Source organism: Desulfuromonas sp. (genome assembly GCF_002868845.1).
GTDB lineage: Bacteria > Desulfobacterota > Desulfuromonadia > Desulfuromonadales > BM501 > BM501.
In genome coordinates this window covers 1-56,680 of record NZ_PKUB01000025.1, presented here as the reverse complement: position 1 = coordinate 56,680, position 56,680 = coordinate 1, and the positions used below count along the sequence as shown (strand labels likewise).

Annotated in this window: 53 protein-coding genes and 1 pseudogene (1 of these 54 cut by a window edge); 46 read left to right on the top strand and 8 right to left on the bottom strand. The window is 65.3% G+C overall.

Features of this window, described 5'->3' with window-relative positions:
- From C0617_RS07870 to C0617_RS07835, 8 genes are all read right to left on the bottom strand, one after another.
- On the bottom strand, positions 1–712 hold the 5' portion of the coding sequence (locus C0617_RS07870; protein WP_291316473.1) for a methyl-accepting chemotaxis protein. It extends 1,109 nt beyond the left edge of the window; 712 of the gene's 1,821 nt are visible here — the first part of the coding sequence; it begins with the start codon at positions 710–712; its stop codon lies off the left edge, out of view.
- A 48-nt stretch (positions 713–760) separates the two neighbouring features.
- Positions 761–1,282 (bottom strand): chemotaxis protein CheW, encoded by a 522-nt coding sequence (locus C0617_RS07865; protein WP_291316472.1) that lies wholly within the window; start codon positions 1,280–1,282, stop codon positions 761–763.
- A gap of 368 nt (positions 1,283–1,650) precedes the next feature.
- Positions 1,651–3,648, bottom strand: a complete 1,998-nt coding sequence (locus C0617_RS07860) for a methyl-accepting chemotaxis protein (protein ID WP_291316471.1) — start codon at positions 3,646–3,648, stop codon at positions 1,651–1,653.
- Between the two features lie 35 nt (positions 3,649–3,683).
- Positions 3,684–4,844: a methyl-accepting chemotaxis protein gene (locus C0617_RS07855; RefSeq protein ID WP_291316470.1), complete on the bottom strand. Its 1,161-nt coding sequence runs from the start codon at positions 4,842–4,844 to the stop codon at positions 3,684–3,686.
- On the bottom strand, positions 4,845–5,729 hold the full coding sequence (locus tag C0617_RS07850) for a hypothetical protein (protein ID WP_291316469.1): 885 nt from the start codon (positions 5,727–5,729) through the stop codon (positions 4,845–4,847).
- 18 nt (positions 5,730–5,747) lie between these two features.
- Positions 5,748–6,263, bottom strand: a complete 516-nt coding sequence (locus tag C0617_RS07845; RefSeq protein WP_291316468.1) for a chemotaxis protein CheW — start codon at positions 6,261–6,263, stop codon at positions 5,748–5,750.
- Positions 6,264–6,299: 36 nt separating this feature from the next.
- The gene (locus C0617_RS07840) at positions 6,300–8,006 is read right to left on the bottom strand and encodes a methyl-accepting chemotaxis protein (RefSeq protein WP_291316467.1); all 1,707 of its coding nucleotides are present in this window, start codon (positions 8,004–8,006) and stop codon (positions 6,300–6,302) included.
- A gap of 37 nt (positions 8,007–8,043) precedes the next feature.
- Entirely contained in the window at positions 8,044–10,521 is a 2,478-nt protein-coding gene (locus C0617_RS07835; protein ID WP_291316466.1) for a chemotaxis protein CheA, read from the bottom strand.
- 471 nt (positions 10,522–10,992) lie between these two features.
- Between C0617_RS07835 and C0617_RS07830 the strand changes: the two genes are divergently transcribed.
- The 46 genes and pseudogenes from C0617_RS07830 to C0617_RS07605 all read left to right on the top strand — a co-directional run.
- Positions 10,993–13,482: a tetratricopeptide repeat protein gene (locus tag C0617_RS07830; RefSeq protein ID WP_291316465.1), complete on the top strand. Its 2,490-nt coding sequence runs from the start codon at positions 10,993–10,995 to the stop codon at positions 13,480–13,482.
- Between the two features lie 14 nt (positions 13,483–13,496).
- The gene (flgB, locus tag C0617_RS07825) at positions 13,497–13,907 is read left to right on the top strand and encodes a flagellar basal body rod protein FlgB (RefSeq protein WP_291316464.1); all 411 of its coding nucleotides are present in this window, start codon (positions 13,497–13,499) and stop codon (positions 13,905–13,907) included.
- Positions 13,908–13,919: 12 nt separating this feature from the next.
- Complete coding sequence (gene flgC / locus C0617_RS07820; protein WP_291316463.1) at positions 13,920–14,351, top strand: flagellar basal body rod protein FlgC; 432 nt, start codon at positions 13,920–13,922, stop codon at positions 14,349–14,351.
- A gap of 8 nt (positions 14,352–14,359) precedes the next feature.
- Positions 14,360–14,656: a flagellar hook-basal body complex protein FliE gene (gene fliE / locus C0617_RS07815; RefSeq protein WP_291316462.1), complete on the top strand. Its 297-nt coding sequence runs from the start codon at positions 14,360–14,362 to the stop codon at positions 14,654–14,656.
- Positions 14,657–14,709: 53 nt separating this feature from the next.
- Positions 14,710–16,299 (top strand): flagellar basal-body MS-ring/collar protein FliF, encoded by a 1,590-nt coding sequence (fliF, locus tag C0617_RS07810; RefSeq protein ID WP_291316461.1) that lies wholly within the window; start codon positions 14,710–14,712, stop codon positions 16,297–16,299.
- Between the two features lie 4 nt (positions 16,300–16,303).
- The gene (fliG, locus tag C0617_RS07805; RefSeq protein WP_291316460.1) at positions 16,304–17,320 is read left to right on the top strand and encodes a flagellar motor switch protein FliG; all 1,017 of its coding nucleotides are present in this window, start codon (positions 16,304–16,306) and stop codon (positions 17,318–17,320) included.
- Positions 17,307–18,098: a FliH/SctL family protein gene (locus C0617_RS07800; protein WP_291316459.1), complete on the top strand. Its 792-nt coding sequence runs from the start codon at positions 17,307–17,309 to the stop codon at positions 18,096–18,098. The genes fliG and C0617_RS07800 overlap by 14 nt, the downstream gene beginning before the upstream one ends.
- On the top strand, positions 18,098–19,399 hold the full coding sequence (locus tag C0617_RS07795) for a FliI/YscN family ATPase (protein WP_291316458.1): 1,302 nt from the start codon (positions 18,098–18,100) through the stop codon (positions 19,397–19,399). Before C0617_RS07800 ends, C0617_RS07795 begins: the two co-directional genes overlap by 1 nt.
- A 43-nt stretch (positions 19,400–19,442) precedes the next feature.
- Entirely contained in the window at positions 19,443–19,874 is a 432-nt protein-coding gene (gene fliJ / locus C0617_RS07790; protein WP_291316457.1) for a flagellar export protein FliJ, read from the top strand.
- Between the two features lie 4 nt (positions 19,875–19,878).
- Positions 19,879–20,409, top strand: a complete 531-nt coding sequence (locus C0617_RS07785; protein WP_291316456.1) for a hypothetical protein — start codon at positions 19,879–19,881, stop codon at positions 20,407–20,409.
- A gap of 50 nt (positions 20,410–20,459) precedes the next feature.
- Positions 20,460–22,235 carry a flagellar hook-length control protein FliK gene (locus tag C0617_RS07780; protein ID WP_291316455.1) on the top strand — a complete coding sequence of 592 codons (1,776 nt, stop codon included), beginning with the start codon at positions 20,460–20,462 and terminating at the stop codon, positions 22,233–22,235.
- 25 nt (positions 22,236–22,260) lie between these two features.
- Positions 22,261–22,923 carry a flagellar hook assembly protein FlgD gene (locus tag C0617_RS07775; protein WP_291316454.1) on the top strand — a complete coding sequence of 221 codons (663 nt, stop codon included), beginning with the start codon at positions 22,261–22,263 and terminating at the stop codon, positions 22,921–22,923.
- Positions 22,924–22,925: 2 nt separating this feature from the next.
- Entirely contained in the window at positions 22,926–23,312 is a 387-nt protein-coding gene (locus tag C0617_RS07770; protein ID WP_291316453.1) for a TIGR02530 family flagellar biosynthesis protein, read from the top strand.
- A 74-nt stretch (positions 23,313–23,386) separates the two neighbouring features.
- The gene (locus C0617_RS07765; protein ID WP_291316452.1) at positions 23,387–24,718 is read left to right on the top strand and encodes a flagellar hook protein FlgE; all 1,332 of its coding nucleotides are present in this window, start codon (positions 23,387–23,389) and stop codon (positions 24,716–24,718) included.
- A 348-nt stretch (positions 24,719–25,066) separates the two neighbouring features.
- Positions 25,067–29,227: a glycosyltransferase gene (locus C0617_RS07760; RefSeq protein WP_291316451.1), complete on the top strand. Its 4,161-nt coding sequence runs from the start codon at positions 25,067–25,069 to the stop codon at positions 29,225–29,227.
- Between the two features lie 479 nt (positions 29,228–29,706).
- Complete coding sequence (locus C0617_RS07755) at positions 29,707–30,480, top strand: MotA/TolQ/ExbB proton channel family protein (protein ID WP_291316450.1); 774 nt, start codon at positions 29,707–29,709, stop codon at positions 30,478–30,480.
- A gap of 3 nt (positions 30,481–30,483) precedes the next feature.
- Positions 30,484–31,224, top strand: coding sequence for a flagellar motor protein MotB (locus C0617_RS07750; RefSeq protein ID WP_291316449.1), 741 nt, complete (start codon positions 30,484–30,486; stop codon positions 31,222–31,224).
- A 29-nt stretch (positions 31,225–31,253) separates the two neighbouring features.
- Entirely contained in the window at positions 31,254–31,745 is a 492-nt protein-coding gene (locus C0617_RS07745; RefSeq protein WP_291316448.1) for a flagellar basal body-associated FliL family protein, read from the top strand.
- A gap of 8 nt (positions 31,746–31,753) precedes the next feature.
- On the top strand, positions 31,754–32,755 hold the full coding sequence (gene fliM / locus C0617_RS07740) for a flagellar motor switch protein FliM (RefSeq protein WP_291316447.1): 1,002 nt from the start codon (positions 31,754–31,756) through the stop codon (positions 32,753–32,755).
- Positions 32,742–33,065, top strand: a complete 324-nt coding sequence (fliN, locus tag C0617_RS07735; protein ID WP_291316446.1) for a flagellar motor switch protein FliN — start codon at positions 32,742–32,744, stop codon at positions 33,063–33,065. Before fliM ends, fliN begins: the two co-directional genes overlap by 14 nt.
- An 8-nt stretch (positions 33,066–33,073) precedes the next feature.
- On the top strand, positions 33,074–33,448 hold the full coding sequence (locus C0617_RS07730; RefSeq protein ID WP_291316445.1) for a flagellar biosynthetic protein FliO: 375 nt from the start codon (positions 33,074–33,076) through the stop codon (positions 33,446–33,448).
- Positions 33,445–34,182: a flagellar type III secretion system pore protein FliP gene (gene fliP / locus C0617_RS07725; RefSeq protein WP_291316444.1), complete on the top strand. Its 738-nt coding sequence runs from the start codon at positions 33,445–33,447 to the stop codon at positions 34,180–34,182. Before C0617_RS07730 ends, fliP begins: the two co-directional genes overlap by 4 nt.
- 93 nt (positions 34,183–34,275) lie before the next feature.
- The gene (fliQ, locus tag C0617_RS07720) at positions 34,276–34,545 is read left to right on the top strand and encodes a flagellar biosynthesis protein FliQ (RefSeq protein ID WP_291316443.1); all 270 of its coding nucleotides are present in this window, start codon (positions 34,276–34,278) and stop codon (positions 34,543–34,545) included.
- Between the two features lie 8 nt (positions 34,546–34,553).
- Positions 34,554–35,330 carry a flagellar biosynthetic protein FliR gene (gene fliR, locus C0617_RS07715; RefSeq protein ID WP_291316442.1) on the top strand — a complete coding sequence of 259 codons (777 nt, stop codon included), beginning with the start codon at positions 34,554–34,556 and terminating at the stop codon, positions 35,328–35,330.
- Positions 35,331–35,339: 9 nt separating this feature from the next.
- Positions 35,340–36,404, top strand: a complete 1,065-nt coding sequence (gene flhB / locus C0617_RS07710; RefSeq protein ID WP_291316441.1) for a flagellar biosynthesis protein FlhB — start codon at positions 35,340–35,342, stop codon at positions 36,402–36,404.
- Positions 36,401–38,482, top strand: a complete 2,082-nt coding sequence (flhA, locus tag C0617_RS07705) for a flagellar biosynthesis protein FlhA (protein ID WP_291316440.1) — start codon at positions 36,401–36,403, stop codon at positions 38,480–38,482. The genes flhB and flhA overlap by 4 nt, the downstream gene beginning before the upstream one ends.
- Positions 38,483–38,501: 19 nt before the next feature.
- Positions 38,502–39,716, top strand: a complete 1,215-nt coding sequence (gene flhF, locus C0617_RS07700) for a flagellar biosynthesis protein FlhF (protein WP_291316439.1) — start codon at positions 38,502–38,504, stop codon at positions 39,714–39,716.
- Between the two features lie 11 nt (positions 39,717–39,727).
- On the top strand, positions 39,728–40,645 hold the full coding sequence (locus C0617_RS07695; RefSeq protein ID WP_291316438.1) for a MinD/ParA family protein: 918 nt from the start codon (positions 39,728–39,730) through the stop codon (positions 40,643–40,645).
- Positions 40,646–40,647: 2 nt separating this feature from the next.
- Positions 40,648–41,397 (top strand): FliA/WhiG family RNA polymerase sigma factor, encoded by a 750-nt coding sequence (locus tag C0617_RS07690; RefSeq protein WP_291316437.1) that lies wholly within the window; start codon positions 40,648–40,650, stop codon positions 41,395–41,397.
- An 11-nt stretch (positions 41,398–41,408) separates the two neighbouring features.
- Positions 41,409–41,864 (top strand): hypothetical protein, encoded by a 456-nt coding sequence (locus tag C0617_RS07685; protein WP_291316436.1) that lies wholly within the window; start codon positions 41,409–41,411, stop codon positions 41,862–41,864.
- Between the two features lie 56 nt (positions 41,865–41,920).
- Complete coding sequence (locus C0617_RS07680) at positions 41,921–42,649, top strand: flagellar hook basal-body protein (RefSeq protein WP_291316435.1); 729 nt, start codon at positions 41,921–41,923, stop codon at positions 42,647–42,649.
- Between the two features lie 23 nt (positions 42,650–42,672).
- Positions 42,673–43,461 carry a flagellar basal-body rod protein FlgG gene (flgG, locus tag C0617_RS07675; protein ID WP_291316434.1) on the top strand — a complete coding sequence of 263 codons (789 nt, stop codon included), beginning with the start codon at positions 42,673–42,675 and terminating at the stop codon, positions 43,459–43,461.
- 14 nt (positions 43,462–43,475) lie between these two features.
- Positions 43,476–44,216, top strand: a complete 741-nt coding sequence (gene flgA / locus C0617_RS07670; RefSeq protein WP_291316433.1) for a flagellar basal body P-ring formation chaperone FlgA — start codon at positions 43,476–43,478, stop codon at positions 44,214–44,216.
- Position 44,217: 1 nt separating this feature from the next.
- The gene (locus C0617_RS07665; protein WP_291316432.1) at positions 44,218–44,910 is read left to right on the top strand and encodes a flagellar basal body L-ring protein FlgH; all 693 of its coding nucleotides are present in this window, start codon (positions 44,218–44,220) and stop codon (positions 44,908–44,910) included.
- An 11-nt stretch (positions 44,911–44,921) separates the two neighbouring features.
- Positions 44,922–46,028 (top strand): flagellar basal body P-ring protein FlgI, encoded by a 1,107-nt coding sequence (locus C0617_RS07660; protein ID WP_291316431.1) that lies wholly within the window; start codon positions 44,922–44,924, stop codon positions 46,026–46,028.
- A gap of 16 nt (positions 46,029–46,044) precedes the next feature.
- Positions 46,045–46,359: a rod-binding protein gene (locus C0617_RS07655; RefSeq protein WP_291316430.1), complete on the top strand. Its 315-nt coding sequence runs from the start codon at positions 46,045–46,047 to the stop codon at positions 46,357–46,359.
- A 169-nt stretch (positions 46,360–46,528) separates the two neighbouring features.
- Positions 46,529–46,825 (top strand): flagellar biosynthesis anti-sigma factor FlgM, encoded by a 297-nt coding sequence (gene flgM, locus C0617_RS07650; RefSeq protein WP_291316429.1) that lies wholly within the window; start codon positions 46,529–46,531, stop codon positions 46,823–46,825.
- Complete coding sequence (locus C0617_RS07645; protein ID WP_291316428.1) at positions 46,822–47,175, top strand: hypothetical protein; 354 nt, start codon at positions 46,822–46,824, stop codon at positions 47,173–47,175. Before flgM ends, C0617_RS07645 begins: the two co-directional genes overlap by 4 nt.
- 1 nt (position 47,176) lies before the next feature.
- The gene (gene flgK / locus C0617_RS07640; protein WP_291316427.1) at positions 47,177–48,574 is read left to right on the top strand and encodes a flagellar hook-associated protein FlgK; all 1,398 of its coding nucleotides are present in this window, start codon (positions 47,177–47,179) and stop codon (positions 48,572–48,574) included.
- A 9-nt stretch (positions 48,575–48,583) separates the two neighbouring features.
- Entirely contained in the window at positions 48,584–49,426 is an 843-nt protein-coding gene (gene flgL, locus C0617_RS07635) for a flagellar hook-associated protein FlgL (protein WP_291316426.1), read from the top strand.
- A 268-nt stretch (positions 49,427–49,694) separates the two neighbouring features.
- The gene (csrA, locus tag C0617_RS07630) at positions 49,695–49,937 is read left to right on the top strand and encodes a carbon storage regulator CsrA (protein WP_291316425.1); all 243 of its coding nucleotides are present in this window, start codon (positions 49,695–49,697) and stop codon (positions 49,935–49,937) included.
- The gene (locus C0617_RS07625) at positions 49,934–50,365 is read left to right on the top strand and encodes a flagellar assembly protein FliW (protein ID WP_291316424.1); all 432 of its coding nucleotides are present in this window, start codon (positions 49,934–49,936) and stop codon (positions 50,363–50,365) included. The genes csrA and C0617_RS07625 overlap by 4 nt, the downstream gene beginning before the upstream one ends.
- A 394-nt stretch (positions 50,366–50,759) precedes the next feature.
- Entirely contained in the window at positions 50,760–55,055 is a 4,296-nt protein-coding gene (locus C0617_RS07620) for a hypothetical protein (RefSeq protein WP_291316423.1), read from the top strand.
- Positions 55,056–55,066: 11 nt separating this feature from the next.
- Positions 55,067–55,639, top strand: coding sequence for an archaeosortase/exosortase family protein (locus tag C0617_RS07615; protein WP_291316422.1), 573 nt, complete (start codon positions 55,067–55,069; stop codon positions 55,637–55,639).
- Entirely contained in the window at positions 55,611–56,099 is a 489-nt protein-coding gene (locus C0617_RS07610) for a hypothetical protein (RefSeq protein ID WP_291316421.1), read from the top strand. Before C0617_RS07615 ends, C0617_RS07610 begins: the two co-directional genes overlap by 29 nt.
- A gap of 359 nt (positions 56,100–56,458) precedes the next feature.
- Positions 56,459–56,680: pseudogene (locus C0617_RS07605) on the top strand (flagellin); the annotation flags it as partial.

Genomic DNA, 56,680 nt, shown 5'->3' with positions numbered 1-56,680 from the left:
CTTCAAGATCGACCATCATCTCCCGAAGGCGTTCGAGGGGGCGGCGCACCAGGACCCCGAGCAGCAGGTAGATGCCGAGGGCCGCCACGATCAGGGCCGCGGCTCCGGCCGCCGCTCCGAGGGCGGCGCTCTTTTTTCGCGCCGCTCCGAGGGCCGCCTCCATGGCCGCCTCGGCCCCGCGCAGCTTCTCGAGGCTGAAGCGGATGTAGAGGATTCCGGCCACTTCACCCTCCCGGCGTTCCTCGTGGCATTCGAGACAGGCGCTCTCCAGGCGCTGGGGCCGGGCCAGCAGGAGGTCATCGCCAAGTTCCTCGTGATGGAGGCTCTCCCGTTCAGACAGGGTTTTTTGCAGAAAGGCCTCGTCGAGGGAGGTCGCAAGGGCCTGGGGCCGGTTGGCGTAGTTGATGACCCCCCCGGGATCGGCCAGGCCGATTTCCCGGACCTGGGCGATGGCGCCGAGATCGGTCAGCAGCCGGTCGAACAACTCCATGTCCCCCTGTTGCAGGGATCCCCTGGTCCCGATCTGCAGGCTGGTAAAGACGCTGCGGGCCTGGTCGAAGGCCGATTCCTTGAGGGAGGCCTTGGATGAGGCGGCCGACTCGGCGAGCAGACCGGTGGTCTGCCAGACCGTGACCACCGTGTTCAGGCCGAAAACCAGGGCCAGGACCAGGGCCAGAAAGAGGGACACTTTGAGTTGGATACCGATGCGCATTGAGATCTCCGGGAGATGGGAGCTAAGGGGCTCGCTCGCTTTAGGGTCTTAATCGGCCGCCAGCGAACTGACCAGGTCGAGTTCCTGATCTGAGAGGAGTTTTTCCGTATCGAGCAGAATCTTGACATCCTCCCCGATCTTGCCGAGACCCTGAATGAAGCCGCCACCGCTGGCGCTACCCGCCCGCGGCGGCGGTTCTATCTGGCCGGCTGGAATTTCCGTGACCTCGTTGACCTGGTCAACGACCAGGCCCATGGCCCGGTTTTGCAGCTGGGCTACGACGATACAGGTCCGCTCGTCGTATTCCCGGGGCTCGAGACGGAAGCGCACCCGTACGTCAATGACGGGGATCACCGCACCGCGCAGGTTGATCACCCCCTTGACGTAGCCGGGCATGTCCGGCAGTTCGGTGATCTTCTGCAGGCCGACGATCTCGGTGACATAGCGGATTTCGAGGCCGAAGTCCTCCCGGCCGAGGCGGAAGGTGAGGAATTTCCCGCTCAGGGTGTCTTCCTCCTCTTCGCCCAGGAGGCCCTGGTCCAGCACGTTGGCGTTGCTGCTCGATGTCATGGTCTCTTCCTTTCCGCCTGATTCGGATTGACCGGAACGGCAGGGGACTCTGTCCGCGGATGTTTACCTCTGGACTTTGTATTTATCGGCACGGGCACCCTCTGAAGTTTAGAAAGAATTACATTTTTGAGAAAAAACCCCTCTTCCGTTCGAAGAGGGGGCTTTTTGCTGCGAGGCCATGATCTCTCCGGCGACCCGGCGGTTCTTGTTTCCCTTCGTGATTTAAGGGAGATAACAATTGTTGTGCCAAGGCTGACGGGTCTTTTTCCCCTTTCATGCGTGTTGATTCCTGCATAAATGAAAGGGGTGGAGGTCCAGGAAGGGCATGGTCTTGACAGGAGGTGCCAATCCTGTGACCTCGGGCCCTTTTAGTACTTCCCGAACTCGGTATCGTCCAGGGCGATGACCAGCCCTTCGCCCTCGCCGGGTGGGGACGGCTCTTCCGGGCTGGGACCGCCTTTGGCTCCCTCGAGGTCATCCCAGCCCATCGAAACCGGCTCTCGGGGGAGGGAGGGCGGCGTCGGCATCGTCAGCTGCGGAGCCTGTTCCCCGGAGTCCGTCAGGCGGAAGCGGGTGAGCATCTGCTGTTGCTGTCCGGCCAGGCCGGCCAGCTCCTGGGCGGCTGCGGCGCTCTCTTCGGCGGTGGCGGTATTCTGCTGGGTGACTTGGTCGATCTGCGTCAGCCCCTGGTTGACCTGGGCGATCCCCTCGGCCTGGTCGTTGGCCGCCGCGCTGATCTCTCCCACGAGGTCGGTGACCTGGGTCACTCCGGCGACGATCTCGTTCAGGGCTTTGGCGGTGCGGTCGGCGATAACGGTGCCTCTGTCGGTCTTCGTGCTCGAGCTCTCCAGGAGCTGCGCCGTTTCCTTGGCGGCCTTGGCGCTGCGCGCGGCGAGGTTGCGCACCTCCTCGGCGACGACCGCGAAGCCCTTGCCGTGCTGGCCGGCCCGGGCCGCCTCCACCGCGGCGTTCAGCGCCAGCAGGTTGGTCTGGAAGGCGATCTCGTCGATGGCCTTGATGATCCTGGAAATATCCTGAGCCGACTGGTTGATCTCCCCCATCGCCTCGATCATCTCCACCATCTGCCGGTTGCCGTTTTCGGCTACTTCCTTGGCCTCGGTGGAGAGGCGGTCGGCCTGAGAGGCGTTTTCGGCGTTGAGCCTGGTCTGGGTGGCGATTTCGTTGAGGGAGGCGGAAATCTCCTCCAGGGAGCTGGCCTGGGTGGAGGCCCCTTCCGAGAGGGCCTGGCCCGAGTCGGAGATCTGGTTCGAGCCCGAGGCGATCCTCTCCCCGGATCTTCTGATCTGGACGAGAAGGTCGTTGAGGTCCTTGCCGACGGTTTTGACTGCTCCGCGCAGCCTGTCCTCGCCGTCTTTGGGGGTAACGGTGAAGGTGAGGTCGCCGTGGGCCAGGCTCTGCTGGGCGGCGACCACCTCGTGCTCCAGGCTGTCGGCTAACTCGTTGAGGGCCTCGCCCATGTCGGCGAACTCGTCGGTCCGCTTGCCCAGCTGAAGGCGGGAGGTCACCCGGCCCCGGTTCAGGTCCCGGGCCATGGCCACGGTCTTTTTCAGGGGGGTGACGATGCGGGAGCGGAACAGGGCGAAGAGGGGGCCCAGGATCAGGGCGGTGGCCAGGAAGGTCGCCAGAAGGGCCAGGCTCGCCTTGTGCGAGGCCCCGTCCAGTCCCTCTTTCGCCGCGGCGGTGAGGCGGTTGGTTTCCTCGGTGACCCGGGCCAGGTTGGCCCGGTCCTCGGCCACCTCGGCGTCGATGTTCGTGGCCAGCTCCCCGAGGGTGCGCGAGATGAACCAGTACATGTTCGTCATCGAGACGAGGATGGCCCCCTGCTTCTGGGCGAAGGCATCGCTCCCCGGTTCCTCGGCGTAGAGGTCGGGCAGCTCGAATTCGATCAGGGTTTCGACGTCGACGAAGTTGCCGACGATCTGGTCGGCCAGGGTCATCTTGGTTCCGGGGATCGGCTTGTCGCTCCCCGGAACCAGGCGTACGATCTCCGCCTTGCCGACCACGTCCTTGGCCTGTTGCAGCACGTTCTCCGCGCTGATGCCCCTTTCGGGGTAGAGGGGGCCCTCCACCACGGCCTGAAGGAGGAGGATCAGCTCCGTATTCAGGTTGCCCAGGAGACGGGCCTGCTTTTCGCTTTCCAGGGCATCGGCGGAGGTCCTGGCGTAGAGGGTGCGCGCGTCGGTCTCTCGGCCGAGGGCTCCCGCCGCGGTGTCGGAGAGGTGGGAGCTGGCCCAGAAGCCGATCCCCCCCAGGGCCAGCAGGCCGGCCAGACCGATGGTGCCGATGAGGCCCATCTGGCGGCCGATGGTCCATCTCCACCCTCTGTTTGCCTGAACTGTTTTCATGGGACACTCCTTCGTGTCGGTGGTTGCAAAAGGCATCAGTACTTGCCGAACTCGTCGTCGTCGAGGGCGATGACCGTCCCGGCCGGTGCGGCCTGCGGGGGCGCCTCGTTCTCGAGCATCTCCTCCCAGCTGCTGGTCGTCTCCTCCGGAAGGGGCGGCGGCGTATCGGGGAGCGACACCGGCTCAATCCGCCCGGACAGGGACCGCAACTGGAACCTGGCGAGCATCTGTTGCATCTGGGCGGCCTGGGCGGAGAGCTCCTCGGCCGCTGCGGCGCTCTCCTCGGCGCTGGCGGTATTATTCTGCGTCACCTGGTCGATCTGGCTCAGACCCTGGTTGATCTGGGAAAACCCTTCGGCCTGCTCGCTGGCCGCCACGCTGATCTCGGTCGCCAGGCCGGTGACCTTGGCGATGCCCTCGACGATCCCCTTCAGGGCCTCGGCGGTGCGGTCGGCGATCTGGGTGCCGTTCTCGGTCTTCTCAACCGAGCCTTCGATGAGCTCGGCTGTTTCCTTGGCGGCCTTGGCGCTGCGCGCGGCGAGGTTGCGCACCTCCTCGGCGACGACCGCGAAGCCCTTGCCGTGCTGGCCGGCCCGGGCCGCCTCCACCGCGGCGTTCAGCGCCAGCAGGTTGGTCTGGAAGGCGATCTCGTCGATGACTTTGATGATCTTGGAGATGTTGCGTCCCGCTTCGTTGATCTCTCCCATCGCCCCGACCATCTCCCCCATCTGGGCGTGGCCCCGCTCGGCGGCTTCCCGCACCTGGCTGGAGAGCTTGTCGGCCTGGGCGGCGTTTTCCGCGCTCTGGCTCGTCTGGGCGGTCATCTCGCTCATGGAGGCGGAGATTTCCTCAAGGGAGCTGGCCTGCGTGGTGGCCCCCTGAGAGAGGGTCTGGCCCGAGTCGGAGACCTGGGCCGCGCCCGAGGCGATCTGCTGGCCCGAGGTGTGGACCTGAAGCATGACACCGTTGAGGTCGTCGCCGACGGTTTTCAGGGTGCCGCGAAGCAGGTCCTTTTCGTCCCTGGGGACGGCCTCGAAGGTCAGGTCCCCCCGGGCCAGCCGCTGCAGGGCGTCGACCACCTCGTTCTGCAGGCTGTCGGCGAAGGCGTCCATGGCGCGGGCCATGCGGCCGATCTCGTCGTTCCGCTGCAGCCGGAGGCGGCCCTCCAGGTGACCCCTCTCCATCTCCTCGATCATCTACACGGTGCGGGCCATCGGGCGGGCGATGCTGCGGGCCAGGAAGTAGCCGATGAGCAGGCCGATAACGGCGGCAACGAGGATCGCCCCCAGCAGGACCCAGACGATCGAGGCGAGCCGGGCGAGGATGTCGGCCTTCTCAGGCTCGACCACGGTCGCCGCGAAGCGCTCCTCGAACTCTTCGAGGGTCTGGTCGAGGGTGTCGGCGGAGGAGAGGAAGATGCCCCTGGCTTCGTCCAGCTCCATGGCCGCGTCGAAGACCGCCTCGGCGGACGCCCGGTAGCGCAGGAAGGGCTCCCGGAAGGTTTCGTAGTCGGGGTGTTCCTCCATGGCGGAGGCCGCCTCGTCGAAGCGGACGAACTCCTCCAGGTCCCCGCTGATGAGGACGTCGTTGAAGGTCATGGTCGCCGTCGAGAGGATCCTGGCCAGCTCGATGCTGCCGAGCGGGCCGATGGCATCCATGACCGCTTCGGCGGAGGCGTCGGCCGCCTCCATCCGGTCCATCGGTTCGGCGTAGGTCGACAGCGGTTCCACCAGGTAGGCTGCGGAGCGCTCCAGGAGGTGATTGATCTCCTCCACGGTCTCGGCGTCGAGGACGCTGGCCCGGAACGCCTCTTCGATCTGCGCGAGGGCCTGCCGGGTCTCCCGGATGTACCCTTCGGCATCGAGGTCCGCGGGGGGGGCCGTCACCGTCTTGGCCACCTCGCCGAGGGTGATGCGGGTCTCCATGATCAGGTCGGTGGCGGCCCAGTCGTCCTCGATAAAGGAGCGGGCCTTGCCGGCGACGCTCTGCGCCTGGAACATGGAAAAGCCGCCGCAGGCCGCGAAGACCGCGACCACCGCGAACATGCCGGCGAGGATTTTGCCTCGAATCGCTAATTTCATCGTTCTTCTCCCTGGCGGTCAGGCCGCCTGTCCTTCGCTTTCGCCGAGCCCCGCCCGCTCCTCAGGAAAGAGGAGCCGGTCGACGTCGAGAATGATCTTGACCTCTTCGCCCATCTTGCCCAGGCCCTGGATGCAGCGGGCGCTCTCGCCCTGGGTGGGCGGCGGCGGTTCGATCTGGGCGTCGGGGATATCCGAGACCTCGTTGACCTTGTCCACCAGCAGCCCGACCGCAGTATCGTTCATGTTAACGACCACGATGCAGGTGCGGTCGTCGTATGCGCGGGGGGGGAGCCTGAAACGGGAGCGCACGTCCATCACCGGGACCACCGTTCCCCTCAGGTTGATCACTCCGCGAACGTAATCGGGCATGTCCGGAACGTCGGTGATCCGCTGGATGCCGATGATCTCGGTGACATAGCGGATCTCTATGGCGTAGTCTTCGTTGCCGAGCCGGAAGGTGAGGAATTTCCCCTTCTGGGTGTCCTCTTCCTCTTCGAAGCGGTCGATGTTCATTTTTGCGGTGTTCTCGCTCATCGTTTCTGTCTCCGTGCGATGGCTGTCGGTTGGGGCTCAGGGGAGAAGGTGGATCTCGGGGTGTCCTTCGGTGGGGGCATGACCCGCCAGACGGAAGCGCCGCAGCAGCTGCTGCAGCTGCCCTGCCTGGCTGGAAAGCTCCTCGGCGGCCGCGGCGCTCTCTTCGGCGTTGGCCGAGGTCTGCTGTGTGACCCCGTCGATCTGGCCGAGCCCGTCGTTGACCTGGCCGATGCCCTCGGCCTGTTCGTTGGAGGCGGCGGCGATCTCCGCCACCAGGTCGGTGACCTTGCTGACGGTCGAGACGATTTCGGTCAGGGCCTGGTCGGTGCGGTCGGCGATCTGCGCCCCGTTCTGGGACTTGGAGACGGCCCCCTCGATCAGTTCGGCGGTTTCGTGGGCGGCCTTGGCGCTGCGTGCGGCCAGGTTGCGCACCTCCTCGGCGACCACCGCGAAGCCCTTGCCGTGTTTGCCGGCCCGGGCCGCCTCCACCGCGGCGTTGAGGGCGAGCAGGTTGGTCTGGAAGGCGATCTCGTCGATAACCTGGATGATTTTGGAGATGCTCTTCCCGGCCTGGTTGATTTCGGCCATGGCCTGGACCATCTCGTGCATCTGCCGGTTGCCCTGCTCGGCGGCTCCGTGGGCCTGGCCCGAAAGCTGGCTGGCCTGAGCGGCATTGTCGGCGTTCTGCTTGGTTTGGGAGCTCATCTGGTTGATGGAGGCGCTGATCTGCTCCAGGGAGCTGGCCTGGTGGGTGGCGCCGTCGGAGAGGGACTGGCTTCCCTCGGCGACCTGCACCGCCCCGGTGGCGATCTGTTCGGCGCCGCTCTGCACCTGGATCATGATGTCGTTGAGGTCTTCGGCGACCTTTCTCAGGGAGCCGCGGATGACGTCTTCTTCGTCGCGGGGCTGGACGGAAAAGGAGAGGTCCCCGCGGGCGAGCATCTCCAGGTCGGCCACCACCTCGTGCTGCAGGCTGTCGGCAAAGGCGTCCATGGTGCGGGCCATCTGGCCGATCTCGTCCCCCCGGTCCAGGTTGAGCCGGGTTTCGAGGTGCCCCATTTCCATCTCCTCGATCATGTGGACCGTTTTGGCCATGGCCCCGGAGATTTTGCGCCCGACCCCGTAGGCGAGGAGCAGGGCGGCCGCGGCAATGGTGCCGAGAATGGCGAGGGCGACGAGGAGCATCTTGAACAGTTCCTGCTTCAGGTCCCCCACGTAGAGCCCGCTGCCGATGATCCAGCCCCATTCGGGGAGCAGCTTGACGTAGGAGGCCTTGGCCACCGGCTCCGCGTTGCCCGGCTTGGGCCAGAAGTAGTCGACGAAGCCCTCCCCGGACTTTTTGCAGGTGTCGGCGAAGGCGACGAACAGCTTCTTGCCGTTGGGGTCGGCCGAGCCGGAGAGATCCTTGCCGTCGAGCTCCGGCTTGATCGGGTGCATGACCATGCGCGGCTCCAGGTCGTTGATCCAGAAATAGCCGCTCTCGCCGTAGCGCAGCTCCTTGACAGCCTGCTTGGCCTGGCGCTGGATCTCTTCCAGGGGAAGCGACCCGCTCTTGGCCTGCTGGGCGAAGTGGTTCAGGACCCCCCAGGCGGTCTCCACCTGATGGCGGACCTTGGCGTGGCGGGCGTCGATCAGGCGGTCGCGGCTCACCGAGTAGAGGCACAGGATGGCGACGGTAAAGGCCAGGATAATGGCGCAGCTCAGGCTTACGATCTTGGTCGACAGCTTCATGCGTCCGAACATGCAGTTACTCCTAAGGATTTCGGGTCAGAGGGTCAAATCAGGCGACAGCCGATTCTTTCTTGCCCATCAGTTCAACAAAGTGGCCCACGTCGAGGATGAGGCAGACTTCCCCGTCGCCGAGGATGGTGCAGCCCGAGAACCAGCGCACGTTGCCGATATAGTCCGAGAGGCCCTTGATGACCGTCTGCTGCTGGCCCAGGATCTCGTCGACGAACAGGGCGATCCCCCGGTCCTGGTACTCCAGGACGATGAGAATCCCGTCTTCCAGGCGGTCGGAGTCGGGCGTCTTGTCCAGCACCTTGTGCAGCCGGGTGACGGGGAAGAAGCTCTCCCGCACCCGCACAAGCTCTTCGCCGTCGGGGGTGGTGGTGATCTGGTCCGCCTCCGGGCGGAAGGCCTCGCGGATCGCCAGGGTCGGCACGATGCACTTGGTGTCGGCGACCCGGACCATCATGCCGTCGATGATCCCCAGGGTCAGGGGGATGCGCAGGGTCAGGCGGGTTCCGAGGCCCGGCTTGCTGTGGACCTCGATCTTGCCCTTGATCTTGTCCAGGTTCTGCTTGACCACGTCCATCCCGACCCCCCGGCCGGAGATGTCGGTGATCTGGTCCGCCGTGGAGAAGCCGGGCTGGAAGATGAGGTTGTAGATCGCCTTGTCGCTCATGTCGGAGCCGTCCCCCTCGACCAGGCCCTTGGCGATCGCCTTCTCCAGGATCTTGTCCCGGTTCAGGCCGCGTCCGTCGTCCTCGATGGTGATCCAGACCTCGCCCTCCTCGTGGCGGGCGGCGAGGCGCACCGACCCCTTCTCCGGCTTGCCGAGCCGAAGGCGCTCCTCCGGGGGTTCGAGGCCGTGGTCCATGGAGTTGCGCATCAGGTGGACGAGGGGGTCGGTGATGGTCTCGATGACCGTTTTGTCCAGTTCGGTCTCCTCGCCGGAGAGCTGCAGCTCCACCTTCTTGCCCGATTTGATCGAGAGGTCGTGCACCAGGCGCAGCATGCGCCGGAACAGGCCGGTGACCGGAATCATGCGGATCGACATGGCCAGCTCCTGCAGCTCGCGGACGATCTTGCTCATCTGCTGGCCGGCCCGGGTGAAGCTCTCGACCTCGAGGTGCTCCATCTCGGGGTTGTGGATCAGCATGTTCTCGGCGATGACCAGCTCGCAGATGAGGTTGATCAAAACGTCCAGCTTTTCCAGGTCGACCCGGATGTCGTTGCGCTTGACCGCCTGGGCCGGTTTCTTGTTCGCTCCGGCAGGGCCCTTGGACGGCGGGGTTTTCTTCTGCTGCTGCAGTGCCTTCTCCACCTTCTGGGGGTCGGTGGCGCCCATGTCCACCAGCAGCTCGCCGATCGGCTTTTTCTGCAGGGCGATCGCCGACTGGACCGCTTCGGCGCAGACCGTCCCCTGTTCGACGAGGATCTCTCCGAGCAGCTGGGGCGGACGGTCCTCCCCGGCCGGGGCCTCGGCCGGCGGCAGCAGCGCCTGAAGGCGCTCGAGGTGGTCGGAGAGGTTTTCGATCTGGCCGGCGCCGCCCCGGGAGAGGTCGGCCACGGCGGCCTGCAGCAGGTCGACGTTGGCCAGGAGCAGCTCGGCCGGGTTCGCGACGCTCAGGGGCGCTCCCGATTTGCAGACCTCCAGGATCGTCTCCATCATGTGGCTCAGGCGCTCCAGGGCACCGTAGCCGAAAAAGCCGCAGTTTCCCTTGAGGCTGTGGATGTTCCGGAACAGGCTGCCGAAATCGACCGCCTCCGGGTTCTCGGTCCACTTCAGGAATTCCTGCTCCACCCCCTGCAGCAGTTCGTCCGCTTCCTGGACGAAACGCTCCACCATGTCCGGGGTGACCAGGGAGGCGGGATCGTCGAGGGCGGCCTGCTTCGGGGGCGATTCTTCGGCGGCGGGGGCCGGTCCGGCGGCCGCCGCGGCGAGGGCCTGCCCGGCGGCCTCCTCCAGGGATTTTGCGAGGATCTCGGCCGGTTCGGCCATGCCCTCGTCGTTGCCCTGTTCTTCCACCTGTTCAAGGGCCTCCTTGGCAAAGTCGCTGGATTGGCACAACCAGTCGACGTGCTCCGGCTTCAGCAGGATCTTTCCGGAGCGGACCAGGTCGAGAAGGCTCTCGGCGGCGTGGGAGACGCGGGCGATGTGGTTCAGGTCGAGGAACCCCGCGCTTCCCTTCATGGAGTGGAAGAGGCGGAAGATGGCGTTGATGGTCTCCCCGTCGCCGTTGGTCATTTCTAATACCCGGCAGTTGCGGCACTCCTGGCCGGAGGCGGCGGCGTGGCAGGTGGCCGTGCCTTCGCCGATGTTGCCGACCTGCAGCCAGCAGGGGAAGTCGAGTTGCCGCCCGAGGCGGGGGCAGTCCGATTGGCTGCAGCCCATGGCTTCCCAGCAGTCGACTTTTTGACAGCTTTGCCCCAGCTCGATGATGGTCGGTTCGAGCTGGTCGATCATGTCGCGGCTTTCCTGCACGAATTCCCGGATGATTTCCATTTGATCATCAAACATCTGATCGCTCATTGTAGATATGCCTCGCAGCGGTTAATCGGGGTGGAACGACAGTGGCGTTTCTCTTCTTCGGCTTGGAAGACGCGATTCTTTAACGCTAATTTGGCCCCCGCAAGGAAGGCGGCTGGGGTCACCCGTTGCAGGTTGTGAACCAAATCGACTCGTCGGCCCGGCTCCGGCCGGCCGGGGGGCTGTGCCCCGGGGAGACCGAAGGCAAAGGGCGGGCCGTTCTGAAAAAGTCGGAGATCCGGCGTTTTGGGTCCTTCCCCTCGCAGCGGAGCCGGCCCGTTTCGGTGAGCCCGAAAGAGGGGAAATCTTTTTTGGAAAAGGAATCTTTCCTCCGGGGATGGCTGGCCCATGTCGGAGGGCGCACTGTCAAAACGGTGACCGCCCGGGCCGGGTCGGGCAATGGGGCCGAAGCGGGACAGGCCTTTGAAAGGAAAGGGGAAACAGGCGCCGGGGAGGGGCCGCCGGAGGTTTGGCATGGAACTGGCAGAATTTGCCGGAGCAGAGACACACGCATCACGGGAGTTCATCATGCTGCGCCAATGGATCATCACCGGATTGCTGCTCGTCACGACCCTGGCCCCGGCCGCCGGGGCCGCGGACGAGATCGTTCTGCGCGGCATCTCCAAGGAGGAGTCTCCCCGGGCGACCACGCTTGGTCTCGATCTGTCGGTCCTGCCCCGCTATGAAGTCGAGACCTCTGGTCAAAGAGTTGACCTGTTTCTGTTCGGGGCTTCGGCCCTGCCCGACCTGGCCTCGCTCCCCGAGGACGGGCAGGTCATCAAGATTCTTCTCGGGCAGCAGCCCGGCCGGGTCATGGTCTCCTTCCTGTTCCGGCGAGTTCCAAAGAGGGTCGAAGTGGTCACCACCGAGAAGCCTCCTCGGTTCGAACTCGAGATCGCCTGGGGCGAAGGGGGCTCCCGCCCCGCCCTGGCCATCGGACGTGGCGGCCGTCCCGCAATCCTCCCCGGCGATGGCGCCATGAAGTTCATGGCCTCTTCCGAGGCGATGGACTGGAAGGGTTTTTTCGCCTCCTTCGAGACACCCCTCGAATACGGCATCGCCCCCCGTTTCTCGCTGCCGGCTCTTCCCGAAATCAGCTACCACCCGCTCCATGACGACCGCTGGGGGCAGTCTCTCGCCTCGGCCGTGGATGCATCGAACCGAGGGGCCTGGCAGGAGGTGCGGGGTCTGCTGCAGGCCGTTCCGGAGGACGCCCTGATGGGGGCCGACCGGGAGGTCTGCCTGGCGCTGCTCGGCGAGGCCCTGGTCCGCACCGGCGCACCGGAGCCGCCCCGGGCTCTGGAGGAGCTGCGGCGCGATTTTCCCGCCTCCGCCCTGCTCGAGAGAGCGGCCTACCTCGACGCCGTGGCCATCGCACGCTGCGGAGATACCTACGCCGCTTCCTGCGCTCTCGAGTCCTTCGGGGAGGCCGGGGGCAGGGGCGGTTTCTACTGCGCCCATGCCGCCCTGCTTCAAGCGGAGATTTCCCTGGCTCAGGGGCGTCCCGAGGAGGCCCGGCCCTGGCTGGAGACCCCCCGGCCGGAAAGCCTGAATGAGCTGTTCCGCCTGCGCCGAGCCGATCTGCTGTACGCCGCCGGGAGCTGGTCCGAGGCATTGGAAATCTACCGGGGCCTGGAGGGTGCGGACCGGCTTTGGGGGGATCATCCGTCCTCCCGCGCCGGTTTCGCCGAGGCCCTCTTTTTGGAAGGGGCTTACGACCAGGCCGAGGCGGTCTTCAGGGGGCTGGCCTGCGAGCCCGGTCTCGAGAACTCCCGAGGCCTCCTCCTGTTCGCCTCGGCCCGCTGTGCCTTGCGCGCGGGGCAGGAGCGCAGGGCCCTGACCGAGTTCGCCGCCCTGCGCAACGACCATCCCGACTCGGAAGGGGGGCTGAGGTCCTGGCTGACGATACTTGACCTTCGCATGGCCGCCGGCGACGATCTCGGCGCCCTCTGGGCGAGCAGGCAGTACGGAAGCCTCGCCGAGAAGATTCCGGGCCGCCGCCTGCAGGAGGAGGCCGCCTTCAAGGCGGCCCTGGCCACGTGCCTGGAGGGGGACCGGGTCGCCGGCCTCGAACTTTTAAATAGTTTCCGGCGACGCTTCGGCTCCGGTGCCCTGCAGCAAGAGGCGAACGCCCTGCTGGCCGAGACGCTTCCCGCCGCGGTGGAGGAGCTCCTGGAGCGGGGCGAGGATCTGAAGGCCCTGGCCCTGGTGGAGAAGAACCGTTCGCACCTGGTCCACAGCTCTTTCAGCCCCGACTTTTTCCTCGCCCTCGGAGAGTCCTTCGCCCGGGTCGGGCTGCTGGAGAAAGCGGCCAACCTCTATCGCCAGCTTCTCGACGGGTCGGACAGCATCCCGGGGGAAGAACGCTTCTATCTGCCCCTGGCCCAGGTCCTTTTCGAGATTAACGATTTCACCCGGGCAGCCCGCTATGCCGCACGCTACCTGGAGCGCTTCGCCGGCGGCGAGCAGGACAGGGCCCTGCGCCTGTTGCAGGGACGCGCCCTCCTCGCTCTGGATCGTCCGGAGGAGGCGGCCCGGGCCCTGCTGGGCGGCGAGCTCTCCCCGTCCCGCGAGGCCCTGCTGCTGGCCGGGCAGATTTTCTTCGAGGATCAGGATTTCGCCTCTGTCGAGGAGTGCCTCTCGCGGATCGGGAGCGGCGGGGGCGACGACGGCCCCGGGCCTCTCTACCGCTACTGGAGGGGGGAGGCCTTGTTCCAACTCGGGCGTGGCGAGCAGGCCCTGGCTCACTTCGAACGGCTTGCAGAGAGCGGGTTGCTGGCCGACCAGGCCCGCTACCGCAGTGCCCAGATTCATCTGGCCGCAGGGCGGGTCGAAGAGGGACTTAACATTCTGCGGCGCCTGGCCGAAGAAGGTAAAAGCCCCCGCTGGCAGAGCATGGCCGGAGAACGGCTGCGTCTGGCCGAGCTGGGGAGCCCCTCGGCCGGGCTTGCCGACAACCCTTAGTGCAGAGGATGGAGATGCCGAAACTGCCCCTGTTCGATCGCACCACCGCCCTGCTGGGCAAGGTCCTCGACTTGCGGACCCGGAACCAGCAGGTGATCTCGTCCAATATCGCCAATGTCGACACCCCGGGCTACGCCCCGGCCCGCCTCGAGTTCGAGGAGGGCCTGCGCCGGGCCATGGGCAAGGGCGGGCAGGCCCTGGCCACCACCCGGCCGGAGCACCTCAAGGGCGGCGGAAGCCTCGAGGCCGCCCAGGCCCAGGTCCTGAGGTCCCGGGACCGGACCGGCCTCGGTGACCGCAACGGGGTCGACGTCGATCAGGAGATGATCGCGCTGGCCGAAAATCAGATTCTATATGAGGCGGCAACCCGCATGATCAGCAAGAAGCTGGCCCTGCTCAAGTACGTCGCCCAAGACGGCAAATAAGGGAGTCTCGCCATGGATATCTTCTCGTCCCTGAAAATCAGCTCCTCGGCCCTGCGCGCCCAGCGCACCCGGCTCAACACGATCAGCTCCAACCTGGCCAATATCGAAACGACCCGCACCCCCGAGGGCGGTCCCTACCGCAAGCGGGAGGTGGTCTTCCAGAGCAGCGCGGGGTCTTTCTCCGAGCGCCTCGACCGGAGCATGCGCGGGGCGGTGCAGGGCGTGGAGGTGGCCGAAATACGGACCAGCTCCGCGCCGCCCAAGATGGTCTACGATCCCGGCCATCCCGATGCCGACGACAAGGGTTTCGTGGCCATGCCCAACGTCAACCTGCTTGAGGAGATGGCCGACATGACCGGCGCCGCCCGGGCTTACGAGGCCAATGTCACGGCGGTCAAGTCGGCCAAACGCATGGCGCTAAAGGCGCTCGAGATAGGAAGGTAGGTTAAGCCATGAAAGACATCACCCTCGTCTCCCATCTGAAGTCCCTCGCCCCGTCCCAGGCGGCGGCGCGCCCCGCTGCGGGAGGGACCGGTTTCGCCGAGGCCCTGAAATCAGCCGTCTCCGAGGTCAACCGCTCGCAGGTGGAGGCCGATGGAGCCGTCCAGAGCCTGCACACCGGAGACGGTCAGAACATGCACGACGCCATGATCTCCCTGGAGAAGGCGGATATCTCCCTGCGCATGATGGTGCAGATGCGCAACAAGGTCCTTGAGGCCTATCAGGAAGTCATGCGGATGCAGGTCTGAGCGATCGACATCATTTCGAACGGAACTAGGAACATTCGAGAGGAAATTCTTCGATGGCGGAAGACATCAAGAACCAAGAGGGTTGGAAAAATCTGGTCGACACGATCAAGGCGTGGCCCCTGCCGCGCAAGCTGGCCCTGGCCGTGACGGCCCTGGCCTGCCTGGCGGGTTTCGCGGTGATCGGCCTGCAGGCCGGAACGCCCGACTACCGGCTGCTCTACGGCGGGCTCGCCGAGGAGGACGCGGCAGAGGTCGTGGCCTGGCTCAAGGAGAGCAAGACCCCCTACCGCCTGGAGGATGCGGGACGCTCCATCCACATCCCGGCGGACCTGGTCTACGAAAGCCGCCTGGCGCTGGCCGGCGCCGGCCTGCCCCAGGGGGGCGGGGTCGGCTTCGAGATCTTCGACCAGACCAGCTTCGGCATCACCGACTTCGCCCAGAAAATCAACCTTCAGAGGGCCCAGCAGGGCGAACTCTCCCGCACCATCGCTTCGCTGGCGCCGGTCGAGGCGGCCCGCGTACACCTGGCCCTTCCCTCCAAGCGGCTCTTCAAGGAGCAGCAGAAGGAGGCCACCGCATCGGTCATTCTCAAGCTGGCCGTCGGCCGGGAATTGAAGGAGGACCAGGTCCAGGGCATCGTGCACCTGGTGGCCGGCAGCATCGAGGGGCTGCCCCCCGAAAACATCACCGTGATCGACGCCAGCGGGCGGGTTCTGACCAAGAGGTTCCAGGAGGAGATGGTCGGCTCGGCTACCCCGGGCATGCTGGAGTACCAGCAGACCCTGGAGGGACGCCTCGAGAGCCGCGCCCAGGCCCTGCTCGACCGGGCCCTGGGACCGGGCAACTCCCTCGTGCAGGCCACCGCGACCGTCGACTTCTCCCAGCAGGAGATGACCGAGGAGACCTACGACCCCGAGGCCACCGTGGTGCGCAGCGAGCAGAGCAGCCGCGAGAAGTCCGGCTCCGAGTCCTCCGGCGGGGTCCCCGGGGTCGAGTCCAATCTTAACCAGGAGGGCGGTTTCGCCGCGTCGGTTCCGACCTCCCGCAACGAAGAGACCGTCAACTACGAGGTCAGCAAGGTGGTCAGCCGCAAGGTCTTCCCGGTGGGCACCCTGAAGCAGCTCTCGGTGGCGGTCCTGGTGGCCGACCGCCGGGTGCCTGCAGCCGAGGGGGGCGAGGGCGGCGAGACCGCCTGGGCGCCCCGCAAGGAAGAGGAGCTGGCCTCCATCGAGAGCATGGTTCGCAGCGCCCTGGGGCTCGACGCCGGCCGGGGCGATCAGCTCGAAGTCGTCTCCATGCCCTTCGAAAACATCTTCGAGCACGCCCTCGTCCCCGAGCCGGAGACCGCGGGCGCCCTGGAGCGCTGGCTGCCCGCTCTCAAGTACGGCCTCCTGGCTCTGAGCGTGGTCCTGCTCTACCTGCTGGTGGTCCGGCCTCTGGTCCGCTCGATGCGCAGCGAAGATGTGGAGGAATCTCCGATGAAGACCGTGGAAGAGCTCGAGAAGGAACTGGAGGGGCAGATGGCGGGTCAGCAATCCCTGCCCGAAGTGCCCCAGGATCCGCTGTTCGACCTGCGCGAGCAGGTGATCAACGAGCACCGTCCCTTCGCCCAGATCATCAAGGGCTGGCTCAAGGAGGGCTGAGACATTGGACACGAACCAGCTGGCCCGTCTGTCGGGCGTTGAAAAGGCCGCCATTCTCCTCCTTTCCCTCGGGGAGGAGGCGACGAGCAAGATCTTCGAGGATCTGGACGATCCCGAGGTGCGCATGATCAGCCGCTGCATGATGGGGCTCGACCACGTCCCCGAGCACATCTCCAAGCAGGTCCTCGACCTTTTCGAGAAGACCCGCGAGGAGTACGCCGGGATCTTCGTGCGGGGCGACGAATTCGTTCGGAAGGCGATCTCCAAGGGGGGCAACGACCAGCGCAAGACGATGCTCCTCGAGCAGCTCGCCGCGGGGCCGAGCTTCCGGCCCCTGGAGACCATCGCCATGATGCAGCCGCGCATGGTCGCCAGCCTGCTGGAGAACGAGCATCCCCAGACCGTCGCCCTGATCCTTTCCACTCAGACTCCGGAGCACACCAGCAAGATCATCGAGTATCTGCCCGAGGAGCTCAAGGGGGCGGTTATCCACCGCATCGCCAGGATCGAGAAGGTCTCCCCGGAGGTTCTCAATCAGATCGAGGAGTCCCTGCGCCACGAGATCGGCCTGATGGTCAACCGGGAGCAGCAGCAGGTCGGCGGGGTCGACAAGGTGGTCGATATCCTCGGGCGCCTCTCCAAGGGCAAGGACCAGGTCATCCTCGAGGAGATGGAGGATACCGATCCTTCCCTGGCCGACGAGATCCGCAAGAAGATGTTCACCTTCGAAGACCTGATCTTCATCGACGACCGGGGCCTGCAGTCGATCCTGCGGGAGATCAACAACGACACCCTGGTGATGGCGATGAAGACCGGGACCGACGAGATCAAGGCCAAGTTCTTCTCCAACATCTCCAGCCGGGCCGCCGAGATGATCCAGGACGACCTGGAGGCCATGGGCCCGGCGCGCCTGGAGGACGTGGAGACGGCCCAGCAGGAGATCGTCCAGGTGGCCCTCAAGCTCGAGACCGAGGGCAAGATCGTCATTCCGGGAAGAGGGGTCAACGATGTCCTTGTCTAGGGTCTACAAGGGAAGCAGCGTTTCGGGGCTGCGCAGCATGCATTTCGAGGAGTTCGGGACCGCGGCCGCGGGGCAGCACTCCCCCGCCCCGGCGGCCGATGCCCCCGGCGGCTTCTCCAGCCTCTGGAAGGATGAGGCGGACCCGGCCGGGCCGGTCCCCGCCGAAGCGCTTCCCGAGAACCCGCCGGAGGAGAGCCTGCCGGAGGAACCCGCCGGGAACTCTTCGGCGGCGCCCGATCTCTCCGCAGGACAGCCCGCCAAGGCGCCCGACGTTGACCATGAACAGCAGCTGGCGGCGGCATTCGCCAGCGGCAGGCAGGCCGGCATCGAGCAGGTCGAGGAGCGCATGGACGACCTTGCCCAGGCCTTCGGCACGGCGCTCGAGGAGATCAGCCGGCTGCGGGAGACCCTGCTGAAGAACAGCACCCGGGACATGGTGCGCCTGGTGATGGCGGTGGCCGAGCAGGTCATTCACTGCGAGGTGACCGCCAACCCTGAGGTCGTCCTGGGGGCGGTCAAGGGGGCCCTGCAGGCGTCCCTCGGCTGCGACGAGCTGCAGGTTCGGGTCAACGCCGAGGACTACGCCCTGCTCACCGAAAAGAAGCCCCTCTTCCTGGCCAGCATCAGCGGCCTGAAGAACATCGTCTTCGAGGCCGACCCGGCGGTCGCCCGGGGCGGCTGCCTGGTCGAATCGGAATTCGGCGAGGTTGACGCGACCATCGCCAGCCAGACGGAGGAAATCCGTCAGAACCTTCTCAAGGGAATTCTCGCAGCGTAATGGAACATCTCGTCAGCCAGGTCAAGGATCTCAACACCCTGCGGGTGCGGGGCAAGGTCACCAACATCGTCGGGCTGGTGGTGGAGGGGCACTGCCCCGAGGCCTCGGTGGGCACCATCTGCGAGCTGACCCCCCGGGACGGCAGTTCGCCGGTGGTCGCCGAGGTGGTCGGTTTCCGCGACTCCCGGGCCCTGCTCATGCCTCTCGGGGAGACCCGCGGGCTGGGACCGGGTTGCCTGGTCGAGGTCTGCAGCACCAGCCCCACCCTTCCGGTCGGCGACGCCATGCTCGGGCGGGTGGTGGACGCGATGGGGCATCCCATCGACGGCCTCGGCCCCCTGCGCTGCGACGCCGAGCGCTCCCTCTACGCCCTGCCTCCCGGCCCCATGGAGCGGGATAAAATCGAGCAGCCCCTCGACCTCGGGGTGCGGGCCATCAACAGCCTGCTGACCTGCGGAATGGGGCAGAGGATGGGGATCATGGCCGGCTCGGGGGTCGGCAAAAGCGTTCTGCTCGGGATGATGGCCCGCAACGCCCGGGCCGACGTCAACGTCATCGCTCTCATCGGCGAGCGAGGCCGCGAGGTGCGCGAGTTCATCGAGCGCGACCTGGGCCCGGAGGGGCTGGCCCGATCGGTGGTGGTCGTGGCCACCTCCGACCAGTCTCCCCTGCTGCGCATGCGGGGGGCCTTCGTGGCCACCACCATCGCCGAACATTTCTGCGCCCGGGGCCAGTCGGTGCTGCTGATGATGGACTCGGTGACCCGCTTCGCGATGGGCATGCGCGAGGTGGGGCTGGCCATCGGCGAGCCCCCCACGACCAAGGGCTACACTCCCTCTGTCTTCGCGACCCTTCCCAAGCTCCTGGAGCGGGCCGGCAGTTTTCGGGGGGCGGGGAGCATCACCGGCCTCTACACCGTGCTCGTGGAAGGGGACGACATGAACGAGCCGGTGGCCGATTCGGTCCGTTCCATTCTCGACGGGCACATCGTGCTCTCGCGGGACCTGGCGGCCCGCAACCACTTTCCCTCCATCGACGTCCTGACCTCGGCCAGCCGGGTGATGCGGGACATCGTTACGCCGGAGCACCTTCAGTTGAGCGGCCAAATCCGGGAGGTCCTTGCGACCTACCGGGAGGCAGAGGACCTGGTCAACATCGGGGCCTACGCCAAGGGGAGCAACCCCAAGATCGATTACGCCCTGACCAAGATCGATCCGATCACCGGATTTCTGCGTCAGGGGATGGACGAGTGGGTCGACCTGCCCTCGACTCAAAGTCAAATGGAGGCCCTTTTCGCCTGAGCGTCGGGGGGCCGTTGTGTAGACAAGGAAGGACGAGAGGACGATGGAACGATTCAAACTTCAGCCGGTTCTGGATTACCGTCAGAACCTTGAGCATCAGGCCCGCCAGCAGCTGGCCGAGGTCTTGGCCAGGGAGAGCGAGTTGCGCCTGGCGATCGAGCGGGAGCGGGACAACCTCGAAGGCCTTTACGCCGAACTGATCGACCGCCAGCGGCAGGGGATCGGCTCCCCGGAACAGTCTCTCTTTCAGACCAGCATCGGCCAGCGCCGGGCGACCCTGCGGGAGCTGACCCGCCGCCTCGATGAGGTGGGAGGCGAGGTGGAGGCGAGGCGGGACGCCCTGCGCGAGGCGGGCAAGGAAAAACGCCTCCTGGAGAAGCTCAAGGAGAAACGGGAGCTGGAGTGGCAGCAGCGGCTGCGCCACAAGGAGACCCTGTTCCTGGACGAGGTCGCCCTCAGCAGTCTCAACCGGTGAGCGCATGATGATCCCGCGACGCCCAATCATGCTCGGTGCCCTGCTGGTGCTGCTCTGCCTGTCCCCGCCGGGAGCCGTCGCCGTCGATCCTCCCGGGACCGGGGAGGCCGGGACGGAGCTCGGCTCGGTGGAGGAGCGGCGGCTGCTCTCCTCGCTGCGCCAGGAGCGCGTCAGGCTCCAGGCCGCATACGAGGAGAAGGAGAAAAGTCTCGCCCTGGAGCGCGAAGAGCTAAAGTCCCTGGGTGCGGAGGTCGATAAGAAGCTGGAAGAACTTCAGGGGCTGCACCAGGAACTGCGCCGGCTGTTGGCAGAGAGGGACGAGGCCCAGGCCCGGCGGATCAAGGAACTGGCCCAGATGTACGAGAAGATGGAGCCGCAGCAGGCCGCCGCCCTCCTGGAGGACCTGGAGGAAGACCTGGCCATCGGGATCCTCGCCAGGCTCAAGAGAAAGTCGGCGGGACGGCTCCTGAACGCCATGGACAAGGAGAAGGCCGGCCAGCTCAGCGCAGCCTACTCCCTGACCGAAACCGATTGAGATTCGATTTCCCGCAAGGGATGATTTCCCAAAGAAAGGAGGTGAAAAACATGCACATCGTACCGATGCAGATGGACGAAATGTTCTCTCCGGTTGCGACTGCGCGGCAGGGAGTCCCCACAGGCGGGGACATCTCGGCTTTTGCCCGGCTTCTCGGGCAGGGCGAGGCTTTTTCGGCTCAGCCCGCGCCGCAGGGGGATGCAGGCGGGTTGTCCACGGGCAAGGCCAGGGCCTTTCTCGACCGGTTGATGGCCCGCGGGGAGGTTCCCGCCGGCTTCCATCCGGGGACGGAGGGTGTCCCGGCGTCTTTTGAAGGAGAGCAGTTTTCCGTCTTCGGCAAAGATCCCGAAGCGGACGCTGCCTCCGAGCAGGAAACCATCCATGCTCTTCTCCACGAAGGAGGCGGGGAGCAGGCCCGGCCTGAAGCCCCGGAGGCTCTCCTCGGCACCCAGGCGCTCGCCGCCGTACTTCCGGAGCGGGCCATTGAACAGCCGGTCCGGCCGTCCGAACTCTCCGGCGCCGAAGGGCGATCGCCGGCCGAGGCACCCCGGGCGCCTTTGTCCGATTCGGGCAGGGGGATCCTCGATCCCGCGGGGGCGGACGCGGCGATGCAGGCCAAAGCGCCAGGCTCGCCCGCATTGCCGGCAACAGGTCCTGTCCAGGAGCGTACCGTTTCGCCGGTTTCCGTTCAGGGGCCGGAGAACACCACTCCCGGGCCGGTTCCGGGCGAAGGGCAACGGGGCTTCGGGGACGCGGCTTTGCGCAGCGCTGAACCTCTTCTTTCCCCGGTCGCAACCGCCTCCGGGGAGTCCTCGACCCCTTCTGCCCCCCAGCCCGCAGCGGCCACGTCCGCCGAGGGGATGGTTCCTCCGGTCCGGCAGAGCATGCAGCAGGATCCGGTCTCCGCCCAGGCGGCCGTCCGGCCCCTTCCGCAGCTGAATGTCGCGAACGTCTCTCAGGCCTCTGCGGCCGAGCCGGTCGCGGCGATTCCGGTCGCGCCCGCCGACAAGGGGGTTCTCCGGGGGGGCTCGCAGGAGCCCGTCGCCTCGCGCAGGAACGGAGCCGGGGGCGAAACCCGGGCCGCTTTCTCCGATGCCCGTTTCGGGGAAATCCTCGGCGGCAGGAGCGCAGCAACTCCCGCCCCTGTCCCGGAGCCCGGGACGGCGAATATGGCGGCCTTCTCCGCCGAGTCGGAAGTTTCGGCTTCGCCGACGGACCGGCCTTCGCTCACGGGGGTCGAACCCGAGATCGCAACAGGCATCAAGGACGCTTCGGCGCCCCAAAACCTGGCGATCCCGGCTTCCGGGGCCGCATCCGGGCGGGCCACCGAAGGGGTGGAAGCCGCTGCCAAGACGGCACCGGCCGTCTCCTCCGAGCCCTCCGCGGCCCAGACGGCAGAGGCCAAGGTCCTCGATCAGGTCATCGATCGACTCTCCGTCAACCCCGGCGAGCGGACCAGCCGGATCTCCATGCGCCTGCACCCCGAGGAGCTGGGCCAGCTGAAGCTCGACCTGACCATGGAGAAAGACGGACTCCGGGCCCACTTTCAGGCCCAGAGCGCCGAAGTGCAGGAGATCCTCGAGCGGCACCTGCCCAGGCTGAGGGAAGCCCTTCAGCAGCAGGGTTTGGCGCTGGAGGAGGTCCGGGTCAGCGTCGATTCCGGCGCAGACGGCGGCCGCGGCTCCTCCCAGGACCCCCGTCAGCCCTGGAGCGCTCCCCGTACGGCCGCCACGGCGGCGTCATGGCAGGGCGAGGGTGACGGCGGGGAGGATCAGCCCCGGCAAATAACGGCAGCAACCGAAGGCGGGCTCAGCCTGCGCATCTAGAAAGCAAAGGAGGTGAGATAAAACCATGACAGATATTTCTGAACTCAGTCCTATAAACTCCTTCTCCGCTCCGATGACTTCGCTGGAGGAGCAAAACCTGGGCAAGGACGATTTTCTCAATCTCCTCGTGGCCCAGCTGCAGAACCAGGACCCTCTCAATCCCTCGGACCCGACCGAGTTCACCGCCCAGCTGGCCCAGTTCAGCTCTCTCGAGCAGCAGTTCCAGATGAACGACAGCCTCGGGCAGATGGCCGTCATGAGCGCCGACATGGAGCGGCTCTCGGCCATGGGCCTGATCGGCAGGGATGTGGTCTCTTCGAGCGGCGTTCTGGACTACGGGGGAGGGGACGTGACCCTCGGCTACCAGCTCGAAGGGGGAGTGACCGACGCCCAGATGTGCCTGGTGAACGAACTCGGCGCCACGGTGGCGAGCATGAACCTTTCGGACCTCTCCGCCGGCGAGCACTATTTCACCTGGAGCGGGCGGGACGACAGCGGCCAGGTGATTCCGGCGGGCCGGTACGGCATTGAAGTCCGGGCCATGCAGGGAGACGAGCCCGCAGTGGGGGCCGCAGCCCTGGTCAAGGGCCGGGTGGCGGGGGTCGACTTCAGCCCCTCCGGCAGCCTCCTCGTCACCGACGCCGGCGAATTTCTTCTTAACGACGTCATTCACGCAACGGAAGGCTGATCATGAGCGACAACATGCCGATAATCGGCCGGCCGATCCTGCCCCCGGGGCAGACGCCTCCGGGCCCGTCCCGCGGCAAGGCCCCTTCGTCGGGACCGAGCTTCGACCAGGTCCTGAACGGCCAGATCCAGAGCCCGGCCCTGCGCTTCTCACGCCACGCCCAGGAACGCCTGGTCAGCCGCGGCATCGATCTCGGCACAGAGCAGATGGCCCGGCTCGAGAGCGCCGTGGACCAGGTCGGCGCCAAGGGCGGCCGGCAGTCCCTGGTGATGCTCGACGGCACCGCCCTGGTGGTGAGTGTCAAAAACCAGACCGTGGTCACCGCGGTCGATCAGAACAGCCTCAAGGGCAACGTCTTCACCAACATTGACAGCGCAATAATCGCCTAACCGAACCGGTCCTCGCAGAGGAGGTTCGCGGGCCGCCAACCGACAGAGGCGGCCCCCACCCAGGAGGATAAAAAATGGGAATCATGACTTCACTGTTCAGCGGCGTCAGCGGCCTGACCAACAACGGCAACGCCATGACCGTGATCGGAAACAACATCGCCAACAACAACACCATCGGCTTCAAGGGAGGGCGCGTCCTCTTCTCCGACCTCCTCTCCAGCCAGGTCTCCGGCTCGGGGGGCACCAGCCAGGTCGGCCGCGGGGTCGGGCTGTCGGTCGTTGACAACCTTTTCACCCAGGGGACCTTCGAGAACACCGCGAGCAACACCGACATGGCCATCGAGGGGGAGGGCTTTTTTATCGCCCAGGACCCGATCACCGGCAACGACCTCTACACCCGCGCCGGGGCCTTCCGTTTCGACGCCGGCGGCAACTTGATCACCCCCGAGGGATACCAGGTCCAGGGCTACGCCCTGAACGACGCCGGCGAGATCTCCGGTGAGCTGACCGACATCCAGGTCGACATGATGACCCTCAGTGCGCCCAAGATGACCGGCAACATGACCCTGACCACCAACCTCGATGCCGACGCCACCTACCACGGGGCCTTCCCGACTACTGACGCCAACGGCGGCTACGACCCGGTGGCCCTGAACAACGCCACCAACTACGCCACCTCCACCAACGTCTACGATTCGCTCGGCAACAGTCACCCGGTGACCGTGTGGTTCTCCAAGATGGATCCGGCCACCAATCCCCTCGAGTGGGAGTATCACGCCACCGTGGACGGCAGGGACATCGGGCTGACCAATCCCGACCCCAACGCCGATCCCGACGCCCCCTACCCGGTCGAGGTCACCACCGGAACCGTGACCTTCGACGCCGACGGCAATCTTCTTTCCCAGAACCCCGATCCCCCCATGATTCCCGGCGGCTCCCTGGCCTGGGACAACAACGCCGACCAGAACCAGGAGATCAACCTCAACTTCAACACCACCCAGTACTCGAGCGCCTCGGTGGTCATCTCCCAGTCCCAGGACGGTTACACCACCGGCAACGTGGCGACCCTCTCGGTCGACAACGAGGGCTACGTGCTCGGCAACTACTCCAACGGCCTGCCCAAGAGGCTCTTCCAGGTCGCCCTGGCCAAGTTCAGCAATCCCGCCGGCCTGGTCAAGGAGGGCAACAACATGTACGGCGCCAGCGTGGCCTCCGGCGACTCGGTCGTCGGCACCGTCGGTTCGGGCATCGGCAAGATCTTCACCAACGCCCTGGAGCGCTCCAACGTCGACCTGGCCCAGGAGTTCGTCAGCATGATCACCACCCAGCGCGGCTTCCAGGCCAGCTCCAAGATCATCACCACCACCGACGAGATGCTCAACGAGCTGATCAACCTGAAGCGGTAGACCTGAACGCAGTGCATAGCGTGTAAAGAATAGGCCCCAGGTGAGCGCACCTGGGGCCTATTTGTGCTTGGCGGGTAAAAAGTGAAATGGCGCGGCACCAATGGCCGCGCATGAATGCATGGACGTCCCCCTTGCCCCCGCATGTTTAACGCTCCGGGAGCGGAAGGCCAGATCGCCTGCGCTGAGCCCCCTTCCCGTATCCCTGCCCCGAATTTGCTAATCGATTTCCGCCGAAATGTCGAAAAGTCCTGTGAGCCCTATCGCCGCACCGGCATGAGAACGCCCCGGTTCCCTCCAGGGGGGTGACGCTGTCACCAAATCCCCGCCTGCAAGAATGGAGCAAAGGTAATGCATCAAAGCTCGTACCAGATTCTGACCAAATTCGAAGAGTTGCTGGAAAAACACTCCCAGGGCCGGAAGATCAGGATCCTCGATGTCGGCAGCTACGGCGTCAACGGAACGTACAAGGATATTTTCGCCGACAGTGAGCGCTACGACTATACCGGCCTCGATCTGGAGGCCGGCCCGAACGTCGATTACGTCCCCGACGACCCCTATAAATGGAGCGGGCTGGAGGACGGGGCCTACGATGCCGTGATCTCGGGGCAGGTTTTCGAGCATGTGGAGTTCCCCTGGCTCACCATCGCCGAGATGAAGAAGAAGCTCAAAACCAACGGCCTGATGTGCATCGTGGCCCCCTCGCGGGGCCCCGAGCACCGCTATCCCGCCGATTGCTGGCGATACTACCCCGACGGGTTCCGCGCCCTGGCCAAATGGGCCGAGCTCGAGGTTCTGGACGTCAAGACCTTTTGGGGCGCGACCGGTTTCGACGACGGCAGCGACCAGTGGGGCGACACCTACTGCGTCCTCCAGAAGCGCGTGTCGTCGGCGGCGAAGGAGCCCGTCGCCGCCCGTCCCGCCAACCGGAACAACCCCCTGAGTGCGGCAAAGAGGGGCTCCTATTATGCCTTCGCCCGGGGGGAAGCCGTCGAGGCCGTCACCGGCAATTCCCTGGCGGCGCGGAGGGTTCTCGAGATCGGTTGTTCGACGGGGGCGACCGGGAAAAAATTCAAGGAGGCCATGGAGGTCGATCATTACGTCGGGGTTGATATCTCGGAGGAGGCCGCGGCGATTGCAAAGACGAGCCTCGACCGGGTGATCACGGCCGACATCGAAAAGGTCGACCTGCAGAGCGAGTACGGCATCGCCCACGAAGACTACGACCTTCTGCTCGCCCTCGATGTCCTGGAGCACCTGAACGACCCCTGGGACGCGCTGGCCGGTCTTTCAAAGCACCTCAAGCCGGGCGGCCATGTCATCGCCTCGATTCCGAACGTGCAGAACGTCACCGTCCTTCAGGATCTGGCCCGGGGGACGTGGAAATACCAGGACGCGGGCATCCTCGACGCCACCCACCTGAGGTTTTTCACCTACGAGTCGAGCCTGGAGATGTTCGCCGGGGCGGGCTTTTCGGTCGTCAAGGTCGAGCAGATCATCAACCCGAAGCCCGATCTCTCGGCCCTGAAGGAGACCGGCAACAGTATCCAGCTCGAGAACATGTCCCTCAATAATCTTTCCCGGGAAGAGGTGATCAGGTTCTTCACCTACCAGTACCTCGTCATCGCCAGGAAAGACCCCGAGGCGGGGGGCGAAGAAGAGCTGGAGGAGGGTGCCGCCGCCGAGGCCGGGGAGGGTCGCGACTCGGCCGCGAAAGCGGAACCCTTCATCGGGGAGGACTTTACCAAAGGGCTCGTCTCGATCGTCATTCCGACCTTCAACCAGTACCGGTTCACGGAACAGTGCATCGAAAGCATCCGCAAGCATACGCCGGAGCCTGTCGAGATCGTCTTCGTCGACAACGGCTCCAAGGACGGCACCCCCAAGCGGCTGCGGCAGCTGGTGAAGGCGAACGAGAACTATCATCTTGTCGCCAACAAGAAAAACCTCGGCTTCGCCAAGGCCTGCAACCAGGGGATCTCCGCCGCCTCCGGCGAGCACATCCTCCTGCTCAACAACGACGTTCTCGTGACCGAGGGGTGGCTGTCGGGCCTGCTCGGGCACCTCGAAAGCGACCCCGACGCGGGGATCGTCGGCCCCATGACCAACAGCATCAGCGGCCCCCAGAAAGTCGTCGACGACGGCTACGACCCCGCGAATCTCGACGCCTACGCGAGGGACTTCAGGGAGGCGAACCGGCACCGCCGCGTGCCCGCCCGCCGGATCGTCGGCTTCTGCATGCTCTTCCGCCGCGAACTGGTGCAAAAGATCGGCCTGCTCGACGAAACCTTCGGCTCGGGCAATTACGAGGACGACGACTATTGCCTGCGGGCCTCCCTCGAAGGGTACCGGAACCTTATCGCCGGGGATGTCTTTATCCACCACTTCGGCAGCCAGAGCTTCATCGGCAACAACATCGACCACGGCGCCATGATGGCCCGGAACAAAAAGATCTACCGTGACAAGTGGGGCGGAGCCGACTGGCCGGAGGCGCTCAAAAAACGGCTCGTCACGGTCAACGCGGTGCTGAAGGCCGGCGAATACAGCCAGATGGGTCTCCTGGAGAAGGCCGTCGAGGCCTTTATCGAAGGGGCCAAGCACTCCCCGGAAGACCGGGCGGTCTATCGCGCCTTTGCGGAAATGCTGATCGAGAACAAGAGGTTCAAAGACGCCCTGGACGTTCTGAAAACCGTCCCCGGCGGCCTGGACGGGGACGCGAGGGGGCTCGTGCTGGCAGGCTGCTGCAGGGACGGCCTCGAACTTTTTTCCGAGGCCGAAGAGTGCGCCGACAAGGCCCTCGAGGCCGAGCCCGGCTCGGCACGGGCCCTCAACCTCAAGGGCATGGCGATCCTCCGCAGGGAGGGTGCGCCCGCCGAAGAGCTCTTTCTCCGGGCGATCGAAGCCGATCCGGGCGACGGGGAGGCGTACGCGAACCTCGGGGTGCTCAAATGGTCGACGGGGCAGCGGGAAGAGGCCCTGGGCCTTTTCGAGACGGCCTTCGTCCTCTGCCCGGGCTGCGCTGACATCGCGGGGAACTACCAGGCCGCCGCGATCGAGCTCTCCGACCTGGAGCGGGCGACCGGCCGGGTCGCCGACGCGGTCGCCCTGCACCCCCTGAACAAGCGCCTCAAATACCTCCTGATCGAATTCCTGGGACGGCGGGGGGCCCATGCCGAGGCCCTGTCCCATGCCGAGGAGGCCCTGATCGCCTTCGGCATGGACGACGACGGTCTCGGCGCCGCCCTCGAGTTGAGGGAAAAGGTCGGCGCCAAAGAGATCGGCGGCGCCGCCAAGGGCACCGTCTCGCTGTGCATGATCGTCCTGAACGAGGAGAGCCACATCGCCCGATGCCTGAGCAGCGCCGGGCCGGTGGCGGACGAAATCATCGTCGTTGACACCGGCTCCGAGGACAGGACCAGGGAGATCGCCAGGGCCTTCGGGGCGAAGGTCTACGATCACCCGTGGAACGACGATTTCTCCGAGGCCAGAAACGTCGCCCTTTCCAAGGCCTCCGGCGACTGGGTCCTGATTCTCGACGCGGACGAGGTCCTCGGGCGCTCCGACCTTGCGCGGCTGAAGGTCCTGGCCGGGAGCGAAGGGCGGGCCGCCTACGCCCTGACGACCAGGAACTACATCGGCAATATGCAGACTCTCGGCTGGCGGGCCAACGACGGCGCGTATCCCGAGGAGGCCGGCACCGGCTGGGTGCCGAGCACCAAGGTCCGCCTCTTCCCCAACGACAAGCGGGTGCGGTTCGAGAACCCGGTCCACGAACTCGTCGAAGCCTCGCTGGCCCGGGCCGGCATCCCGGTCAAGGACGCCAAGGTTCCCGTCCACCACTACGGCAAGCTGGTCAAAAAGCAGACCCTGTCCAAGGGGGAGGACTATTTCCTGCTGGGCAAAAAGAAGCTCGACGAGCAGGGGGGCGGCGAGAACGCGATCTTCGAACTCGCCGTGCAGGCCGAGGAGCTGAAAAAGTACGAAGACGCCGCAACCCTCTGGGGCCGGCTCGTCGCCCTGAAGCCGGATTCTTCGAGAGCCTTTTACGGCCTCGGCAATGCGTCCTTTTCCCTCGGCAGGTACGACGACGCCCTTGCCGCGGTCAAAAAGGCCAGGAAGCTCTCTGCCCCTTCGAGGGAAGTCTCCCAGCTCTACGTCCTGTGTGAACTCTTTGCGGGGAAGGTCGAAAAGGCCCTGCCCGTCGCCGAGGACCTGGTCGGCAAAGACCCGGATTACCCGGTCGCGGTGTGCCAGTTGATCGCGGCCCTGTGCTGTGCGGGGCGGGCCCGGGAAACGGCGGAATATTTTGAAAAACTGGGCCGAACGCGCTTCAACACCGCGGGCTATGCCTATGAACTGGCAAGCCGCCTCTTTGACCTCGGCAACCTCGCCTTCGCCGCGGCCATCCTCGAGGCCGTGGTGGACAACGGGATTTTGGACGAGAAGATCCCCGTCCTGCTTTCCAGGTGCTACAAAAGCATGGTCAAAAGCGGCGGCCGGGGAGGGCGGTGAGCCCGGAGAGGGCAAAGGGTCAATGTCCCTCTCGGGCGGGGTCCGTCGGGAAATTGACCCGAAAGGGCCGAAAGGCTTCGGAGCCTTCCCGGTCCCCGGGGGCGGGAAGACGGGCTGCGCGGACCCTTGGGGCGGTCGCGGGCGGCCGGGTTCTTTTCGCGTGCGCCTCTTAAGGGGGGCGGTTGACCCTTCCGGGGGGGCAGGGGGATGGCATCCGGGGCCGAAGGGATAAGCGGCAAAAAGAGTCTGCGCCGCATCCCGGCAGGAAAACGCCGACCGGACAAGTCAAATTCCCGACCCGAAGGGGGCCGGCCGGCAATGGCCCGGCCCCCTTCGTCCTCTTTTCTTGCGACGAAAAAATCAATAATACCGGTTCATTGCAACCTTTATCGGCCGCAGGCCAAGTCTGGCATGCGGATTGCTGATTAGGTGTGCGAGGCAGAAAACCCGAAGCCAACTTTTCTCAGATGTGCTTGCAGATGGATCTTTCGACGATTTTGGGGATCATCGCCGCTTTCGGCCTGATGATTGTCGCCATGATGACCGGCGGAGGGGTGCTCCTCTTCGTCGAACCGGCCTCCCTGGTCATCGTGGGCGGAGGGACGATAGGCGCCACCCTCGTTCACTATCCCTTCAAGGAGTTCGCCCGGGCCCTTGCGGTGGGCAAGAAGGCCTTCTTCCATCGCGACGAGCCGGCCAAGGAGACCATCGAGCAGCTCATCCGCTTCGCCACCAAGGCCCGCAAGGAGGGGATCCTGGCCCTGCAGTCGGTGATGGGGGAGGTGGAGGACACCTTCTTCCTCAAGGGGATGCAGATGGCCGTCGACGGCCAGGAGCCCGACGAGCTCAAGGTCATGCTCGACCGCGAGATCGACTATATCCAGGAGCGCCACGAGACCGGCGCCGACATCTTCATCGCCATGGGGACCTACGCGCCGGCCATGGGGATGGTCGGCACCCTCATCGGCCTGGTGCAGATGCTCCAGACGATGGACGACCCCTCCACCATCGGCCCGGCCATGGCGGTCGCCCTGCTCACAACCTTTTACGGGGCGGTGGCCGCCAACGTGGTCTGCATGCCGATGTCGGGCAAGCTCAAGAACCGTTCCCAGGAGGAGGTGCTGCGCAAGACCCTCATCGCCGAGGGGATGCGCTGCGTACTCGCCGTGGAGAACCCGCGGATCATGGAGCAGAAGCTCCATGCCTACATTCCGCCCAAGCACCGCGAGAGCAGCTTCGGGAAGAAGGACTAGGCCGTGGCCAGGAAGCCAAAAAAAGCGTCCGCCGGCGCGCCCCTGTGGATGACGACCTTCAGCGACCTGGTGACGCTCCTGCTGTGCTTCTTCGTCCTCATGCTCTCCATGGCCCGCCTCGACAAGATGAAGTTCGAGGACGCGGCCGGCTCCCTGAAGGGCGCCTTCGGCGTGCTCAAGGGGGGCGACAAGACGGACCTGCCCCGGCCCAAGGTGGTCGATTTCGTCCCCATCCAGGACGATTTCGTGACCCGGGTCTACAAGCGGGTCGCCACGGAGTTCAACCGGCTCAAAATCGACCGGCGCATCGACCTGGTCAAGGACCGCGGCGCGGTGATCCTGCGGGTCAACGAGGCGATCCTCTTCGGTTCCGGCCAGACCCGGGTCAAGCAGGAGGCCTATCCCGTGCTGCGGGACATTGCCGGGCTGATCCGCAACCTTCCCCTGCACCTGCGCATCGAGGGCCACACCGACAGTATCCGGCCGACCAGCAAGGAGATGTCCAACTGGGACATCTCGGTGGCCCGGGCCATTTCGGTCCTCAAGGCCTTTGAGAGCGAGAAGCTCCTTCCCCTCGACCGGATGTCCGCGGTCGGCTACGGCTCCCAGCGGCCCCTGGCCGCGGGCGAGAGCCCGCAGGAGAAGGCTCTGAACCGCAGGGTGGAGTTCGTTTTGGAGAGCATCGGCGGCCATCGGGAGGACCTGCCCTTCCTGATCGACGCCAAGGACCAGCTTCCCTTTTAACCAGCAAGACACCACGGAGAATCGTCGCCATGTCGGAGAACAAGGAAGAGAGCAAGGGCGCCAAGTGCAGCAAGAAGTTTCTTTTGATCATCGTGGTTGCCCTGGTCCTGGCGGTCGGGGCCGGAGTCGGCGGCTTCCTGCTCGGCTCCTCGGGCGGGGACGAGAAGGCGGCGGGCGAGGCGGCCGGCTCCGCAGAGGCTTCGCAGGATCAGGGGACCATCGGGCCCCTGGTGGGGCTGGACGACTTTATTGTCAACCTGCTCGACGAACAGGAGACCCGCTACCTCAAGTCGGCCATCACCCTGGAGCTTTCCGGTCCCCTGGTCGGGGAGGAGGTGCAGAACAGGATGCCCCAGATCAGGGACGCCATTCTGCTTCTCATCGGCAGCAAGACCTTTGGCGAACTCTACGACCTGCAGGGCAAACTGCAGCTGCGCGCCGAGCTGGTCAGCCGCATCAACGACCTGTTGAAGGCCGGCAAGGTCAAGAAGCTCTATTTCACCGAATTCGTCATCCAATAGGAACGACCTTGGAACGCATACTGAGCCAAGAAGAGATCGCCGAACTGCTGGCCGCCGTGCAGCAGGGCGATATCGAGACCGAACCCGAGCCCTCGGCGCAGGATGGCGAGCGGAAGGTCAAGCCCTTTGACCTGACCAAGACCGCCGGCTCGGGACGGGTTCCGATCCCCAACGTCGATATCCTGTTCGACGTCTTCGGCCGCAACTACGGGGTGACCCTTACCAACCGCCTGCAGCGTTCGGCGGGGATCAAGCTCGGCGGGCTCGAGTCCACCGAGTTCGAGTCCTTCACCAAGTCCCTGGCCGAGGGGGCCGCCATCGGCATCCTGCGCCTCGATCCCTTCAAGAGCGGCGGTTTGATCATTCTCGACAGCAGCCTCTCCTTCTCCCTGATCGAAATGATTCTCGGCGGTCGGCCCGAGGGCCGCGGGGGAATTCCGGGGCGCCCCATGACCACCATCGAGATGCACCTCATCCAGGGGCTGCTCGGAGGCGCTTGCGGCGACCTGCAAAAGGCCTTCCGCCCCCTCGAAAACCTCAGTGCCTCCCTGGTCAAGGTGGAGAACAACCCGCGCCTGAGCAACGTGGTCTCTCCCGACACCCCGGTGATGGTGGCCCGCTACGAAGTCGCGATCGACAAAATGGTCGGAGAGATGAGCCTCGTCCTGCCCTACGTGGTGATCGAGCCTCTGCGCGACAAGATGCGCGACGGCCTCCTCTCTCTGCCCTCCCGCGAGGGAGAGAGCTGGACGAACCGGATCGGCAGCGAGCTTTTCGAGGTCGAGGCCCAGGTCTCGGTGCAGCTCGACGAGATCGTGCTCAAGGTGAGGGATATCCTCAATTTCCAGGAAGGCGACATCATCGCCCTGGACCGCGGCCCCGACGACCCGGTGCAGGTGCAGGTGGAGGGAAAACCGAAATTCCAGGCCATGGCCGGAATCTACAAGGGCAAAAAGGCCGTGCGCATCGGCCGCAAGCTTGCCCAGGGAGCAAACGATGGAAACCACTGAACTGACCCCGAAGCAGGTCCCCGATGAGGCCCCCAAGGAGCAGAAGGAGGCACAGAACATCGAGTTTCTGCTCGACATTCCCCTGCAGGTCTCGGTCGAGGCCGGCCGCACCAGGATCCTGGTCAAGGACCTGCTGCAGATGCAGGAGGGCCATGTCATCGAGCTCGACAAGCTGGCGGGCGAACCCCTCGACCTGTACGTCAATTCCCGGCTCATCGCCCGGGGCGAGGCGGTGCTGATCAACGAGAAGTTCGGCATCCGCCTGACCGACGTGGTCAGCCCCTCGGAACGCATCGAGAACCTGGGATAGGCCGCGCCATGGGACGGATCTTCCTGCTGGCCGCTCTGGCTTTTCCCCTCCCCGCCCAGGCCGCCGCCGAGGGCGGCGACCTGTTCTCCTCGAGCCTGAAGCTGATCGCCGCCCTCGGGGTGGTGCTCGGCATCATTCTCATCCTGTACTGGGTCGGGCGCCGCGGGGTCGGCTTTCTGCCCTCGGCCAAGGGGGGCATTATCAAGGTGGTGGAGATGCGCCCCCTGGGGGCCAAGAGGTCCCTGTGCCTGGTCGAGGTGCGCGGCGAGGAATTCCTGCTGGGGCTCGGCGGCGACCGGGTCGAGCTCCTCTCGCCCCTCGGGGAGCGCTCCTCGAAGTCTTTCGACGAAGCCCTGCAGGCCCGGATGGAGGAAGGCCGATGAGGGCCCTGATCCTTCTGGCCGCGGGCCTGCTCCTGCTGCCCGGCCTGGCGGGGGCCGCGGGGCTGCCGACCATCACCCTCGGCATCGGCGAGGCCAACGGGCCCGAAGAGGTCTCCACGGCCGTTCAGATCCTCTTCGTCCTCACCGTCCTCTCGGTCGCCCCGGCGATCCTCCTGATGACCACCGCCTTCACCCGCATCGTCATCGTCCTCTCCTTCGTCCGCCAGGCCATGGGGACCCAGCAGATGCCCCCCAACCAGATCATCGTCGGGCTGGCCCTGTTCCTGACCTTCTTCATCATGGCCCCGGTCTGGAGCCAGGTCAACGAGACCGCCCTGCAGCCCTTCCTGGAGAAGGAAATCGGCCAGGAGGTGGCCCTGGAGAATGCCCTGGGGCCGATCCGCGAGTTCATGTTCGCCCAGACCAAGGAGCAGGACCTGGGGCTGCTGATGAACGTGGCGGGCCTGGAGCAGCCCGAGGACCGGGACGACGTGCCGACCATGACCCTCATCCCCTCCTTTATGCTCTCCGAGCTGAAGCGGGCTTTCCAGATGGGGTTCCTCGTCTACATCCCCTTTCTGGTGATCGACATGGTGGTGGCCTCTGTGCTCATGGCCATGGGCATGATGATGCTCCCGCCGCCGATCATCTCCCTTCCCTTCAAGCTGCTCCTCTTCGTCCTGGTGGACGGCTGGGACCTGGTGGTCGGGTCCCTGGTGCAGAGTTTTTACTAGGCAGAAGCCAGGAGCCGGAAGCCAGAAGCAAGGTGAAAACACCTGAATTCGCGGCTTCTGGATTCCGGCTTCCGGATTGAGAGGTTTCCCCCCATGACCCCGGAATTCGTTGTCGATATCGGCCGCAAGGCAGTGGAGATGGTTCTGCTCCTGGCGGCCCCGATGCTTCTGTCCGCCGTCGTGATCGGCCTGATGGTCAGCATCTTCCAGGCCGCCACCCAGATCAACGAGCAGACCATGACCTTCATCCCCAAGATCGTGGCGGTGCTGGTCTCGCTGATCCTCTTCGCCCCCTGGATGATCCAGAAGATGCTGGCATTCACCCACGGCATCCTCGAAAACATGGTTTCCCTGGGCGGCTGAGGCGCATCGTGGAGCCCTTCGTCATCCCCCTCGCCAAGTTCCAGCTCTTTCTGGTGTGCGCCGCCCGGGTGGGGGCCCTGATGGCGACCCTGCCCGTCTTCGGCAGCTGCACCGCCCCGGTCCGGGTGCGCATCGGGCTGGCGGTCTTCATGGCTCTGTTGGTCTTCCCCGTGGTGGAGGGCTACCTGCCCCCTGCGGATTTCGGCCCGGGGACCCTGGCCGTGCTCGTGGTCAGCGAGACCCTCCTGGGGGTCATGGTCGGCTTCACCGCCCGGCTCGTCTTCACCGCGGTGGAGCTCGGGGGGACGATCATCGGCTACCAGATGGGCTTCGCCGCGGCCAACGTCTACGATCCCCAGAACCAGCGCCAGGTCTCCCTGGTCTCCCAGTTCCAGAACATCCTGGCGATCCTGATTTTTCTCGCCCTGGACGTCCACCACCTCTTCCTTCGAGCGATCGTGCGGTCCTACGACTTTCTGAGCCCGGGCCAGCTCGACCTGGGCGGCGGCGCGGTCCCCTTCCTGATGGGCCTGGCCGGCCAGATGTTCTCTCTCGGGGTCCAGTTCAGCGCCCCCATCCTGGCGGTGCTCCTGTTGTCGGGGCTGGTGCTGGGAATCCTGGCCCGGGTCTTTCCCCAGCTCAACGTCTTCCTCCTCTCCTTTCCCCTGAACATCGGCATCTCCCTGCTGGTCATCGGATTGACACTCCCCCTGGTGGTCTCCCTGCTCGGGCGCGAGTTCGCCGCCCTGCAGGATCGCGTCCTCTTTCTCTTTCAGGCCCTTTAGGGAGACCCCATGTCCGAGGAAACAGGGCAGGAACGCACAGAACAAGCGACAGCGAAACGCCGCCAGGACTTTCGCAAGAAGGGCCAGGTCGCCCAGAGCCGCGAGGTCAATACCGCGGTGCTGATGTCCTGCAGCCTGCTGCTGTGGTTCTTCTACGCCCCGATGTTCTGGCGCAACCTGCAGGGGCTGATCGTTGTTCTGATGGAGCGGATCGGGACCTTCGAGGTCACCCCCCTGTCGGTGATCGACCTGTTCATGTTCATCGCCGGCAAGGTCGGCCTGCTCCTCGTCCCGCTGCTGATGATGGTGATGCTGGTCGGATTTTTGTCCAGCGTCTCCCAGGTCGTGTTCCTCTTCACCACCAAGCCGCTCGAGCCCGAACTGGGCAAGCTCAACCCGATCAAGGGGGCGGCGCGGCTCTTTTCCAAACGCTCCCTGGTGGAGCTGGTCAAGTCCCTGGCCAAGGTCCTGCTCATCGGGGTGGTGGCCTATCGGACGGTGAGCGCCGAATTCGAGCAGGGGCTCTACCTGATCGACATGGAGCCCTCCGAGACCGTGAACTACCTGGGCCGGGTGTCGCTGCTGGTCCTCGCCAAGAGCAGCGGCATCCTGATTCTTCTTGCGTTTTTCGATTTTTTGTTCGTTCGCTATGAGTTGGAACAGAAAATGAAGATGACCAAGCAGGAGCAGAAAGAGGAGTTCAAGGAAACCGAGGGGGATCCCATGCTCAAGTCGCGCATCCGCTCCCTTCAGACCGAGATGGCCCGCAAGCGGATGATGGCCGAGGTGCCTACGGCCGACGTGGTGGTCACCAATCCGACCCACCTCTCGGTGGCCCTCTCCTACCGGAGGGGCGAGATGGACGCTCCGCAGGTGGTGGCCAAGGGGGCCGACGCGGTGGCCATGCGCATCCGGGAGATCGCCGGGGAGAACGGCGTTCCCCTGGTGGAGAACAAGCCGGTGGCGCGGGCCCTGTACAAGATGGAGCTCGGCCAGGCCGTGCCGGACGAACTTTTCCAGGCGGTAGCCGAAATTTTGGCACACGTCTACAGCCTCAAAGGGATTAAGGGATGATCGCCGCACTGAGTCGAAACCGCCTCTCCGAAATGCTTCTGCGCAGCGACGTGCTGGTCGCGGCGGCCTTCATGACCATTCTGCTGCTGATGATCGTGCCGCTGCCGTCGGTGCTGCTCGATCTCTTCCTGGCGCTCAACATCACCGCCGCCCTGCTGATCCTCATCATCTCCCTCTACTCCACCCGGGCCCTGGACTTCGCGGTCTTCCCCTCGGTCCTGCTGGCCACGACCCTCTTCCGGCTCTCTCTCAACGTGGCCTCGACCCGCCTGATTCTGCTCCACGGCAACGAAGGGCCCGGCGCCGCCGGCAACGTCATCAAGTCCTTCGGCCAGTTCGTGGTGGGGGGGAACTTCGTGGTCGGGATCGTCATCTTCGTGATCCTGGTGGTGATCAATTTCATGGTCATCACCAAGGGCGCGGGGCGCATCGCCGAGGTGGCGGCCCGTTTCACACTCGACGCCATGCCCGGCAAGCAGATGGCCATCGACGCCGACCTCAACGCCGGTCTCATCAACGACGAGGAGGCCCGCACCCGGCGCAAGGACGTCGCCCAGGAGGCCGATTTCTACGGGGCCATGGACGGCGCCAGCAAGTTCGTCCGCGGAGACGCCATCGCCGGGATCATTATCACCCTGATCAACATCGGCGCCGGCTTCGTCATCGGGGTCCTGCAGATGGGGATGCCGATGGCGAGCGCGGCCCAGAACTACACGATCCTCACCGTCGGCGACGGGCTGGTGGGCCAGGTGCCCGCCCTGATCATTTCCACCGCCGCCGGCATCCTGGTCACGCGCACCGGCGGCGAAGGAGACCTCGGCACGGAGATCAAGGCGCAGTTCTTCTTCAACCCCAGGGCCCTGTGGATGGTGGCGGGTATTCTGTTCTTCTTCGCCCTGATCCCCGGCCTGCCCCACTTCTCCTTCCTCTTCCTCAGCGCCGGTCTCGGCGCGGTGGCCTATCGCGCCGAGAAGGCCCGCCGCCGGCGGGAAGTCAGCCTCCGCGAGGCGGAGGAGCGCCCGGCTCCGGCCGAGCCGGAGAACTACGAGGAGATGATGAGCGTCGACCTGCTCGAGCTGGAGGTCGGCTACGGGCTGATTCCCTTCGTCGACGCCTCCCAGGAGGGCGAGCTGCTCAACCGGATCCGCTCGATCCGCAAGCAGTTCGCCCTGGAGATGGGCTTCATCGTTCCCCCCATCCACATCAAGGACAACCTTCAGCTCAAGCCCAACGAGTACGCCATCCTTCTCAAGGGGGTGCGCATCGCCAGCGCCGAGACTCTTCCCGGTCATTGCCTGGCCATGAACCCGGGCACCGCCACCGAGACCCTCAAGGGAACGGCGACGGTCGAGCCGGCCTTCGGCCTGCCGGCGACCTGGATTTCCGAAGACAAAAAAGAGCTGGCCCAGATCGCCGGATACACCGTTGTCGACTGCACTACGGTCATGGCCACCCATGTCAGCGAAACCATAAAAAGACACGGTCACGAGCTCATGGGACGCCAAGAGGCACAGAACTTGCTCGATAACCTCGGCAAGGAGTATCCGAAGCTGGTCGAGGAGCTGGTTCCCGGCCTGCTGAGCCTCGGGGGAGTGATGAAAGTGTTGCAGAATCTGCTCAGAGAACACGTCTCCATCAGGGACATGCGGACCATCCTGGAGGCCCTCGCCGACAGCGCGCCGGCCAGCCAGGATCCCGACTTCCTCACCGAGCACGTGCGCCAGGGCCTGAGCCGCTCGATCTGCTCCAGCTTCGCCCAGGAAAACACCCTCTCCCTGCTGACACTGGACCCCGCCCTGGAAGAGGCTTTTCAGGATGCCATCGTCCAGTCGGGCCAGGGGAGCTACCTGGCGCTCGATCCGGGGACGGCCCAGGCCGTCGTCGGGGAGCTGAGCAAGAGCGTGGAGAAGTTCGGCGGCGGCAGCCTGCCGGTGCTCCTCTGCCCGCCAACGATCCGACCCCATGTCAAAAGGTTGACCGAACGGTTCCTGCCCAACCTGGCGGTCCTCTCCCACAACGAGATCGCGCCCCACCTCAAGATACGGTCTCTCGGAATGGTGAGCCTCAATGCAAGTTAAGGTTTTCGAAGCCGACGATATGAAAAGCGCTCTGCGCCAGGTCAAGGAGACCCTGGGAGCCGAGGCGCTGATCCTCTCCACACGCAGCGTGCGCCGCGGGGGGATGGGGAGGCTGGGCAAGCCCCGCCTGGAGGTGACCGCCGCCGTGGAGGCCCCGCCCGCCGAGGCGCAGCACCTGGTCCGTTCCGCCGGGGCTTCGGCCCCCCCTCCGCGCCGCGCCCCGATCGAGGAGGACATCTCCTACGCCGACATCTGGAAGAATCGCCGGGTCATCGATCCTCTCGAGGAGGAAGTGGAGGGGCTCAAGGGCCACCTCTCCTCCCTGAACATCGAGGAGTTGCGCGGCGAGATCCGCGATCTGAAAAAGATGTTCGAAACGGCCTCCGTCCCGGGCGCCGGAGCGCGAACCGACGTTCCCCGCAGCGCCCTGGAGGGCGCCGCCTCCAGGAAGGGGTGGGTCGCCACCCTGGCCGACATCCTGTCCGCGTACGGCCTGGAGGGAGAGGTGGAGGAGGCCATGGTCCGCATCGCCATGGGCAAGCTGACCACCCGCCAGAAAGAAAATCCCCAGGTCCTCAAGGCCTTCGCCCGGCAGGCCATCGCCCACCTGGTCAAGGTCAGCGGGCCCCTCGCTTTCGAGGGCCGCGGGCCCCGCACCGTCGCCCTGGTCGGTCCCACCGGGGTCGGCAAGACGACTACCGTCGCCAAGCTCGCCGCAGACCACCTGCTGCGCCAGGGGCGCAGGGTGGCCCTGGTGACCATCGACATCTACCGCATTGCCGCCGCCGAGCAGCTCAAGGTCTACGGCGAGATCATGGACCTGCCGGTCGATGTGGCCATCTCCCCGGAGCAGTTCCGCCAGCAGCTCGCCAAGCACCGGGACAAGGAACTGATCCTCGTCGATACGGCGGGGCGCAGTCCCAAGGACGGCCTCGGCCTGGAGGAGATGGCGGCCTTTCTCGGAGAGGAGAGCGGCGTCGAGAACCACCTGGTGCTCGCGGCCAACACCCGGGAGCGGGAGATCTCCAGCGCGGTGCAAAGCTTCGGCCGCCTGCCCATCAGCAGCCTCCTCTTCACCAAACTCGACGAATGCGAAACCCTGGGCGCACTGCTCAATGTCCAGCAGAAATTCCCTTATCCTCTTTCCTACGTCACCAACGGCCAGCGGGTTCCCGAAGACTTGCTGCTGGCCGAGCCGAAGGGGATTGCCAATTTGATCATGGGAACGCACTGAGGAAGCCATCAATGGAAACTGCGATGTTGCGACAGGAAAAATTCGATCAGGCCGACACCTTGAGGTCCCTCACCGGGCAGCGCTCAGGCTCGACCTCGGGACAATCCCTGCGCCGGGGGGCGGCCCGGGTGATTTCCGTCACCAGCGGCAAGGGCGGGGTCGGCAAGACCGCGGTCACCACCAACGTGGCCGTGGCCCTGGCCAGGCAGGGGCAGCGGGTGCTGATCATCGATGCCGACCTGGGTCTGGCCAACATCGACGTGATGTTCGGCCTCACCCCCCAGTACACCCTGAATCACTATTTTTCGGGGGAAAAGGGGCTGAGCGAGATCCTCGTCGAGGGGCCGGAGGGGATTCACATCCTTCCCGCCGGCTCCGGGGTGCAGGCCGTCACCCGCCTCGACCGCGAGCAGAAGATGTGTTTCATCAACGAGATGGAGGCCCTGGACAGCGACTTCGACGTGGTCCTCATCGATACCGAGGCGGGCATCTCCGAGAACGTGACCTATTTCAACACCGCCGCCCAGGAGATCCTCGTGGTCACCGCCCCGGAGCCGACCGCCATCACCGACGCCTACGCCCTCATGAAGCTGCTCTCCACCCGCTACCAGGAAAAGCGCTTCAAGCTGGTGGTCAACTCGGTGAGGAGCGGCGAGGAGGGGTTGGAGGTCTACCGCAAGCTGACCATGGTCTCGAGCCGCTACCTGGACATCTCCATCGACTACCTGGGCGGCATCCCCTTCGACAGGCGGATGCGCGAGTCGATTACCCGGCAGAAGGCCATTGTCGAGCTTTTCCCCAACATCAAGGCCAGCTGCGCCTTCGAGGCCCTTGCCAAGAACCTGGCTGCCCCCCAGCACAGTTCCCAGCCCAAGGGAGGCGTGGAGTTTTTCTGGAGGAGGCTTCTTTCAATGGGACAGGAGGGATAGCCATGTATTCTGCCACCGCCTACCCGCAGCCGACTGCCAGCGACCAGGAGCGACTCATCATGGATCACCTGCCCCTGGTCCAGTTCCTCGTCGATCGCATGACTACCCAGGTCCCCTCTTTCATGACCCGGGACGACATCACCAGCGCCGCCAGCATGGGCCTGATGGACGCCGCCCGTCGCTTCGACCCGAGCAAAGGCATCCTCTTCAAGACCTTTGCCGAGCGCCGGATCCGGGGGGCCATTTTCGACGAGGTCCGCAAGATGGACTGGTTCTCCCGCTCCATGCGCGACAAGCAGGGGCAGCTGATGAGCACCCTGGAGGATCTCGAGAACCGCCTCGGCCGCTCGCCCGCCGAGGATGAGATCGCCGAGGCCATGGGCCTGGAGCTCGAAGACTACCAGCAGCTGCTCGGCGAGGTCAGCCACCTGGGCTGCGTGAGTCTCAACGAAACCATGGACCAGAACGGAGAGGACGGCAAGAGCTTTCTCGACGCCCTGGAGGACCGCAAGGGGCGCAACCCCTGCCAGAACCTGGAGTCGAAGGAGCTGACCCGGGAGCTGGCAGGGCACCTGGCCAAGCTCTCCGAGAAGGAGCGGCTGGTCGTCTCCCTGTACTACTACGAAGAGCTGACCCAGAAGGAGATCGCCGAGGTGCTGGAGGTTTCCGAAGGGCGGGTTTCCCAACTGCACAGCCAGGCGCTGGCCAAGCTCAAAGTCAAGGTCCGGCGCCGGCCGATGCTGGGCAACTAGGGGAGGTGACCATGGATTTTTCCGCGTTTTCGGCTCAGGACGTCTCTTTCATGGTGGTGCTGGCCCTGACCCTGGCCTTCGGCAGCGGCTGTTTTTTCCTGGCGCGCCGGCTCGACCGGCTGGGCGGCGAGAACGCCCGGCTTCGGAGCAGGGCCGAGCAGGTGCTGGGGGCATTCCAGGGGCGGCCGCAGGCGGCCGCGCCGGCGCCGGTGGCCCAGAACCCGGCGGCGCTCCGTGGCGGTTTCTCCGCGGACCTGAAATGGGCCCGGCTGGGAACCCGCCTGAAGGCGGAGACGGCGCCCCGCGAGGCTCCCGACCGCTACCGCCTGCTGGCCTCCCTGGCGAGCCGGGGCGTCGAGCCGGACAACATGGACGAGGCGCTCGCCATTCTCCAGGTCTCCTCGGAGGAGGCCCGCCAGCTGATAAAGCTCAGCAGGCTCTCGCGCCAGGGCAGAAAACAAGGCTAAAGATGCCGGCCGCAAGTGTCGATACGTCTTTCTGAGGGACAACAAAGGAGCAGAGAATGAGTTCAGGCGTTTACGGGGTCCTCTCCGGAGCCAAGGCCCGGATGCAGATGCTGGACACCATCAGCGACAACCTGAGCAATGCCCAGACTGTCGGTTTCAAGAAGGGGCAGGCGGTGTTCGAGGCCCGGCTCGAGGCGGCCCGCAGCGGTCTCGCGGCCAGGGGGGTCGATTACGCCCGGATCGAGGAGGGGTTCACCGACTTCACCCAGGGCGCCCTTTCCCGAACCAACGTGCCCCTGCACCTGGCCATCGACGGGGAGGGCTTTTTCAAGGTCCAGGACGCCGGCGGCAGCGTCTTCTACACCCGCCAGGGCAACCTGCGCCTCGACACCGGGGGCGGCCTCCTCACCGCCGACGGTCTCCAGATGCTCGACGACGAGGGCCGCCCGATCGCCCTTCCCCGGCCCGACGTGGAGATCGACGAGGAGGGCAACGTCTTCCTCGACGACGGGGAGATGAAGAAGATCCCCCTTTATACCTTTGACGATCTTTCGATCCTGAAGCGCCAGGGCGGGGGTATGTTCGTCGCCGACCCCGCCGCCGTGGAGCAGCGGGTCGCCGAACCCCGCATCTACCGGGGCCAGCTGGAAGACGCCAACATCAACCTGATGCAGGAGATGGGGCAGATGGTCGATTCGATGCGGGTCTTCGAGGCCTGCCAGAAAATGCTCAAAACCTACCACGACCTGGCCGGCAAGGCCAACGAACTGGGAATCGTCGCCTAGGCGGCTCCCGGGAGGAGATAGGCATGATCAGAGCGCTTTGGACCGCGGCCACCGGAATGGAGGCCCAGCAGATCAACATGGACGTCATCGCCAACAACCTGGCGAACGTTAACAGCACCGGGTTCAAGAAGAGCCGGGCCGACTTCCAGGACATCCTCTACCAGACCGCGCGCACCGCCGGCACCACCGCGACCCCGGGGGTGGAAATCCCCACCGGGGTCCAGGTCGGCCTCGGCTCCAAGGTCGCCGCGGTGCAGAAGATCTTCACCGTGGGGGACATCCACAAGACCGGCGGCGAGCTCGACGTGGCCATCGAGGGCTCAGGGTTCTTCCAGGTCACCGATCCGGCCGGGGACACGGTCTACAGCCGCTCCGGGGCCTTCAAGAAGGACAGCACCGGGCGCCTGGTCACCTCCGAGGGCTATCCGGTCTTCCCCGAGATCGTCATTCCGGCCAACGCCACCCAGGTCGCCATCGGCGAATACGGTGCCGTGGAGGTCTTCCTGGACGGGGAGAACTCCCCCACCCAGGTCGGCACTCTCGACCTGGTGCGCTTCAGCAACCCGGCCGGGCTCAAGAGCCTCGGGCGCAATCTCTTCGCCGAGACGCCCACCACCGGGAACCCGACCTCGGGCCTGCCCGGCGAGGAAGGTTTCGGCACCCTGGCCCAGGGCTTCCTGGAGGGCTCCAACGTCAGCATCATGGAAGAGATGGTCAACATGATCGCCGGCCAGCGCGCCTACGAGGTGAACTCCAAGGCGATCAAGACCGCCGACGAGATGCTCCAGATGACCAATAACCTGACCCGCTAGGGATTGGATTGAACATGCCGCGCATTGCCCTGTTTGCCCTGTTTCTCTCCCTTGCCGGATCGGTTGCCCTCGGCCAGGAGGTCCGCCTGACCAAGATCGCCGGAGCGGGAGGGGGCGACACCCGTATCGGCCCGGACAGGATCGAGCAAATCCTCCAGGCCTACCTCGAGGAGCACCGCGAGGAGCTGCCTCCGGCTTCGGTCCGATTTCGGTCCCTGACCCTGCCCGACCCCTTTACCCTGCCTGCGGGGCGGCTCTCCACCCAGGTCATCCCTTCCGACCCGGCAATTCTCGGCAGCCGCCGCTTTACCCTTATCTTCCGGGTCGACGGCCGGGTGGTCAAGAACCTGTCGCTGCGCGCCGAGCTCGAGGCCCTCGCCCCTGTCGTGGTGGCGGCCTCGGACCTGCGTCGGGGAGCCGAGCTGTCCCGGGACGACATTGTCCTGTCCGAACGGAACCTGGTCGACCTGAGGGAGCCCTGTTTCGACCCGGAGGAGCTTCTCGGCAAGAGGCTGCGGCGCTCGGTTCGCGCCGGCGTTCCGGTCAGCCGCGGGACGGTGGAATTCCCGCCCATGGTCCGGCGCGGGGAAACCATCACCATCAGCGCCGCCAGGGGGGCTCTTCGCCTGACCGCTCTCGGCGAGGCCCGCCAGGACGGCCGCGAGGGGGAGTTCGTCCGGGTTCGCAACAACAGCTCCCGCAAGGAGATCCAGTGCCGGGTGGTGGCGCCCGGGCTGGCCGAGGTAGAGTTCTGAGATGAAAGCCCTGATCTTCCTTTCGCCGCTGCTGCTTCTTCCGCTCTGCGGGTGCGCCCTGCACGGCGAGGCGCGTCACGAGCAGGTCCTGCCGCCGACGATCACCGAAGTGGTCATCGAGCCCCCCACCCCCACCACAGCAGGCTCGCTCTGGACCGAGGGGCGCGGCGGGCTTTTCTATGATCTCAAGGCGCGCAGGGTGGGAGACATCCTGACCGTGGCCATCTTCGAGCAGGCCAGCGCCAGCAAGGAGGCGAAGACCTCCGCGGGGCGCAAAAGCACCGCCAAGGCCGGGCTCGCCAACTTCTTCGGCCTGGAGAAGAACCTCGCCACCCTCAACGGCGCCATCGACCCCACGAGCCTGATCGATACCAGCTACGAGAACGACTTCGAAGGCTCGGGCAGGACCTCCCGCAAGGAGGACCTTGTCGCCACCCTCAGCACCCAGGTCGTGGAGGTGCTGCCCAACGGCAACCTGCGCATCGAGGGGAAGAAGACGGTTACGGTCAACAACGAGGAGCAGATCGTCAAGCTCTCGGGCCTTATCCGCCAGGCCGACATCTCCTCCAGCAATGTCGTCAACTCTCAGAGCATCCTCGACGCCCGCATCGCCTACACCGGCAAGGGGGTCCTCAGCGACAAGCAGAAGCAGGGCTGGCTGGTTCGGCTCCTGGACCATACCTGGCCTTTCTAAGGGGGACTTCCGTGCGAAGCGTTTTCAACAAGACCACTGTCCTTGCCCTCGCCGCTCTCCTGCTCTTTTCGGTCGCCGCCCACGCCACGCGGATCAAGGACATCGCCCGCCTCGAGGGGGTCCGCGACAACCAGCTGGTCGGCTACGGCCTGGTGGTGGGCCTTAACGGCAGCGGCGACAGCGCCAGCACCCAGTTCACGGTCCAGTCCCTGGTCAACATGATGGAGCGCCTCGGGGTGACCGTGGACCGCGACCAGGTCAAGGTCGACAACGTGGCCGCGGTCATCGTCACCGCTCAGCTCCCCCCCTTCGCCCGGGCCGGCAGCACCATCGACGTCCTGGTCTCTTCGGTCGGGGATTCGGAGAACCTGGCCGGGGGAACGCTTCTCATGACCCCCCTTCGGGGTCCCGACGGCAACACCTTCGCCGTGGCCCAGGGGCCCCTCGTGGTCGGCTCCCTGGCCTTCGGGGGTGAAGCGGCCAAGGTCCAGACCAACCACCCGACCGTCGGGAGGATTCCCGGCGGGGCCCTGGTGGAGAGGGAGGTTCCTTTCGCCCTGGGCGACCTGCAGAGCCTGACCTATCGCCTCAAGAACGCCTACTTCACCACCATGTCGCGCATGAACCTGGCGGTCAACACCGCCTTCGGCCCCGAGACCGCGGCTGCGGTGGACGGCGGCACCCTGCGGGTGAAGATTCCCGCCGCCTTCGCGGGACGGACCGTCGATTTCGTCGCCGCCCTGGAGTCCCTCGACGTGGTGCCCGACAGCCTGGCGCGCATCGTGGTCAACGAAAGGACCGGCACCATCGTCATGGGCGAGGACGTGCGCATCTCCACCGTGGCGGTCTCCCACAGCAACCTCAGCCTGGTGATCAGCGAGTCGGCCCAGGTCTCCCAGCCCAACGCCTTCGGCGAGGGCAAGACGGTCGTGGTGCCCGACACCGGCATCGAGGTCAGCGAGCAGGACTCCAGCCTCGTCGTCATGAAGAGGGGGGTCAGCATCGGCGACGTGGCCGGCGCCCTGAACGCCATCGGCGCCACGCCCCGCGACATCATCGCCATCTTCCAGGCCATCAAGGCGGCCGGCGCCCTCCATGCCGAGCTCGTTATCCTCTAGGACCGGAGCACCGACCATGAATCTCAATCTCGATCCCAGCCTGCTGCTGAACATGGCCACTACCAAGGTTTCCCCCGAAAAGTCGGGCCAGGACCCGAAGGCCCTGCGCAATACCTGCCAGGAGTTCGAGGCCATTTTCGTCCAGCAGCTCTTCAAGGGGATGCGGAGCACCGTCCCCGAGGGGGGGCTCATGGAGAACGGGATGAAGGGGGAGGTGTTCCGGGACATGATGGACATGGAGATCGCCCGCTCGGCGGCCTCCGGCAAGGGCCTGGGCATCGCCGAGGCCCTTTACCGGCAACTGCTCGACGCCCCGACCGAGTCGGACTGAGCGGCCTTTCGCCCCTGTTCGATCACTTCGAACGGCCCGCCTGAGATTTTTTCTAAACTTTTTCCGCCCCCCTGCCGAAAAGAAGACTAAGAGATGGAGGGGGAAGAGCCTCCATTCGCAGAATCCCAGCCCCGCGACCCGCGCGGGGTGCTTCAAAGAGGTGCAGGCCATGACGTCTAAAATTCTCGGCAACAAGGGCATCACTCCTATAGACGGGGTCAAGCGGACCCGCAAGGTCGAGGTTCCCAAGGATGACGGGCAACAGACCGCCAAGGACCGGGTGGCTTTCTCCTCGGTTCTTCAGGAGGTGAACAAGGCCAAGGAGCCGACCGCCGGTTCCGACGCCGAGCGGGCCGATAAGGTGGCCGCCCTCAAGGAGCAGATCGGGAACGGCACCTACAAGCCCGACCTGGAGAAGGTCGCCGAGAGCGTCCTCAAGTTCCTGTCCGAGCAGGAATCTTCATGAGCGAGCAGGGCCTGCACGGCCAGCTGACCGAGTTGCACCGCCTTATTCTCCGGGAGCGCGAGTGCGCCAAGGCCCTCGATCTGGAGCAGATGAGCGCCGCCACCCGGCAGAAAGAGGATCTTGTCCGTTGCCTGCCCTCCGCCGCCGAGGCGGACGAGAAGATCCACAGCCTGGCTGCGGTTGTGCGAGAGGAGAACCGCCGCAACGCCTACCTGCTCTGGTCGGCCCTGAACTGGGTCCGGGAAACCATGCAGTTCTTCGGCCAGCAGGGGACCTCCCCCGGGTACGGCACCGGCGGCGGCGAGGCCCGGGCCGCGGCGGCGGGAAGGCTCCTCTCCGGGAGGGCGTGAGATGTCCGGACTGTTCAATGCACTTCAGATCGGCAAGTCGAGCCTCGGCGCCAGCCAGAAGGGGATCGAGGTCACCGGCGGCAATCTCGCCAACGTCAATACTCCCGGCTATTCCCGGCAGACCGCCCAGGTCTCCAGCTATCCTACTCTCAATATGGGGGGCTTTCTGGTCGGCCAGGGAGTCCGGGTCGACGACGTCACCCGCGCCCACAATTCATTTCTGACCCGCCAGATCGACAGCCAGAGCGCGGCGCTCGGCCAGGAGAGCGCCAAGGCCGTTCCCCTGGCCGACCTCGAGCGTATCGCCAACATCTCCGAGACCGGCCTCGGCGGCCGCATCGACGGCTTCTTCGACGCCTGGAAGGAACTCAGCAGCGACCCGGCCAGCTCAGCGGCCCGCGACGGAGTCCTTCAGGGCGGGGAGATGCTCGCGACGGCCTTCAACCAGGCGGCAGACGAGCTGGAGGGGGTGCGCCGCGGTATCGACGACACCCTGGAGGGGAAGATCGACGCCATCAACGGCCAGCTTCAGGAGGTGGCCGATCTCAATCTGCGCATCTCGTCCCTTCAGGCCGCCGGGCAGAGCGCCCCGGCCGACCGGGACCGGCGCGACCAGCTTCTGGAGAGCCTCTCTTCCAGTCTCGGGATCCAGCATTTCGATGCCGGGAGCGGCATGGTGGCGGTTCACCTGCCCGGGGGGCTTCCCCCCCTCGTCCAGGAAGGCGAGGCCCTGGCCCTGGAGGCCAATCGCAGCGGGGACGCCCTGCAGTTGCAGCTGAAGGCGGGCGACAGGGTCCATGACCTTGGCGTCGACAACCTCGGCGGCGAAGCGGGGGGCCTGCTCGAGGTCCGGGACCAGGTCCTGCCCGGCGTTCAGAACGATCTCGACAAGCTCGCCTACAGCCTGGCCACCGGGGTCAACGCCGTGCACGCCGCGGGGACCGATCCGAGCGGCGCGGCGGGGGGGGCTTTCTTCGCGGTCCCGGCGGCGCCGGCGCCGCCGGCCGACCCCTGGGAGGGGGCCGCGGGCTCCCTGGCGACGGCTCTGAGCGACACCGGCCAGGTGGCCGCCGGCACCAGTTCCGCATCGGGCGACAACACCAACGCCCTGGCGATGATGGCCCTGGAGGATGCGCCCAGCGTCGACGGCTCCACGAGCTTCGGCCGCTTCTACGCCGATATGGCCTCCCGGGTGGGGACCGAGGTGAGCCAGAACCAGCTTTCCCTTCAGGGCAGCGGGGACGCCCTGCTTCAGCTCCAGAATTTCCGCGATGCCCAGGTGGGCGTCTCGGTGGAGGAGGAGATGGTCAGCCTCATCCAGTTTCAGACGGGGTTCGAGGCCTCCGCCAAGTTCCTGGCGACGGTCGACGAGATGATGGACTCCCTGCTCAACATCTAGGACGAGTCGATGAAGGTCACCAACGCTTCCACATATCGGACCCTGCTCGGTCAGCTGGAGCGCAACGGCACCCGCCTCAACGAGTTGCGGCTGACCGCCGTCTCGGGCAAGAAGCTGGTTCGCCCCTCGGATGATCCCGGCGCGGTGCGCTCCCTGCTTGCAGCCCGCAGCGACATCCGGGGGACCGAACGCTACATCGAGACCATGGGCTCGGCCCTCGATCGGCTGCAGTTTACCGACGACCAACTCGACCGGGGGGGAGACGTGCTGATCCGGGCCAAGGAGCTCGCCATCGGCTCGCTCAACGGCGCCCTCTCCGCCGAGGACCGTCAGTCCATGGCCGAGGAAGTCGGGCATTTGCGCCAGGAACTGCTGGGGGTGGCCAACGCCGAGATGGGCGGCCGCTACCTGTTCGGCGGTTTCCGGGATGACGCCCCCCCCTTCGGCGACGCTCCGCCCCACGCCTACGGAGGAGACGGCGGAGCCCTCAATCTGGAGATCGGCCCGGGCGAGCAGGTCCGGGTCAACGCGCCCGGCGACGAGCTGTTCAAGAACGGAGTAGACCTGTTCGCCCTGCTCGAAGGCTTCGAGGCGGACCTGAGGGCCGATGACACGGCCGGAATCCAGGGCCGGCTCGGGGACCTTGACGCCGGCATGGAGCAGCTGCGCAGCGAACGGAGCCGACTCGGCAGCACCGCCGCCCGCATCGAGGAGGCCCGGGGTCACATGGAGGGGGTCAAGGTCGACATGCAGATGGTCCTCTCGCGTATCGAGGATGCCGACATCGTGGAGACGATCAGCAGCCTCACTCAGCAGGAGGCCGCCTACGAGGCGGCCCTCAGCGTGACCTAGAAGATCTCCCAGTTGAGCATTCTCAAGTACCTTTAGTCCTCGGAGCCACAACCGGAACGGACGGTTCGACAGAGGGGAATCAAGGAGTGCTGCGAGGCGCGGAGGCGGGATCCCGCGCATCGGTCAGAGGCCTTCTTCTTTGCGGCGCTTCCGGGGCCTGGGGCTTCAGGGTTGTCGAACGGCCCATTTTGGGTGGCCCTTTTTGGGGTTATAATTCAGTTACTTTTTCAGAACGTTTTGATAGAAGCAACCTGCCAGGGAGGGCGACATGCTTGTATTGACCAGGAAGGTCGGTGAAGGAATCGTTATCGGCGACGACATCAAGGTGACCGTCGTCGAGATCAAGGGGGGCGGTATCCGCATCGGCATCGATGCTCCGCGAGACAGGAAGGTTTACCGGCAGGAGATCTTCGACAAGATCTGTCAGGAGAACAAGGAGGCGACCCAGTGGAGCATGGACGACTTGGATGTCTTGAGTGTCACTCTGGCGGCGAAGGACGGTTCCAAATGAGCGACATTCGGAAGATTTTGACCCGTTTCGGAGAGGTCGAGTACGACCCCAGCCTGACCATCCGCTTCCCGGAGGGGCTGCTCGGCTTCGGAGCGCTGCACGATTATATCGTCATGCCCCAGCTGAAGAAGGGCCCTCTCTTCTGGATTCAGAGCGCCGAGGATTCGGCGGTGGCCTTTGTCCTCACCGACCCCACCTCCTTTTTCCCCGATTTCCAGGTCCGTCCCGACCGCAGGGAGCTGGAGGCGCTCGGCATCGACCAGGGGGACGAGTGGTGCCTGCTGGCGGTGGTGACGGTGAATGGCCCCGAGGACGTGACTCTCAACCTGCAGGCCCCCATCCTCTTTGCGCCGGGGACCAACCGGGCCATCCAGGTGGTGCTCGATAACTCACCGTACGGCCTGAACACCCCCCTGCCAAAGGCCTAGGCGGCTCAGGGGGATAGCGGCAGGGTTGGACCTGTTTCGCCCGTTCGTCCTTGCCGCGCGCAGTCGTTCTTTCCTTACGCCTCTCGGGCGTCGGGCCGTCCCTCGGTGGGCCGTCCCGGCGCCCGTTTTTTATTGCATATTGGGTGGCTTGTCTGTTAGTCTCATGTGGGTTTTTGGGTAAAGAAGGTTTGAGGAAGGGCGGGGAGAAGGGGTTCTCCTTTCCCGATGTGAAGGAGGACCCTATGGGCCGGACCGGCTGGCATGGCCAGCGCCCGGGACATAACGCAACGATTCAGAGGGGGGAGGCTATACAGTCTCCCCCCTCTTTCTGTTTCTAATGAAGCTCCTTGAATCAGCCGTCGCCAACATTTTTTTGCCACGACAAGGACACGCCATGGACACCCCCCGCACCCCCGTCGGTGATCTTTCCGGAATAATTCCCTCGGCGCAGGTTTTCCGCAGACTCTTTGGCGGCGCCCGCTGCCTGGCCCTGCTGCTGGTCTTCTTTTTGCTCCTCCCCGGCTGGGCAGCCGCCGCGGGGGTGCAAATCGATACCTTGTTGGGAGGGACGATTGACGGGCCCTTCGAACAGCCCCAGGGCGTTGTGGTGGCGACCGACGGCAGTGTTTACGTCTCCGATACCAACAACAACCGGGTGCTGCGGGTCTGGAAGGATGGGACCTGGCAGTCGGAGGTCTATGCTGACGGGTTCAGCGGGCCCCAGGACCTGGCGCTGGATCCCGCCGGGAACGTCTATGTGGCCGACACCGGCAATATCCGGATCTGCAAGATCACCGCGAAGAATACCGTCTCGGTCTTCGCGACGGGCTCGCCGCTGGTCGCGCCCGTCGGTCTGGACTATGGGAGCGACACCCTCTACGTAGCCGACAATTCGGCCCACAGAATCTTCAGCATCGACGCGGGCGGCACCGTGAGCCTCTTTGCCGGCGGGGGGGGGGGCACGGGGGACAACCAGACCAGGTTTTCGTTAAAAATGTCGTACCCCACCGACGTTGCGGTCGACGGCACCAACCTTTACGTGGTCGACTCCAGGAGGTGGGTGATCCGCAAGATCGCCGCCGACAATTCCGTAAAAATCGTGGCCGGCGTGGACGGCAGTCGCGGCACGACCGATGGCGCGGGCGATGTGGCAAAATTTGCCCTGGCCACGAGGATTGCCGTCAAGGAACCCGGTGTTCTCTTCGTGACCGATACAAGGTATTCATCAACGCACAACCACACGATCCGCAGGCTCGACCTGGATACCGGCAGCACCGACCCCGAGGAGGCGAAGCGATGGACCGTCTCCACCGTGGCCGGTACCGGCGTCGCCGGTTATTCCGGCGATGGCGGGAGCGGGGAGATCCAGTTCAGCAGCCCCAGGGGCCTGACCCTGGACAGTGGCGGCAGCATCTTTATCGCCGACACGGCAAACCATGCCCTGCGCCAGATCCTCAACGACGAGATCGCCCCCGCGAGCGGTTCGATCTCCATTGTCGACGGCAATCCCACCAACTCCGACACGGTCGACCTCGCGTTGACCTGCGACGACGGCCTCGGAAGCGGCTGCGCGGAGATGGCCTTCCAGAACGAGGCCGCCGCTTGGGGCGCCTGGGAGGCCTACGCCGCATCCCGGGCCGACTGGCCCCTTTCGTCGGGTGACGGCGACAAGACCGTCTCTGTCAAATTCAAGGACGGCTACGGCAACGAGTCGGCGGTGCTGGACAGTGCATCCATCACCCTCGATACCCTGGCGCCGACCGTCTCCATCGATTCGGTCACCTCGCCGACCCCGGTCAGTTCCCAGACCCTCGGTGGTGCCAAGACGAGCGATGCGACCGGGACGGTGCGGGTGAACGACGGGGATCCGGTTTGTGTCCTCGGGGCCGGAAGCAGCTGGAGCTGCGATGTCGGCCTCACCGAGGGGGACAACGAGATCACGGTGGCCGTCTCCGACGCCGCCGGCAACACCAACTCCGATACGGCGACCATCACCCTCGACACGGCCGTGCCGACCGGGACCGTTGGCTTCCAGGGCGAGGCGACCCACATCGGCGACCTGTCGGCGACCCTCGCACTCGCCTGCGACGACGGGGTCGGCAGCGGCTGCAGCCAGATGCAGTTCTCCAACGACAACTCGACCTGGTCGGGCTGGATCGACTACGCCTCCTCCTCCTCCTGGGACCTGGCTGCGGGGGGGGACGGCTCGCGGACCGTCTACGCCCGGTACAAGGACGTTTTGGGGAACCTCTCCTCCACGGTTTCGGCCTCCGTCACCTACGACACCGCGGCGCCGACCGGCGGCGGGGTCTCCATCGCGGAGGGGGCCGACAATACGACGACCCGCTCGGTGACCCTCTCCCTCTCCTGCGACGCGACGGGCCCGGACGACTGCGACATGATGCAGTTCTCCCATAATGGAACAAGCTGGCCCTATCCCTGGGAGGATTATTCCGCCAGCAAGGCGTGGATGCTTCCGTCGGGGGACGGCGCCAAGACGGTCTACGCCCGGTTCAAGGATGCGGCGGAGAACACAAGCGCCCCCGTCTCCGACGGGATCCTTTTCGATTCCACCTCCCCGACGGGGACGGCCGCGGTCGTCACCGATTTCCCCGGCTATGTGACCTCGACCGTCGTCGATCTCGATCTCTCCTGCAGCGACGGGGGAAGCGGCTGCGACCAGATGCGGTTCTCCAACGACGGCTCGACCTGGTCCGACTGGGAGGGTTTCACGACGCCCAAGACGGGGTGGACCCTCCCGGCCGGGGACGGCGCGAAGAGCGTCCGTGTCAAGTACCAGGATGCGGCGGGGAACGACTCGTCCCCGATAGCGGCAGCCATCACCCTCGACACCGAGGCGCCGGCGACGGGCACCGTCGCCATCGACGGGGGAGTCGCCCGGACGGGGAGCCGCGACGTGACGCTGACCCTCTCGGGGAGCGCCGCCTCGATGGCCTTCAAGAACGAGACGGGCGAGTGGAGCGAATTCGAAGCCTTCGCGACGACCAAATCGTGGACCCTGACCGAAGGGGACGGGACGAAGACCGTCTCTGTGAAGCTGCGCTCCGGTGCCGGCAACGTCTCCGAGGCGTTCTCCGACACTATCGAGTTCGACGGGACCCCCCCGGAGGGGACCCTGGCCGTCGAGACTGCCTTCTCGGGGTACGTCGCCTCCTCCCCGGTGACGCTGGCGATCACCGCTGTCGACGTGGGGACCGTCGCCAAGATCCACCTGAGCAACGACGGCGTCACCTACCAGGAAATGCCCTACGCCACGAGCGTGACGGGGTGGGACCTTTCGGCGGGGGACGGGGAAAAGACCGTCTTCCTGAAGTTCGAGGACGAACTGGAGAATCTCTCCGCCGCCATCAGCACCACCTTCGTCCTCGACAGCACCCTCCCTTCCGGTTCCGTCACCATCAACGGTGGTGCGGCGAATACCGATGATTCCTCGGTATCTCTCGGACCCTCCTGCGACGATGGCGACGGAAGCGGCTGCGCCGAGATGGCCTTCCGCAACGGGGAGGGGGCCTGGAGCGCCTGGGAGGCCTATGCCACCAGCAGGGCGGGCTGGACCCTGACGGACGGAGACGGGGACAAGACTGTTTCAGTCAGGTTCAGGGACCGGGCGGGGAACGAGTTCTCACCTGAGGCTGCCTCCATTCTTTTCGACACCGCCGACCCGACCGGCAGTTTCACCATCCGCGAGGCCCTGACGGGGAGTCTCGTCGTCACCCTCGATCTCTCCGCGGCGGACGCCAACGGGGTGCCCCGGGTCCGCCTGAGTAACGACGACGTAACCTTCACGACGGTCGATTTCGCGGCCGTCCTCAGTTGGACCCTGGCAGGGGAGGACGGGACGAAGACCGTCTACCTGAAGTTCGAGGATGCCGCCGGCAACCTCTCGCAAACCTATCAGGCAACGACCACTCTCGACACCGTGGCACCGAGCGGCTCCGTGGTTATCGAGGGCGCATCGGCCGGCGCCAACGGCTCTTCGGTGACCCTCTCCCTCGCCGCCTCGGACAACATCGGTCCGGTCTCTCTCATGTCCTTCAACAACGAGGGCATGGGTTGGAGCGCCTGGGAGCCCTTCGCCCCTTCCAAGGACTGGACCCTGCTGGCGGGGCTCGGGGAGACCGAGGTCCAGGCCCGGTACCAGGACGCCGCGGGGAATATCTCCGGCGCCTTCAGGGGAACGATTCTTCGGGAGGCGGTCGACACGGTGAGTTCAGGCAATCCCTCCGTGGCCCCCATCTCCGAGGTGGAGGTCTCCTTCAGCCAGATCACCGCCGGCGGCGAGGTCGAGGTGACGCGGGTGCCGGTGGTCGATTTCCCGAGGTTGACACAGTTCCGGGTCCTGCCGTCGTCCGCCTATGCGATTTCCACCTCGGCCAGTTACGACGGGGTCATTACCATTTGCCTGGCATACAGCGATGACGACCTGGTTTCCCCGGAAAAAGAGGACGCCCTCAGGCTTTTCCACTATACAAGCGACATCACCACGGTCCTGAATACCAGTGCGAACCGGATCTGCGGCGAGTCCAGGACCCTGTCGCCCTTTTACGTGGTAGAGCCCTCGACGCCGCAGAAGGTGCCCGTCGGCCAGGGCGGCTGGTCCCTTCTGTCGGCGGCGGCCGCTTTCGGCCTTATCGCATACTCCCGGCGGCGCGACGGGCAGGCCTCCTGAGGACGCGCGTCATGGCCAAAAAAAGGGCCCCCGCCGGGGGGCAAGCCACGCCGGAGCCTGGGGGGGACGGGAATCCGCCCCCGTTTCCCATGATCCGGGTCTGCCTGCTCTTCGCGGCTCTGGTACTCGGCTTCCACATGGTCCAGTGGATGCTGGTGAAGCCCTGGCACCTGGAGTTCCTGCAACTGGCCACCGCCCGGGCCGCCGCGGCGGTGATCGCCGCATCGGGCATCGGGGTCCGTCTCGAGGGGATCGATCTTTATATGGGCTTCGCCCACTGGAAGGTCGTCCTCGAGTGCACCGCCTTCTCCGCGGCCCTGGTCTATCTCTCCTTTGTCCTGGCCTATCCCGCTTCTCTGCGTTCCAAGGTCCTGGGCGCGCTGGCGGGGCTGCCGCTTCTCTTCATCATTAACGTGGCCCGGCTCTTCGTTCTGGCTTGGCTGGTGAAGCTGTGGCCCGGGATCGCCCCCTTCGCCCACGACTATCTGTGGCAGGTCCTGTTCCTCTTCCTCCTTGTCCTGATGTGGCTCTCCTGGATCGAACTGGTGGTCAAGCGTGAGAACAAAGTTCCTCTTCGCCGTTAAATTTCTCCTTGTCTCGTTGATCCTGTACCTCTGCAAGGGCTGGATCATGGTGGCCTACGAGTTCGTTCTGCTCGCGGCCTGTTCCGTCTTCCTCCCCTCGGACCACGCCGGGCTGGCCTCGTATTACGACAGCTCCTTTCGCACCCTCCCCTTCCTCGCCCTGGTCCTCGCCACCCCGAAGCTTTCCTGGAGGCGCCGCGGCGGCCTGCTGCTGACGGGGGTGGCCGTTTTCTGGGCCATAGACCTCGCCGGGTTCCTCATCTGGACCGAGCCCCCCTCCCGCCAGCCGGGGCAGGGCGCATCCAGGGCCCATATCCTTTTCAGCCTCGCATGGGAAACCCTCGGGCACTGGGTGCTTCCCTACCTGCTCTGGTTTGCCGGGGTTCACCGGCAGCTCGGGGAGCTCTTCGGGGGCGGCGTCCATCAGGGAAGAGCCCCGAGCCCAACCGCGGGCCGCTGACACCCCACCCAGTTCGCACATTCTGGCGCCATCGGTCAATTTATCCAGGGCCGCCTTCCTATTTCGGGGGGCGGCCTTTTCCATTTTTCGCGGACTCCGGGCACGCCTGCCCGGGGCAAGGGAAAAAGTTCTTAAGGATTTTTCTCTCTGACCGATAAGAGAACCAGGCGGGAAAAACACAGCCCAAAGGTCAAAGAAGCTGGCAGGAAATATTACATAATGCGAAAAAGTACTAAAGTTTCTTGTTTAGCGGTCGATGAGTAAAGCAAGCGAGAACAAATCCTAGAAATTTGGTTTTAAAGTCGCACTAACCTTGTGGGCATGGAAGCCCGAAAACACAATTCACGGAGGAAAAATCCATGGCAATGTCAATCAACACCAATATCAGTTCCCTTACCACCCAGGGTCACCTGACCAACACCCAGAACGCCCTCGGCAAGTCGATGGAGCGGCTCTCTTCGGGCCTGCGCATCAACAGCGCTTCGGACGACGCGGCCGGGATGAGCATCGCCAATCGCATGACCGCCCAGGTCCGCGGCATGGACCAGGCGGTGCGCAACGCCAACGACGGGGTCTCCATG

What these genes read in the sequence shown, in the direction of transcription:
- C0617_RS07770 (WP_291316453.1), top strand. Translation starts at nt 22,926, where the DNA reads ATGAGCGACAACATGCCGATAATCGGCCGGCCGATCCTGCCCCCGGGG.
- C0617_RS07665 (WP_291316432.1), top strand. Translation starts at nt 44,218, where the DNA reads ATGAAAGCCCTGATCTTCCTTTCGCCGCTGCTGCTTCTTCCGCTCTGC.
- C0617_RS07850 (WP_291316469.1), bottom strand. Translation starts at nt 5,729, where the DNA reads ATGAAATTAGCGATTCGAGGCAAAATCCTCGCCGGCATGTTCGCGGTG.
- C0617_RS07645 (WP_291316428.1), top strand. Translation starts at nt 46,822, where the DNA reads ATGAGCGAGCAGGGCCTGCACGGCCAGCTGACCGAGTTGCACCGCCTT.
- fliP (WP_291316444.1), top strand. Translation starts at nt 33,445, where the DNA reads ATGAGGGCCCTGATCCTTCTGGCCGCGGGCCTGCTCCTGCTGCCCGGC.
- C0617_RS07690 (WP_291316437.1), top strand. Translation starts at nt 40,648, where the DNA reads ATGTATTCTGCCACCGCCTACCCGCAGCCGACTGCCAGCGACCAGGAG.
- C0617_RS07840 (WP_291316467.1), bottom strand. Translation starts at nt 8,006, where the DNA reads ATGTTCGGACGCATGAAGCTGTCGACCAAGATCGTAAGCCTGAGCTGC.
- C0617_RS07860 (WP_291316471.1), bottom strand. Translation starts at nt 3,648, where the DNA reads ATGAAAACAGTTCAGGCAAACAGAGGGTGGAGATGGACCATCGGCCGC.
- fliN (WP_291316446.1), top strand. Translation starts at nt 32,742, where the DNA reads ATGGAAACCACTGAACTGACCCCGAAGCAGGTCCCCGATGAGGCCCCC.
- C0617_RS07625 (WP_291316424.1), top strand. Translation starts at nt 49,934, where the DNA reads ATGAGCGACATTCGGAAGATTTTGACCCGTTTCGGAGAGGTCGAGTAC.
- flgC (WP_291316463.1), top strand. Translation starts at nt 13,920, where the DNA reads ATGGATATCTTCTCGTCCCTGAAAATCAGCTCCTCGGCCCTGCGCGCC.
- C0617_RS07760 (WP_291316451.1), top strand. Translation starts at nt 25,067, where the DNA reads ATGCATCAAAGCTCGTACCAGATTCTGACCAAATTCGAAGAGTTGCTG.
- C0617_RS07780 (WP_291316455.1), top strand. Translation starts at nt 20,460, where the DNA reads ATGCACATCGTACCGATGCAGATGGACGAAATGTTCTCTCCGGTTGCG.
- C0617_RS07845 (WP_291316468.1), bottom strand. Translation starts at nt 6,263, where the DNA reads ATGAGCGAGAACACCGCAAAAATGAACATCGACCGCTTCGAAGAGGAA.
- C0617_RS07835 (WP_291316466.1), bottom strand. Translation starts at nt 10,521, where the DNA reads ATGAGCGATCAGATGTTTGATGATCAAATGGAAATCATCCGGGAATTC.
- C0617_RS07745 (WP_291316448.1), top strand. Translation starts at nt 31,254, where the DNA reads ATGTCGGAGAACAAGGAAGAGAGCAAGGGCGCCAAGTGCAGCAAGAAG.
- C0617_RS07620 (WP_291316423.1), top strand. Translation starts at nt 50,760, where the DNA reads ATGGACACCCCCCGCACCCCCGTCGGTGATCTTTCCGGAATAATTCCC.
- C0617_RS07765 (WP_291316452.1), top strand. Translation starts at nt 23,387, where the DNA reads ATGGGAATCATGACTTCACTGTTCAGCGGCGTCAGCGGCCTGACCAAC.
- flgA (WP_291316433.1), top strand. Translation starts at nt 43,476, where the DNA reads ATGCCGCGCATTGCCCTGTTTGCCCTGTTTCTCTCCCTTGCCGGATCG.
- fliF (WP_291316461.1), top strand. Translation starts at nt 14,710, where the DNA reads ATGGCGGAAGACATCAAGAACCAAGAGGGTTGGAAAAATCTGGTCGAC.
- C0617_RS07855 (WP_291316470.1), bottom strand. Translation starts at nt 4,844, where the DNA reads ATGATCGAGGAGATGGAGAGGGGTCACCTGGAGGGCCGCCTCCGGCTG.
- C0617_RS07775 (WP_291316454.1), top strand. Translation starts at nt 22,261, where the DNA reads ATGACAGATATTTCTGAACTCAGTCCTATAAACTCCTTCTCCGCTCCG.
- C0617_RS07865 (WP_291316472.1), bottom strand. Translation starts at nt 1,282, where the DNA reads ATGACATCGAGCAGCAACGCCAACGTGCTGGACCAGGGCCTCCTGGGC.
- csrA (WP_291316425.1), top strand. Translation starts at nt 49,695, where the DNA reads ATGCTTGTATTGACCAGGAAGGTCGGTGAAGGAATCGTTATCGGCGAC.
- C0617_RS07695 (WP_291316438.1), top strand. Translation starts at nt 39,728, where the DNA reads ATGGAAACTGCGATGTTGCGACAGGAAAAATTCGATCAGGCCGACACC.
- flgG (WP_291316434.1), top strand. Translation starts at nt 42,673, where the DNA reads ATGATCAGAGCGCTTTGGACCGCGGCCACCGGAATGGAGGCCCAGCAG.
- C0617_RS07730 (WP_291316445.1), top strand. Translation starts at nt 33,074, where the DNA reads ATGGGACGGATCTTCCTGCTGGCCGCTCTGGCTTTTCCCCTCCCCGCC.
- C0617_RS07655 (WP_291316430.1), top strand. Translation starts at nt 46,045, where the DNA reads ATGAATCTCAATCTCGATCCCAGCCTGCTGCTGAACATGGCCACTACC.
- flhF (WP_291316439.1), top strand. Translation starts at nt 38,502, where the DNA reads ATGAAAAGCGCTCTGCGCCAGGTCAAGGAGACCCTGGGAGCCGAGGCG.
- fliQ (WP_291316443.1), top strand. Translation starts at nt 34,276, where the DNA reads ATGACCCCGGAATTCGTTGTCGATATCGGCCGCAAGGCAGTGGAGATG.
- flgL (WP_291316426.1), top strand. Translation starts at nt 48,584, where the DNA reads ATGAAGGTCACCAACGCTTCCACATATCGGACCCTGCTCGGTCAGCTG.
- flgM (WP_291316429.1), top strand. Translation starts at nt 46,529, where the DNA reads ATGACGTCTAAAATTCTCGGCAACAAGGGCATCACTCCTATAGACGGG.
- C0617_RS07795 (WP_291316458.1), top strand. Translation starts at nt 18,098, where the DNA reads ATGGAACATCTCGTCAGCCAGGTCAAGGATCTCAACACCCTGCGGGTG.
- C0617_RS07830 (WP_291316465.1), top strand. Translation starts at nt 10,993, where the DNA reads ATGGAACTGGCAGAATTTGCCGGAGCAGAGACACACGCATCACGGGAG.
- fliJ (WP_291316457.1), top strand. Translation starts at nt 19,443, where the DNA reads ATGGAACGATTCAAACTTCAGCCGGTTCTGGATTACCGTCAGAACCTT.
- C0617_RS07755 (WP_291316450.1), top strand. Translation starts at nt 29,707, where the DNA reads ATGGATCTTTCGACGATTTTGGGGATCATCGCCGCTTTCGGCCTGATG.
- C0617_RS07785 (WP_291316456.1), top strand. Translation starts at nt 19,879, where the DNA reads ATGATGATCCCGCGACGCCCAATCATGCTCGGTGCCCTGCTGGTGCTG.
- C0617_RS07800 (WP_291316459.1), top strand. Translation starts at nt 17,307, where the DNA reads ATGTCCTTGTCTAGGGTCTACAAGGGAAGCAGCGTTTCGGGGCTGCGC.
- flhA (WP_291316440.1), top strand. Translation starts at nt 36,401, where the DNA reads ATGATCGCCGCACTGAGTCGAAACCGCCTCTCCGAAATGCTTCTGCGC.
- flgB (WP_291316464.1), top strand. Translation starts at nt 13,497, where the DNA reads ATGCCGAAACTGCCCCTGTTCGATCGCACCACCGCCCTGCTGGGCAAG.
- C0617_RS07685 (WP_291316436.1), top strand. Translation starts at nt 41,409, where the DNA reads ATGGATTTTTCCGCGTTTTCGGCTCAGGACGTCTCTTTCATGGTGGTG.
- C0617_RS07615 (WP_291316422.1), top strand. Translation starts at nt 55,067, where the DNA reads ATGGCCAAAAAAAGGGCCCCCGCCGGGGGGCAAGCCACGCCGGAGCCT.
- fliE (WP_291316462.1), top strand. Translation starts at nt 14,360, where the DNA reads ATGAAAGACATCACCCTCGTCTCCCATCTGAAGTCCCTCGCCCCGTCC.
- C0617_RS07680 (WP_291316435.1), top strand. Translation starts at nt 41,921, where the DNA reads ATGAGTTCAGGCGTTTACGGGGTCCTCTCCGGAGCCAAGGCCCGGATG.
- flhB (WP_291316441.1), top strand. Translation starts at nt 35,340, where the DNA reads ATGTCCGAGGAAACAGGGCAGGAACGCACAGAACAAGCGACAGCGAAA.
- flgK (WP_291316427.1), top strand. Translation starts at nt 47,177, where the DNA reads ATGTCCGGACTGTTCAATGCACTTCAGATCGGCAAGTCGAGCCTCGGC.